At 36.4% G+C, this 57671-nt stretch carries 51 protein-coding genes (2 of these 51 cut by a window edge); 15 read left to right on the plus strand and 36 right to left on the minus strand.

Going from position 1 to position 57671, the window contains the following annotated elements; all coding sequences use genetic code 11:
* The 3 genes from KHA95_RS15770 to KHA95_RS15780 all read right to left on the minus strand — a co-directional run.
* Positions 1 to 1115: the 5' portion of a CotH kinase family protein gene (locus KHA95_RS15770; RefSeq protein ID WP_213138467.1), read on the minus strand. It extends 583 nt beyond the left edge of the window; 1115 of the gene's 1698 nt are visible here — the first part of the coding sequence; it begins with the start codon at positions 1113 to 1115; the stop codon falls past the left edge of the window.
* Positions 1116 to 1181: 66 nt separating this feature from the next.
* Positions 1182 to 1880 (minus strand): DUF4956 domain-containing protein, encoded by a 699-nt coding sequence (locus KHA95_RS15775; protein ID WP_213138471.1) that lies wholly within the window; start codon positions 1878 to 1880, stop codon positions 1182 to 1184.
* 2 nt (positions 1881 to 1882) lie between these two features.
* Positions 1883 to 2596 (minus strand): polyphosphate polymerase domain-containing protein, encoded by a 714-nt coding sequence (locus KHA95_RS15780; protein WP_213138472.1) that lies wholly within the window; start codon positions 2594 to 2596, stop codon positions 1883 to 1885.
* A 200-nt stretch (positions 2597 to 2796) separates the two neighbouring features.
* On the opposite strand from KHA95_RS15780, the gene KHA95_RS15785 reads away from it, so the two are divergent.
* Positions 2797 to 3396 carry a phospholipase D-like domain-containing protein gene (locus KHA95_RS15785; RefSeq protein ID WP_213138473.1) on the plus strand — a complete coding sequence of 200 codons (600 nt, stop codon included), beginning with the start codon at positions 2797 to 2799 and terminating at the stop codon, positions 3394 to 3396.
* A gap of 1179 nt (positions 3397 to 4575) precedes the next feature.
* On the opposite strand, the gene KHA95_RS15790 is transcribed toward KHA95_RS15785, so the two are convergent.
* The 6 genes from KHA95_RS15790 to KHA95_RS15815 all read right to left on the minus strand — a co-directional run bounded on the left by KHA95_RS15790 (position 4576) and on the right by KHA95_RS15815 (position 10260).
* The gene (locus KHA95_RS15790; RefSeq protein ID WP_481748449.1) at positions 4576 to 5730 is read right to left on the minus strand and encodes an ABC transporter permease; all 1155 of its coding nucleotides are present in this window, start codon (positions 5728 to 5730) and stop codon (positions 4576 to 4578) included.
* Positions 5687 to 6424, minus strand: a complete 738-nt coding sequence (locus KHA95_RS15795; RefSeq protein ID WP_249316965.1) for an ABC transporter ATP-binding protein — start codon at positions 6422 to 6424, stop codon at positions 5687 to 5689. The genes KHA95_RS15790 and KHA95_RS15795 overlap by 44 nt, the downstream gene beginning before the upstream one ends.
* Positions 6424 to 7665 carry an efflux RND transporter periplasmic adaptor subunit gene (locus tag KHA95_RS15800; protein ID WP_213138474.1) on the minus strand — a complete coding sequence of 414 codons (1242 nt, stop codon included), beginning with the start codon at positions 7663 to 7665 and terminating at the stop codon, positions 6424 to 6426. Before KHA95_RS15800 ends, KHA95_RS15795 begins: the two co-directional genes overlap by 1 nt.
* Positions 7666 to 7684: 19 nt before the next feature.
* Entirely contained in the window at positions 7685 to 7909 is a 225-nt protein-coding gene (locus KHA95_RS15805; protein WP_213138475.1) for a hypothetical protein, read from the minus strand.
* 271 nt (positions 7910 to 8180) lie between these two features.
* Positions 8181 to 9596: a HAMP domain-containing sensor histidine kinase gene (locus KHA95_RS15810; protein ID WP_213138476.1), complete on the minus strand. Its 1416-nt coding sequence runs from the start codon at positions 9594 to 9596 to the stop codon at positions 8181 to 8183.
* Positions 9580 to 10260 (minus strand): response regulator transcription factor, encoded by a 681-nt coding sequence (locus tag KHA95_RS15815; protein WP_213138478.1) that lies wholly within the window; start codon positions 10258 to 10260, stop codon positions 9580 to 9582. Before KHA95_RS15815 ends, KHA95_RS15810 begins: the two co-directional genes overlap by 17 nt.
* A gap of 400 nt (positions 10261 to 10660) precedes the next feature.
* Between KHA95_RS15815 and KHA95_RS15820 the strand changes: the two genes are divergently transcribed.
* Positions 10661 to 11728, plus strand: coding sequence for a serine hydrolase domain-containing protein (locus KHA95_RS15820; RefSeq protein WP_213138479.1), 1068 nt, complete (start codon positions 10661 to 10663; stop codon positions 11726 to 11728).
* A 54-nt stretch (positions 11729 to 11782) separates the two neighbouring features.
* Here the strand turns inward: KHA95_RS15820 and KHA95_RS15825 are convergent, their stop codons facing one another.
* Positions 11783 to 12481, minus strand: a complete 699-nt coding sequence (locus KHA95_RS15825) for a Crp/Fnr family transcriptional regulator (protein WP_213138480.1) — start codon at positions 12479 to 12481, stop codon at positions 11783 to 11785.
* 87 nt (positions 12482 to 12568) lie between these two features.
* Here KHA95_RS15825 and KHA95_RS15830 point away from each other — a divergent pair, with 87 nt between their 5' ends.
* Positions 12569 to 13348, plus strand: a complete 780-nt coding sequence (locus tag KHA95_RS15830) for an HAD-IIB family hydrolase (RefSeq protein ID WP_213138481.1) — start codon at positions 12569 to 12571, stop codon at positions 13346 to 13348.
* Positions 13349 to 13519: 171 nt separating this feature from the next.
* On the opposite strand, the gene KHA95_RS15835 is transcribed toward KHA95_RS15830, so the two are convergent.
* Both KHA95_RS15835 and KHA95_RS15840 read right to left on the minus strand, forming a co-directional pair.
* Entirely contained in the window at positions 13520 to 14101 is a 582-nt protein-coding gene (locus KHA95_RS15835; protein WP_213138482.1) for an LOG family protein, read from the minus strand.
* 297 nt (positions 14102 to 14398) lie between these two features.
* Entirely contained in the window at positions 14399 to 15028 is a 630-nt protein-coding gene (locus KHA95_RS15840) for a LysE family translocator (protein WP_213138483.1), read from the minus strand.
* A 414-nt stretch (positions 15029 to 15442) separates the two neighbouring features.
* Here KHA95_RS15840 and KHA95_RS15845 point away from each other — a divergent pair, with 414 nt between their 5' ends.
* Positions 15443 to 16411: a bile acid:sodium symporter family protein gene (locus tag KHA95_RS15845; protein WP_213138484.1), complete on the plus strand. Its 969-nt coding sequence runs from the start codon at positions 15443 to 15445 to the stop codon at positions 16409 to 16411.
* Between the two features lie 136 nt (positions 16412 to 16547).
* Here KHA95_RS15845 and KHA95_RS15850 read toward each other — a convergent pair whose 3' ends face one another.
* The 13 genes from KHA95_RS15850 to KHA95_RS15910 form a co-directional block, all read right to left on the minus strand.
* Positions 16548 to 16988, minus strand: coding sequence for a hypothetical protein (locus KHA95_RS15850; protein WP_213138485.1), 441 nt, complete (start codon positions 16986 to 16988; stop codon positions 16548 to 16550).
* Positions 16989 to 17110: 122 nt separating this feature from the next.
* Complete coding sequence (locus tag KHA95_RS15855) at positions 17111 to 17503, minus strand: carboxymuconolactone decarboxylase family protein (RefSeq protein ID WP_213138486.1); 393 nt, start codon at positions 17501 to 17503, stop codon at positions 17111 to 17113.
* Between the two features lie 417 nt (positions 17504 to 17920).
* Entirely contained in the window at positions 17921 to 18895 is a 975-nt protein-coding gene (locus tag KHA95_RS15860; protein WP_213138588.1) for a tRNA dihydrouridine synthase, read from the minus strand.
* 1367 nt (positions 18896 to 20262) lie between these two features.
* Positions 20263 to 22197 (minus strand): fructose-1,6-bisphosphatase, encoded by a 1935-nt coding sequence (locus KHA95_RS15865; RefSeq protein ID WP_213138487.1) that lies wholly within the window; start codon positions 22195 to 22197, stop codon positions 20263 to 20265.
* A gap of 160 nt (positions 22198 to 22357) precedes the next feature.
* Positions 22358 to 23347 carry an arsenic resistance protein gene (locus KHA95_RS15870; protein ID WP_213138488.1) on the minus strand — a complete coding sequence of 330 codons (990 nt, stop codon included), beginning with the start codon at positions 23345 to 23347 and terminating at the stop codon, positions 22358 to 22360.
* Positions 23348 to 23389: 42 nt separating this feature from the next.
* A complete protein-coding gene (locus tag KHA95_RS15875) occupies positions 23390 to 23797 on the minus strand; it encodes a GNAT family N-acetyltransferase (protein WP_213138489.1) in 408 nt (135 codons plus the stop codon).
* A 503-nt stretch (positions 23798 to 24300) separates the two neighbouring features.
* Complete coding sequence (locus KHA95_RS15880) at positions 24301 to 24933, minus strand: hypothetical protein (protein WP_213138491.1); 633 nt, start codon at positions 24931 to 24933, stop codon at positions 24301 to 24303.
* A 196-nt stretch (positions 24934 to 25129) separates the two neighbouring features.
* The gene (locus KHA95_RS15885) at positions 25130 to 25702 is read right to left on the minus strand and encodes a helix-turn-helix domain-containing protein (RefSeq protein WP_213138492.1); all 573 of its coding nucleotides are present in this window, start codon (positions 25700 to 25702) and stop codon (positions 25130 to 25132) included.
* A gap of 179 nt (positions 25703 to 25881) precedes the next feature.
* Positions 25882 to 27930, minus strand: a complete 2049-nt coding sequence (locus KHA95_RS15890; RefSeq protein ID WP_213138493.1) for a DUF4179 domain-containing protein — start codon at positions 27928 to 27930, stop codon at positions 25882 to 25884.
* 139 nt (positions 27931 to 28069) lie between these two features.
* The gene (locus KHA95_RS15895; protein WP_213138494.1) at positions 28070 to 28225 is read right to left on the minus strand and encodes a hypothetical protein; all 156 of its coding nucleotides are present in this window, start codon (positions 28223 to 28225) and stop codon (positions 28070 to 28072) included.
* Between the two features lie 160 nt (positions 28226 to 28385).
* On the minus strand, positions 28386 to 31424 hold the full coding sequence (locus tag KHA95_RS15900) for an AAA domain-containing protein (protein ID WP_213138495.1): 3039 nt from the start codon (positions 31422 to 31424) through the stop codon (positions 28386 to 28388).
* 1007 nt (positions 31425 to 32431) lie between these two features.
* Entirely contained in the window at positions 32432 to 33769 is a 1338-nt protein-coding gene (gene rlmD, locus KHA95_RS15905; RefSeq protein ID WP_213138498.1) for a 23S rRNA (uracil(1939)-C(5))-methyltransferase RlmD, read from the minus strand.
* A 1079-nt stretch (positions 33770 to 34848) separates the two neighbouring features.
* Positions 34849 to 35799, minus strand: a complete 951-nt coding sequence (locus KHA95_RS15910; protein ID WP_213138499.1) for an aromatic acid exporter family protein — start codon at positions 35797 to 35799, stop codon at positions 34849 to 34851.
* A 429-nt stretch (positions 35800 to 36228) separates the two neighbouring features.
* Between KHA95_RS15910 and ytxJ the strand changes: the two genes are divergently transcribed.
* The gene (ytxJ, locus tag KHA95_RS15915; RefSeq protein WP_213138500.1) at positions 36229 to 36567 is read left to right on the plus strand and encodes a bacillithiol system redox-active protein YtxJ; all 339 of its coding nucleotides are present in this window, start codon (positions 36229 to 36231) and stop codon (positions 36565 to 36567) included.
* A gap of 1179 nt (positions 36568 to 37746) precedes the next feature.
* A complete protein-coding gene (locus KHA95_RS22975; protein WP_249316967.1) occupies positions 37747 to 37857 on the plus strand; it encodes a putative holin-like toxin in 111 nt (36 codons plus the stop codon).
* A gap of 204 nt (positions 37858 to 38061) precedes the next feature.
* Here the strand turns inward: KHA95_RS22975 and rlmD (KHA95_RS15920) are convergent, their stop codons facing one another.
* Positions 38062 to 39441 carry a 23S rRNA (uracil(1939)-C(5))-methyltransferase RlmD gene (gene rlmD / locus KHA95_RS15920; RefSeq protein ID WP_213138501.1) on the minus strand — a complete coding sequence of 460 codons (1380 nt, stop codon included), beginning with the start codon at positions 39439 to 39441 and terminating at the stop codon, positions 38062 to 38064.
* 382 nt (positions 39442 to 39823) lie between these two features.
* Between rlmD (KHA95_RS15920) and KHA95_RS15925 the strand changes: the two genes are divergently transcribed.
* From KHA95_RS15925 to KHA95_RS15935, 3 genes are read left to right on the plus strand one after another with little or no spacing between them, the layout of a single operon-like run.
* Positions 39824 to 41068, plus strand: coding sequence for a quaternary amine ABC transporter ATP-binding protein (locus tag KHA95_RS15925; protein ID WP_213138502.1), 1245 nt, complete (start codon positions 39824 to 39826; stop codon positions 41066 to 41068).
* Positions 41069 to 41117: 49 nt separating this feature from the next.
* On the plus strand, positions 41118 to 41921 hold the full coding sequence (locus KHA95_RS15930) for an ABC transporter permease (protein WP_481748454.1): 804 nt from the start codon (positions 41118 to 41120) through the stop codon (positions 41919 to 41921).
* Between the two features lie 2 nt (positions 41922 to 41923).
* A complete protein-coding gene (locus KHA95_RS15935) occupies positions 41924 to 42820 on the plus strand; it encodes a glycine betaine ABC transporter substrate-binding protein (RefSeq protein WP_213138589.1) in 897 nt (298 codons plus the stop codon).
* Between the two features lie 22 nt (positions 42821 to 42842).
* Here KHA95_RS15935 and KHA95_RS15940 read toward each other — a convergent pair whose 3' ends face one another.
* The gene (locus KHA95_RS15940; RefSeq protein ID WP_213138505.1) at positions 42843 to 43550 is read right to left on the minus strand and encodes an NAD-dependent deacylase; all 708 of its coding nucleotides are present in this window, start codon (positions 43548 to 43550) and stop codon (positions 42843 to 42845) included.
* Between the two features lie 92 nt (positions 43551 to 43642).
* Here KHA95_RS15940 and KHA95_RS15945 point away from each other — a divergent pair, with 92 nt between their 5' ends.
* Positions 43643 to 45244 carry a DUF2339 domain-containing protein gene (locus KHA95_RS15945; protein WP_213138506.1) on the plus strand — a complete coding sequence of 534 codons (1602 nt, stop codon included), beginning with the start codon at positions 43643 to 43645 and terminating at the stop codon, positions 45242 to 45244.
* 48 nt (positions 45245 to 45292) lie between these two features.
* On the opposite strand, the gene KHA95_RS15950 is transcribed toward KHA95_RS15945, so the two are convergent.
* Positions 45293 to 46279, minus strand: coding sequence for a siderophore ABC transporter substrate-binding protein (locus KHA95_RS15950; protein WP_213138507.1), 987 nt, complete (start codon positions 46277 to 46279; stop codon positions 45293 to 45295).
* A gap of 291 nt (positions 46280 to 46570) precedes the next feature.
* On the opposite strand from KHA95_RS15950, the gene KHA95_RS15955 reads away from it, so the two are divergent.
* A complete protein-coding gene (locus KHA95_RS15955; RefSeq protein WP_213138509.1) occupies positions 46571 to 47065 on the plus strand; it encodes a GNAT family N-acetyltransferase in 495 nt (164 codons plus the stop codon).
* A 275-nt stretch (positions 47066 to 47340) separates the two neighbouring features.
* On the opposite strand, the gene KHA95_RS15960 is transcribed toward KHA95_RS15955, so the two are convergent.
* The 6 genes from KHA95_RS15960 to KHA95_RS15985 form a co-directional block, all read right to left on the minus strand.
* Positions 47341 to 48255, minus strand: a complete 915-nt coding sequence (locus KHA95_RS15960; protein WP_213138590.1) for a diacylglycerol kinase — start codon at positions 48253 to 48255, stop codon at positions 47341 to 47343.
* 119 nt (positions 48256 to 48374) lie between these two features.
* On the minus strand, positions 48375 to 49304 hold the full coding sequence (locus KHA95_RS15965; RefSeq protein ID WP_213138510.1) for a hypothetical protein: 930 nt from the start codon (positions 49302 to 49304) through the stop codon (positions 48375 to 48377).
* A complete protein-coding gene (locus KHA95_RS15970; RefSeq protein ID WP_213138511.1) occupies positions 49301 to 50386 on the minus strand; it encodes a hypothetical protein in 1086 nt (361 codons plus the stop codon). The genes KHA95_RS15965 and KHA95_RS15970 overlap by 4 nt, the downstream gene beginning before the upstream one ends.
* Positions 50383 to 50832 carry an anti-sigma factor family protein gene (locus KHA95_RS15975; RefSeq protein WP_213138513.1) on the minus strand — a complete coding sequence of 150 codons (450 nt, stop codon included), beginning with the start codon at positions 50830 to 50832 and terminating at the stop codon, positions 50383 to 50385. Before KHA95_RS15975 ends, KHA95_RS15970 begins: the two co-directional genes overlap by 4 nt.
* Positions 50829 to 51368 (minus strand): RNA polymerase sigma factor, encoded by a 540-nt coding sequence (locus KHA95_RS15980; protein ID WP_213138514.1) that lies wholly within the window; start codon positions 51366 to 51368, stop codon positions 50829 to 50831. The genes KHA95_RS15975 and KHA95_RS15980 overlap by 4 nt, the downstream gene beginning before the upstream one ends.
* An 88-nt stretch (positions 51369 to 51456) precedes the next feature.
* Positions 51457 to 52317, minus strand: coding sequence for a D-alanyl-D-alanine carboxypeptidase family protein (locus tag KHA95_RS15985; RefSeq protein ID WP_481748450.1), 861 nt, complete (start codon positions 52315 to 52317; stop codon positions 51457 to 51459).
* A gap of 78 nt (positions 52318 to 52395) precedes the next feature.
* Here KHA95_RS15985 and KHA95_RS15990 point away from each other — a divergent pair, with 78 nt between their 5' ends.
* The 4 genes from KHA95_RS15990 to KHA95_RS16005 all read left to right on the plus strand — a co-directional run bounded on the left by KHA95_RS15990 (position 52396) and on the right by KHA95_RS16005 (position 55965).
* Positions 52396 to 53226 (plus strand): hypothetical protein, encoded by an 831-nt coding sequence (locus KHA95_RS15990; protein ID WP_213138517.1) that lies wholly within the window; start codon positions 52396 to 52398, stop codon positions 53224 to 53226.
* Positions 53223 to 53840 carry a hypothetical protein gene (locus KHA95_RS15995; protein ID WP_213138518.1) on the plus strand — a complete coding sequence of 206 codons (618 nt, stop codon included), beginning with the start codon at positions 53223 to 53225 and terminating at the stop codon, positions 53838 to 53840. The genes KHA95_RS15990 and KHA95_RS15995 overlap by 4 nt, the downstream gene beginning before the upstream one ends.
* A gap of 92 nt (positions 53841 to 53932) precedes the next feature.
* Positions 53933 to 54622 (plus strand): ABC transporter ATP-binding protein, encoded by a 690-nt coding sequence (locus KHA95_RS16000; RefSeq protein WP_213138519.1) that lies wholly within the window; start codon positions 53933 to 53935, stop codon positions 54620 to 54622.
* Positions 54619 to 55965, plus strand: a complete 1347-nt coding sequence (locus KHA95_RS16005) for an ABC transporter permease (protein WP_213138520.1) — start codon at positions 54619 to 54621, stop codon at positions 55963 to 55965. The genes KHA95_RS16000 and KHA95_RS16005 overlap by 4 nt, the downstream gene beginning before the upstream one ends.
* A 43-nt stretch (positions 55966 to 56008) precedes the next feature.
* Here KHA95_RS16005 and KHA95_RS16010 read toward each other — a convergent pair whose 3' ends face one another.
* Together KHA95_RS16010 and KHA95_RS16015 are read right to left on the minus strand one after the other, a co-directional pair.
* A complete protein-coding gene (locus KHA95_RS16010) occupies positions 56009 to 56806 on the minus strand; it encodes an arylamine N-acetyltransferase (protein ID WP_213138522.1) in 798 nt (265 codons plus the stop codon).
* Between the two features lie 337 nt (positions 56807 to 57143).
* Positions 57144 to 57671: the 3' portion of a nuclease-related domain-containing protein gene (locus tag KHA95_RS16015; RefSeq protein ID WP_213138524.1), read on the minus strand. It continues 513 nt past the right edge of the window; the window shows 528 of its 1041 coding nt (coding positions 514–1041); the start codon falls outside the window, past its right edge; the stop codon is at positions 57144 to 57146.

Here is a 57671-nt window from a genome sequence, read left to right on the forward strand (position 1 = left end):
GTCGGGTCTTTTTTTACATCATCTCCTATAAGTGACTTCAATTGATCAACTTGAGACTCTATATCTTTAAGTAAATCGACTGTTTGTTGAACATATTGATGATATTGTTCTTTATATTCGTTATTGGATAATACATAATCAACAAGAGGGTGGTTCTTTACTGCTCCAACAGTCGGTTCATCAATGAGCATTTCTTTCTGTCCATCTACATCCTGTCCCATCATTCCACCAATGGACATGTTTTGATCCCAAGCAAGAAAGGTGAATTTCCCATTCTGTTCATATAGATAATAATTATGACTCATCATTCCCTGATAGCTATCCATACTAGCTGTAACGGTACTAACCGCTAAATAACGTAAATATTTATCTACATCAAAATAGGATTCAACCTCTTTTTTATCATTTAGAGCCTTTATAAACTCAAGTAGTTTTGTGTTATTCGCTCGCCCTGATTTCATTGTTAATCCCGTTTGCTCAATACTCATACCGTTCTCCCAGGTTAACGAGGCCCCTGTATCCGCTTTATATAAATTTCCTGTGGAATTTCCGAAATTTCTTTCTAGATAGGGTTCTTCAATATTTTCAACAGCTAGATAAAGTCCATAAAGTTCCCCATTAATCGAAACATTAACATAACCATAGTTAGGCGTTTCAAGCCCCATAGCCTTCAACAAATCATAAGTTAAATATTCTCGCATATAGGAAGGATCTGCAAAATTATTGTTCAGGTTAATTTTTGTATATCCCTCTAAATTTTGATCAATATATTTATTAAACTCCAATTTAAAACTATAACGATTGGAGTCAGAACTAGCCACAGACATTAATGACGAATTACCTTTAACACGCACACCGGTATAGCCAATTGTTATTCCATTATACGTGACCGTTCCTTCTTTATATTCTTCTTCCATCGGATTATCCAACATATCTTGAAGGTCCGCTTCATCTATTTCTATATTAACGTTGCTAATTTTGCCCTTTTTGAAAATAGGATCATCTGTATGTTTTTCTTCTGCAATTGCACGGGTAGTAGTTCCCCAGAAAACGAGCATCAACACGATGACTAAACTTGTAACGATGCCCCATTTTCTATCTTTTGATTTACTCAATTCAATCACCTTCTTTTTATTAAAAGAGTGCACTAACTCCCGATAAGAGAAGCACACCCAAACTTATTATTGAACGTAATCACCGTTATAACTAATTAATACTGCATTCTCTACGCCATTAATGTTGGAAATGCTGTTTACGAAACTTGGTTCATTTCCTTTTAGACGAATTTCAAATGTCACTTCTGTTTGTTCAGCAGTGACCGATTTTTGTTTTACCTCAAAGCGATTCACTTCTGATTTTAATTGTTTATAAATTACCTCTTCTGTTTCGTAGCCATTAAAATGAACGATAAATAAATAAGGTGTTTCAAAACTTGACTTTTTCATAAAAATAAATAGTACAATTCCGATCACAATAGAACCAAGGATGGAAAGTGAGTAAAAACCAGCTCCTGTTATAATCCCGGTAGCAAGCGCCCAGAATAAAAAGATCAAATCTGTTGGATCCTTAATCGGCGTTCTAAAGCGAACGATTGACAGCGCCCCAACCATTCCAAGTGATAAAATTAAATTTGATCCAATGGCCATAATGATCAGAGACGTTATCATCGATAAGGCAACGAGCGTAATGTTAAAGTTCTTTGAATAGAGAACTCCACTAAAAACACGTTTATAAAGTGTATAAATAAAAAGCCCTAATAAAAAAGAGATCGACAGTGTAATCCCAATTTGAAGCAGGGTAATATCTGTATTGAAATTTGAAAGGATATCTTGATTAATAATATCCATAAAGTTGACGGAACCATTGTTGTTCTGTTGCATTTTTATTGATCCTCCCATGCATTTGTTTTAATAAATTTTCTGCAAATCGTATACTTTGATGCTGCTTGTCGCTGTAAACCATTTAGCTGTAAACCATCTCGAATATAGTTCGGAATGTACTCATCATACTTTACCTCTAGGATGTAAAGGGGTTCGTCCAGCGCTTTAACAGGAAACAAATTGGGATCAAAGGGGTTAATCCCGTTCAGCCCTGTTCGCAGTTCTTTGTCAAATGTAATTCGAACATTTCCTGTTCTAGCCACATACGCTTCCCTCACATAATCAACAATTACTTTTGGCCTTAACATTTTATTTTTCATTTCATAATATACTTCCTGCAAAAGTGGTGAACTTTCATTTGCAAGCACTGTATAGTCATTTACCAATAACCTGTCCAGTACCTCTCTTGAAATAGGGGTCTTTTCTTTGGCAATCATTGTATTGCGTTTAATCTTTTTTTCAAAATGAATAATCCTATCACTTTTGTTATACATGCGTATTCTATATTTATGTCGATTTTCAATCCCATCTTGTTTTTCTTGTAATGCTTTATTTTCAATATCATCAAAATAAAGGCTGCGTATATGGTATTCGCCATTTTCATTGGCATGCTTATCTTGTTTCATCAAAAGCCTTAATCTCTGACGAATGAGATAGTATTGATGGTAGTTGACATAATATTTTAATTCATGGCGAAATGTTAATTTCTTTTGCAAGCTAGCTCCTCCTTTCTTTCAACACATACTTTACTGTTGCATTGTGTCAAGCAGATGTCAGAACAAAAATTCATTTACAAAACCTTTACCTTTTCTCAATGAAAACTTTACAAAAGAGCTTTTCTTTTTAAACAGACATCTTCCCGACTTATTGGACACTTATCATGTAATGAACAGGAGATTTATTAGGAGGGGTAGAATTGCCAAATAGCAAAACATTACTACTTTTAGGATTTATTGCTTCACTGCTTGTTAATATTCTTCTTCTTAACAAAGTAGTAACAAAAGAGTATTCATCATCGTTTTCTTTAAATAGCGGCGACATTCATTTTGCTTTTAGTGATGTTGTGGATGATCCAAAAACGCTTCTACTTCAAGCGATAGATGAAGCAAATTACACTTTGGACATTGCAATCTATAATTTTGAAGATAAAGAAATTGCTCAAGCCGTGCTTAATGCCAATAATCGCGGAGTCAATGTTAGAATTATTACCGATGCTAGTAAAGCGAAAAAAGAGAACCAAGCCGCAATATTAGATGAATTTTCACAAAATAATATTGACGTAAAAATCAACACATTAAGAAAAATGCATTTAAAAATGGCGATTATCGATGAACGTCTGATTGTAACTGGTTCTTATAATTTTACAGAAGCGTCCGCCAATGAAAATTTAGAACAGCTCATTACAGTCGCTAATGAAGAACTTGCACAAGAGTGGACAGGGATATTCTCGGATGTATGGAGCAGGAGTGAGTTTAAAGAATGGACATTGCTAAGTAAACAAGAAACGGAAGATTAAAAGACGGCTATTGGACAAAGATTGTGATTTTCATCAGATAACGGGACATTAGAGCAATCCTATTGGACAAGTTTTGCGATCTTCAACGGAAAACCGGAGATTAAAAGACGGCTATTGGACAAAGATTGTGATTTTCATCAGATAACGGGACATTAGAGCAATTCTATTGGACAAGTTTTGCGATCTTCAACGGGAAACCGGAGATTAAAAGACGGCTATTGGACAAAGATTGTGATTTTCATCAGATAACGGGACATTAGAGCAATTCTATTGGACAAGTTTTGCGATCTTCAACGGGAAACCGGAGATTAATGAACGGCTATTGGACAAAGATTATGATTTTTATCAGATAACGGGACATTAGAGCAATCCTATTAGACAAAGTTTGCGGTCTTCAACGGGAAACGGGAGATTAAAAGACGGCTATTGGACAAAGATTGTGATTTTCATCAGATAACGGGACATTAGAGCAATCCTATTGGACAAGTTTTGCGGTCTTCAACGGGAAACCGGCGATTAAAAGACGGCTATTGGACAAAGATTGTGATTTTCATCAGATAACGGGACATTAGAGCAATTCTATTGGACAAGTTTTGCGATCTTCAACGGGAAACCGGAGATTAAAAGACGGCTATTGGACAAAGATTGTGATTTTCATCAGATAACGGGACATTAGAGCAATTCTATTGGACAAGTTTTGCGATCTTCAACGGGAAACCGGAGATTAATGAACGGCTATTGGACAAAGATTATGATTTTTATCAGATAACGGGACATTAGAGCAATCCTATTAGACAAAGTTTGCGGTCTTCAACGGGAAACGGGAGATTAAAAGACGGCTATTGGACAAAGATTGTGATTTTCATCAGATAACGGGACATTAGAGCAATCCTATTGGACAAGTTTTGCGGTCTTCAACGGGAAACCGGCGATTAAAGAGCAGCCTAGATAAAATCAGAAGATAAATCATCAAGTTTTGATAGAACTTTTGACATTACCGTTAAAGCCTCTTTTCACAATGATGTATATAATGGTGATCCAATCACTGATTTAATGATCGAACAGTTATTCACACTAAAGAATAAATCAACTAACTTAATTTCATATATTCCTGTACATTTAAATTTTAAATATAGCAAAAAAACAAAGCGTCCGCTGAAACGAATCGCTTTGTTTTTTCTATTCATATCGAAGGGCTTGAATTGGATCAAGCTTAGACGCTTTGTTCGCTGGAAATACACCGAATAAAACTCCAACTAATAAAGAGAAGGCAAATGATAATAGCATGACAGATACGGAATAGGTAATGGCCGTTCCCGTTGCCAAAGTAAATATTTGAGCACTAACTATCCCAATTCCAACTCCTATGATCCCGCCAAATGAGCTTAATACCATTGATTCTATGAGAAATTGAAGAAGAATGTTTCCACGCTTTGCTCCAATTGCTTTTCTAATCCCAATTTCCTTGGTCCGTTCTGAAACGGATACAAGCATAATGTTCATGATACCGATTCCGCCAACGATAAGAGAAATAGCTGCACTTCCTCCTAACATTAATGTCATCGTTTCATTAACGGATGATGCAGTTTCCATTAAATCCTTTTGACTTGATACACTATAACTATCGGCATCACCTACAATTGAATACATCGTTCTTTCAATCCCGCTTGATATGAAATTAATCATATCTTCATTTTCTACTTTCACATATGTTGTTCCAATAGTAGTCGTAGAAGCTAAACGTTGCCCTGTGCTAAGAGGTACAATAATCGTACTATCTCCGCTTGTTCCTAATGAACTTCCGACTGATTCAAGAACCCCAACTACTTTATAAGATGTGCCATTCACTTTTACATACTCTCCCACTGGGTCACCGAATCCGAATAAAGTTTGGGCTGTTTCTGAACCAAGCACCGCAATTTTCGAATGATTTTCATGATCCAAATCTGCAATGAATCGTCCTGATTGCAGCTGTAAATCCCGAACTTTTAAATAGGAAGATGTGGTTCCGATCATTGATACTTGCACATTACTTCTTCCATTTTTTATCGTAACTCTTCCCGACACGGTTGGCGCAATTTCTTCAATACCATCTACAGCCTGAATCTGTTCTACATCCTCTTCTTTAAATGTAACATCTGAACCCGTAACCGTTACAGTTAACACATTTGTACCCAAGCTGCCAATTTGATCTTGTACTTGTTTTGTTGATCCTTGTCCGATCGCAACCATGACGATAACAGAGGACACCCCAATAATAATTCCCAGCATCGTTAGGAACGCTCTGATTTTATTTGCTTTGATGCTTTTCAGTGCCATTTTGAGCGTCTGCAAACCATTCACCTCCATTCTCATAAAGCTGTCCATCGTGAATACGAACGACACGATTTGCTTTTTTGGCAACATCTAAATCATGCGTAATGAGAATAATGGTATGCCCTTGCTCATTTAATGAATCCATAATCTCCAAAATTTCTTTACTCGTTTTACTATCTAGTGCACCCGTTGGTTCATCTGCTAGTAAAATAGGAGGATGTCCAGCCAACGCGCGCGCAATTGCAACACGTTGCTGCTGCCCCCCTGATAATTGGGTTGGTAAATGAGTCGCTCGATCGACTAAACCTACTTTTTTTAACGCGTCTAAAGCAATTTCTCTTCGTTCTGCTGCTTTTATTCCACGATAAATGAGAGGAAGCTCTACATTTTCAACCGCTGTTAATTTTGGTATAAGATTGAAATTCTGAAAAATAAAACCTATCTTTTCATTTCGAATGGTAGCAAGCTGGGAGCTCTTCATTTTCCCTACTTCTTCACCATCTAACAAATATTCGCCAGAATCTGGTCGATCTAAACATCCAATCATGTTCATAAATGTTGATTTTCCAGAACCCGATGGACCAATGATAGAAATAAAATCACCTTTTTGAATATCGAGGGAAACACTTTGAAGAGCCAACACCTTTTCGCCGCCAAGTTCATACACTTTTTTCATACTTTTAATTTGAATAATCGGCTCATGAATCGTCATTAGTTCCCTCCTCGTCCACCTGATGGAGCACCGCCGCCACCTTGGAAGCCGCCTCCATTTCTTCCTCCAAAGTCACCACCACTTGGCAAACCGCCACCAGCTGGGAAGCTGCCGCCGCCTGGCATCATCATTCCACCTTGAGAAGAATTACCACTAGATTGTACGATTGGTAATTGAATAGACTCTCCTACTGCTACCCCATTTGTAATTTCTACATACGTATCATTTGAAATACCCGTTTCTACTGTTACTTTTTTTGTAGATTGTGTGGAATCGTCAGAAGCCACAGGAACGAGTACATATTTTTCATCTCCGCTTTTATACACAGCTTCTACTGGAACGTATAGTGTGTCTTCTTTGCTCTCTATTGTGATACTTGCTTCTGTTGACATACCGATTTTCAGACTTTTTGGATCTGTAATTTGTACAGTAACGTCAAATGTAGAAACTCCATTTGATGATGTTCCTTCATTTGCTATTTTCGTTACTTTTCCATCAAATGTTTCATCTTCAAATGCATTTGCTGTTATTTTTACCGCCTGTCCTTCTTGTACTTTCGTAATATCTAATTCATCCACACTAATAGTTGTTTGCAATGAGCTGTAATTTGTTATGTGTGCAATTGTCTCCGACATTTGCACGGAATCACCGCTTGCAACAGAAAGGCTTGTGATTGTCCCAGCAGCCGGAGCTTGTAAGATACTTCCATCTGTAAAGGTTATAAGTGTTGCACCTGCTTCCACAACATCTCCTTCCTTTACACTGACAGTATCCGCTGTTAAGCTACTTCCACCACTTAAACTATCTGAAACATTACTATCTTCCCTTGTTACAGGTGAAATGACCCCATCTCCATCTTCGATACGAAGAAGGATTGTTCCCCGTGATGCGCCTTCGCCACTTTTCACATTAACTTCCGTAATTGTTCCATAATGTGGGGCCGTAATAACGTCACCGTTATTAAACGTTACAAGTGTACTACCTTTATATACTGTATCGCCTGATGCTACACTTACACTATCAACAACAAGAATTGTATTTTCTGCCGTTACATCTTGATCTGTCATTGCTGTAACTGAACCTGAGCCACTAACTGCCACCTCTAATTTTCCTTTTTGTACGGTTGTTGTTTGTGCTGCAGCAGCAACATTTTGAGCTTGATCTTTTTTACCTAAAAAGAACCAGGCACTTGCTCCTCCTATTACAACAATAATTATTGAAATAATCATCCACTTTTTCAAATTTCTAATCTCCTTTCAATCATTTAGTTTGACCTGGTTGATCTTGCCCCGGCTGGAATTGCCCTGGCTGGAACTCTCCATTGCCTGGGAACATTTGTCCATCCCCTCTTGGTCCCATTTCTGAGAAATTTGGGCTTGCACTTTGTTTATAAGCTACATAACCTACCCCTATCGCTGTACACGCACTTATCACCAAATTTACAATGAGTAAAATTTTTATTAGGTTTTGTTTGGACTGTTCCATTTCGATTCCTCCTCTTTTCTTTCAAAACATACTTTACTGCTGGATTGTGTCAAGCAGATGTCAAAACAAAAGATTTTTCAAAACTTTACAAAGGACAGATTTTTGGAGTCGAAATGATTTTAGAAAGTGGAAATAAATAAATACACCGTCTTTTCTACGTTAGACTAGCGAAAAAGGCGGTTTGTTTTTAATCGATGCTTTAATTTCATGCATGCTTGTACACAAAAAAACACAACTTCGACTCTTCGCAGCTGTGTTTTTTAGTGATTTCCTATACTCTTGGAAGACGAATACGAAACACGGTTCCCGTAGTATCGCTTTGCTTCAAATAGAGATCCCCCTTCATTGCTTGAGCAATCATTTTACTTAAAGATAATCCAAGACCTAACCCCCTGTGTTTGTATTTCTTCTCTTCTCCCCGATAAAAACGCTCAAAGATAAAAGATTGCTCTTTAAATGGGATTCCCGGTCCATTATCAGCAATATCAATATAAACATGATATTGATCAAGGCTTACGTTTACTTGTATTTCTCCTTCTTGAATCGCTTGCTTAGCATTATTAAGCAAATTAATCATAATTTGTTCTAATCTAATTGTATCTATTTCTATTTGCGAGTCATTTTTTAAAAGTGAAATCGTTGTTCTAATACCTTCCTCTTCTTGGGAAACATTCCACTGATATACAATGTTTTCTACCAAATCATTGATATTGGCTTTTACGATCGTTAAAGGGACAGCATTTGCAGCAAACGAATTAAAAGCAAGTAAATCCTCAACCATTGTTTTCATTTTTGTTGTTTCTTTAAGGGAAATTTTGATAAACTCTTTTGCTTCATCACCGGAAACAACGTTGTCATTTATCGCTTGAAGTAAGCCACTTATAGAAGTAACCGGGGTTTTTAATTCATGAGTTACACCAGCTAACAATTCCGTCCGGAGGGATTCAAGCTGTTCTAATCGATTCGCCATTTCCTTAAAAGATGTAACAAGTTCATACACTTCCTCTTCCTTGCTGTTTTGCGGAAGATGAATACGATAATCCCCTTCTTGAACTTGTTTTGCTGCTTGGGCAACTTCTTTAATCGGCCTTGATAACCGCTTTGTTAAAAAATAGATAGCTCCCCACCCAAGCAATGCAAGACTAATAATCATAATGGTTAGCAACGTGTATTCCTGGTTTACTTTCGCTAATTCTATTTCGGACTCAAACATTACAACCCAACCAATTATATTTTCATCTACTGATATTGGTGCTTTAACGATATAGAAATATATTGAATCCTTACCTAATGGCAGTTTTTGAACTGTTTCTTCAGATTGTACAATGTTCACATTTACGTAATTGTCGAAAGGTACCATTGGTCGATTATTACTGGAAACAACTTGTCCTTCAGTATTTACAATATATATAAATGGTTCACTTTCTAAATCCATCCAACGGCGATCTGGAAATCCTCCTGGAATACCTCTTCCAAGAGGTGGTCTTTGTTCGTTATCACTTACAATTCTGCTTGCCATGTCTTCCGTAAGCAACTTCATAATATTAATGCGATTTTCTATCGTTGTATTGCGAATCCATAACGCAGATAATAGTCCAATGACAATTAATCCAATACATAAAGTCAATAAATAACGACTTGTCCAATAACGATTTAAGGGGGTTCGCTTTTTACTTTTTATAAACACTAAATTGATACCCCATTCCCCGAAGCGTTTTAATTTCACCTTCTTCTTTCGGCCAGTCCTGTAATTCGTTTCTTAATCGCTTTATAGCAAGATCAACCGCCCGGTCACTTCCCTCATAATCCCAGCCCCAAACTTCTTCTATTAATTGATCCCTTGTAAACGATTGGTTAGGATGGTCAGCTAAAAATAAAAGCAGCGATAAATCACGTGGGATTAAGCGGATTGTCTTTCCTAAAAGCTTAACATGATGAGATTTCAAGTCAATTTCAAGCTGACCAAACCCTTTAACCTGGGAATTATCAACTTTAGAACGACGCAACACTGCTTTTACACGGGCCACCACTTCTTCTCCATTAAACGGCTTCGCAATATAATCATCTGCGCCTTCATTCAAACCATTTAAACGATAATTAACATCTCCTAAAGCTGTGAGCATAATAACAGCACATGTATTAATTTTACGTATCTCTTTGAGCAGTTCCCAGCCATCTTTCCCAGGGAGCATTACATCTAATAATACAAGATCCGGATGGCTTGAATAAAATGCCTCCATGGCCTCCATACCGTTAAATACTTGTTCAACATGAAATCCAGCTTTTTGTAAATAAACTCTTAACACCTCGCTAATTGCAAATTCGTCTTCTATAATTAAAATTTTTTTCACGATCATCATCCCTTATATATTTGGAATAGATTTTTACATAAAAACCTGACTTTTCATAGCATTTTGTATCACTGCATAAGCAGAATAGATCTTTTGACAACGTCTTGATCTCCTACTGGTCTCCTATTATCACACAAACCACAATCGTTTCCGCATACTTATCCAACTAATTATCAATAATCCCCTCATAATAAACATCCCCATATCAGATTACAATAAATAATTGAACCCTTCTAAACCACAGCGTTATTTTTTAACTTTCAATTATTCCAGTCTCCATGGCAGAGTACTAATGAAAAGTCGGCTCCTTTCATTTCTTTTAATTGCTCTATATTTCAACTTACATATTATTCTAAATGTTTATGTATAATGAAATAATATCAAATAAGGTGGGATGCTTATGCAAGCGAAACAAAATGAAAAGGTAATCAACTCAATAAAAAAATCATTCAAAAAACAAGTACAAAAAGACAAAAGGTTAAAGAGTGCATTTTTACTTGTTCATTCCGAAAAGAAAGGTATTCATTTAAAGATTGCAGAAGGTTCCATGAATCTGGACCAACCAATATATGTGGCTAGTGTGGGGAAAATATTTACTTCTGTTATCATTAGTATATTGTATGAAAGAGGACAATTAACATTCGATGATGCAATCACTAAATATCTAGACCTTTCATTGATTCAAAATCTTCATGTATACAAAGGGAAAGATTATATAAAGCACATAAAAATTAAACATCTATTAAATCACACATCTGGATTGCGTGATAATTTCTACCCGCTTCTTCGCAAACTGGTTGATGATCAAGATTTTAACATGAACCCACAGGAGACAATTACTTGGGCAAAAATACATCAAAAACCTCTTTTCTCTCCAGGCAACGGATTTAACTATTCCAATACAAACTATCAACTACTAGGATTAATTATCGAAAGAGTTACAGGATTACCTTTTCATGTAGTTATGAAACAATACATCTATCAACCACTCGGGATGATGAATTCATCTATCCTACACGATTCGGAACCATTAGATAAAGACACCCAACAGTTAGCAAATTTTTATGTTAATCAAAACAATATTACTAACCACAAAGGGCATGCAAGGCTTGCCTATGCAGGAGGTGGAGTCGTATCTACTGGGGAAGATTTGTTAAAATTTATGAAGGCATTATCATCCTATCAATTAGTGAAAAAAGAAACACTAAAGAAAATGATGAACGATAAAACGAAGTATAGTATAGGAATTGATTATGGTTATGGCCTAATGCAGTTTAAAACCGTTCCACTACTTATGCCAAAAATATTTAATGTTTGGGGACATGCGGGTGGAACAGGTGCCTATATGTTTTATCACCCTAAAATGGATACCTATTTAATTGGAACTTTTAATGATTTTTCCTATGAAAGAAAAGGGGTTAAATTTATGTTAACAAAAGTAATCAGCCAATTGGCAAAACTAAAATGAAGGAAGAGTATGTATTACCTCTTCGAGATGATTATTCTGATTACGGCATCATCTTTAGTTATATCGAATTCCGTTGGATATTTCCTCTAAATTTTTCCAGTTTAATATGCGAATCGAGTTTTTATCTCTTTCAATAATTTTTTTTTCTGATAGCGAATGAATAACTCGATTTAGGTGTCGATAAGTCGTACCAAGTAAATCTGCAATCTCTCTTATATTGGAAGTCTCTAGCTCCATTCCAAAGATGTTACCTGGGTCAGACGATATCGTAGACATAAGATAACTCGCAAACTTGTTTTCCACAGATGCTAATAAATTTACACGCGAAGCAGTTGTACAAGTTTGAAGCTTGTAGCTTACATGTTGTAAAAGTGTATGTAAAAACTTTGGATTATTCATTTCATGTTGTTTTATATAATCAAAATGTAGTCCAATCAATAAGCACTCATTAACCGCTTTAACTTGTGATTGGACAGGAACGTTTCGGATTAATTCAATATCACCAATAATAGAGAAAGGTTGTACAAATCGTAGTAAAAGTGATTTTCCAGTTTCAACACTCGAAGTTATTTTTAATTTTCCTTCCACTAAAAATAATAATGATTCCATTTCCATTCCTTCAAATAAAACAATTTCGTCTTTCCCATATTGTTGCAATGTAAATGGGAGTTGCTTTTCTTGGTCAAACATTTCTTCGATATGATATTCTTGTAATTTTGATTCGAGCAGTTTCAAGTCCTGAATAAATTTCATAAAAAACTCCTTTTTGGGACATATGTCCTTTTCATTATACGATAAATTGATATGATAAAAAAATAAAAGTTGTAGGAGTGGCATAGAATGAAATTTGTGTTCGATTTAGATGGGACAATTTGCTTTAAAGGTCAGCCTATTTCCGAAAAACTACTAATATCATTAGAAAAGCTAGTAGCACAAGGCCACGAGGTTATTTTTGCTTCAGCTAGGCCAATACGTGATTTACTCCCTGTCTTGCATAGGCGTTTTCATCAATACTCAATGATTGGTGGAAATGGTTCAATTATTGCAAGTAAAGGGAAAATCATATCAACGAGTCATTTTGATGACGATACACTTGCAAATATTGTGCAATTACTTAGAACCTATAATGCTTCTTATTTAATAGATGGTGATTGGGATTATGCCTATACAGGTCCAGCCACACATCCAATTTTGAACAATCTTGATCCAGACAAGCGTGCTAAAAACGTCAAATTAGATACATTACAGTCCATCATAAAAGTTTTAATCCTTACTTCAGACAATTTGAAAGAAGTTGAAGGACGGCTTCGCAATCTGAATGTTGTGGTTCACTCTCATGGAAATGAGGGAGTATTAGATGTAAGTCCAATTGGAATAGATAAGTGGAGTGGATTGCAGCAACTCGGTGTAAAAGAAGGGGAATATATAGCATTTGGTAATGATGCCAATGATATTGCAATGTTTCAACATGCATTGTATTCAGTCATGATTGGTGGAAATTCACAATTATCACCATTTTCATCCGAACAATTATTATTAAGTAAGGATATAGAAAACCTTATAGTCAAGAGGCTTAGTGAATTAGGAGATAAAAATCTAATCAATAAGTTGATAACCTGATAAAAGGAACATAGAAATGATCAAGCTTTTTTATAAAAACAAAACTAAAGTCTAATAGAAAAGAATCTATTTTGAACAATCTTTTTCCAAAATAGATTCTTTTTATTTATCGTAAAAATCGGTTTGAGATGTGTTTCAAAACTTCACATAACTTGGTCTATAGTTTAGCCTTTAAGTCTGTTTTTCATTAAGATACGTTTTTATGCTTGGTGGTTCATAAAAATTTAATTTTTCAAGTAATCGATTCGGTTCAACATCTACAAGTGTCATAGAACGGTACTTTTCGTGTAAAAATTGTTCCTTTGTCATATGATTAAACAGTTCAACAAGAGGATCAAAGTATCGATTAATGTTTAGAAGACCACAAGGTTTTTGATGAAGTCCTAATTGTGCCCATGTAAAAATTTCAAAGAACTCTTCTAATGTTCCCGGTCCACCTGGTAAAGCGACAAAGCCATCTGCAAGCTCTGCCATTTTAGCCTTCCTTTCGTGCATAGAATTGACAACGATCAGCTTCGATAAGCTTCTATGTGATATTTCTCTTTGCTCTAGAAAATTAGGCATAATCCCAATGACTTCTCCACCTGCATCTAAAACAGCATCAGCAACTGCCCCCATAACCCCTACACTTGCCCCACCATAAACAAGTGTAATACCATGTTTGGCCAGTTCTTCACCAAATTTTTTGGCACTTTCTATATATACATTCGATGCTCCATCACTGGAACCACAAAATACTGCGATACTTTTCATTATGACGTCCCCCTATCGGATTCAGCGATTATATTATACAAAAGACTTGTTGATTGCGATGATGGGATTTAAGGGAAAAAGGAACATTCCCTGCACCCACCTTATTCACAATACCATTTCAAATATCTAAAATAGCCATTAATCGATGCGATCACAATTAGTTTTTCCTTGCTCTCTCCTAGCCCTGGCTTCTTTAATTTAATAGATTTTATCTAATTCAAATCCTTCATCCCGCTCTATTTCACAAACCGCAAAGGATACTTAAAATATTCTTAAGCTATTAGATTTCGTTTTTGATTACATTCCTTTAATTGCGATTACAAACTCATAAATGAAGTATCCCGCAAAACCGATTAAAATAATCCCAGCGATGATCGATACCCACTTTATCATCGTACGGCTCATTACTTTCCTTGTTACTGAAATAATTGATAGTAACCCAATATCATGAAGGAGAATACCAACTAAGATGCCTGACCCAACGATTAAAAAACTTGATGGATGCGAAGCATCGTAAGAATCGGAGAGTACAGCTCCAAAAACGGAAATCCAAAATACAAGATTCCCTGGTGAAATAGCTACAAGTAACCCGTTGCGATAGGAGGTTAAAAATGACTTATTCGATTTTCCACCAGCTAACATAATGTCTTTATCTGAGTTTTTGATAGAATCATAACCTAAAAATGCTAAAAAGCCCGCACCAATGAGCCACATTGGTATTTGAATGTACGGTATAGCAAGCACAGATGCCAATCCCATATATAAGGAAATAATTAACAGGAAATCTACTGTCATTCCACCTAATCCGACAGCCCATCCATGCATAAAACCTTTTTTCAACCCTTGCTTCGTCATTTCAACTGTAATTGCTCCAACAGGCATCGCAATGGCAAGCCCAGCTAAAACATATGTAAAAAATAGCCCCAAAATATACCCTGCTTTCAAATTTTATCTCTTCATACGTCCGTTTTATCTTTACATAATAACATAATAAATAGATAAACATACATAAAAATGCACAATAATTAATAACTATGCAGGTGATCTTTTGGTTATTTTGGACATAATTTCATGATCTGCCTTTTTAAAAAAATTCTATAAAAGTAATTTTAAAAATTGACGATTTGTTTCTACTTGAACAACTGGAAATAAAACCTCTAAGCGTATTGCTTAATACCTTGCAAAAGGAAGTATTATATTAAGTTCTTAATAAGGATCAATATCATAGCTTTGAGAAACTAAATTCTGAAAAAGTAGCTTTTATTTTTTAAAAAGGAAAATTATGATGATTTTATGTATAATAAAGTAATTCGTTTTCTTTTTGGAAAGAAGGTCCTTATTTTGTTAGAAAAATTGAATAAATTCATTCAAAAATGGATGCCTATATTAACACCACTTAGTTTAATTATTGGTGTACTACTTGAAAATGTAGGAGAACATCTATTATTCCTCGTTTCGTGGTTATTTGCATTTATGACCTTTGTTAGTAGTTTAGGCATGAAATTTAAAGATGTAAAAGTTTTTGTGAAGTACCCTAAAACCATCCTTTTTAGCATAGCTTTCTTACATATTATCATGCCTCTTTGGGCTTATTTTTTATCAAAATTCATTTTTCAAGATCATTTATTAACAATTGGTTTTGTTATAGCTGTGGCTGTTCCGACAGGTGTTACTAGCGTGATTTGGGTAACCATTTCGAAAGGTAATTTGCCGCTTTGTTTATCTATTGTTCTTATTGATACGTTAATATCTCCTATTGTTATGCCAGCACTCCTTCAACTAATTGTTGGAGAATCAATCGCCATTGATAGTACTTCTCTTGTTTTAGATTTAGTATGGATGATTGTATTGCCATCGATTTTAGGGATATTATTAAATGAACTTTCGAAAGGCTCTATTCAAAAGAAATATGGAATGAAATTAGCTCCTTTTTCAAAACTTTGCCTTTTTGGAGTTATTATGATTAATAGCAGTGCAATTGCTCCCTATTTAAGGGATATTACGTGGGAATTGATCGGTGTCATTTTACTAGTATTTATTATTGCCGTTTCTGGTTATGTTTTTACTATGTTATTAGGACGGATAATCTGGAAAGATCAAAGTATAACAACTACATTTGTATTTACTGGCGGAATGCGTAATATTGCAGTGGGAGTAATTATCGCCACAACATATTTCCCTTCCAAGGTAGCCATGCCTGTCGTTTTCGGAATGCTATTCCAGCAAGTATTAGCTTCTGTAGCTAGTAAAGTAATTGAGAAAAAACAAGTAAAAATGTTCAACATTGATTCAAATGTTAAACAACTTTAAAACCACCTATTACATTATTTGATAGGTGGTTATTGCTTTTCTAGCCTCTAGTCTTTTTATGAAAAAGAAGACATCGCAATCTACTAGTATTGTCATGTCTTCCTTTGATAGTATAGTTGGTTTCCATATTATGTAATCAATACCTGTGCCTTGATGCACCGCTATTACCTTCGCTGTCTTCCTTGGCAGCGGCATTATACACTTTAAATTTTGCTGATCTTTTTTTCTGTAAAAACTTTTGATTGAGGACGACGACTTTCTCGTTCTCAGTTGTCCTGTATCTTTGATAATTGAATTTATATTTTTCAAACGCAATATGCCCCAAAAGATAAATCGGCAGGATAATAAACAAGAGGATAGCCGCATGTTGAAACAGCTTGAATTCCTTCCCCGTCACATAGATAGTCAGAACAGCAAAGGCTCCAATTGAAACCATGAAAGTGAAAACCAGATTGGCTAGATGAAAGACGCCAACACTCTCTTTTTCCCGAAACATCTGCTCCAATTCATATTTGAATAAAAGGGTTATGAAAACGGAAATCACAATGACAACAAATGTAAAAAAGTAAGTAAGCACCTATTTTCGCCCCCTTAATAAAAATATGTCAAATTGCATCTTTGCTTTTTAAAAAACGTACTAAAAAGAAGCAGGGTTAGCAAGCTTCTTTTTCAGGATAGTTTCTCGCAAAAGGAACCTATTCAATCCTCAGACGTTGTAACAGACACACCACGTTCTGCAAATACTTTTTTAGCAACCGTTAAAGCATTCAGAACACTCGGGAATCCTGTATATGGGATCAGGTGCATAATGCAACCTACAATCTCATCTGGTGTTAAACCAACGTTAAGCCCAGTTTTGATATGCATCTCAATCTGCGGTTTTCCTTGGGCAACAAGGGCTGTAATCGTTGTAAGTACTTTTTGTTTATTATCCAATCCCGGACGTGAATAAATGTCGCCAAAGGCAAATTCAACGACATATTTGCTTAAATCAGGAGCAATGTCTTTAAACCCCTCACCAATGTCCATCTCGCCAGTTGGACTCAGCTCCTTTAATTTCTCTAAACCGCGTTGATAACGATCTTCTGCCATTATAAAATCCTCCTTGATATTTGCTCTCCATTTTATTACATAATGTTTTTCTTAATATGTTGGTAAATGGAATTACTCTCTTTGCAAATTTCAGACTAAGTGAAATTTCCTGCTTTTCTGAACACCGTTAGTATATAACCTTCTAAGTAATAAGTAAAACGAAGCGCTAGTAATAAGGGATATTTACGTAAAAGATTCCGCAACTCCATTCTTTAACCATTTCACTGTCAATTTTTTTTGCATGTAACATATCTTCAGATGTACTTTCCCATATTAAAGGAAAAAAAGAGAGAGGAAAGAACCTTGGTGTCCTTCCCTCTTGCTTTTGATATTTTGATAGAAACGATCATCGCTTTTGATTTAAAGACTAAGTATAGGAACAGAGGGAAAACTTTAACATCCCCTTTGCGTCTCCCTTCACACGGTCCTATTCTTGCATTCAAAGTTATCAAGCATTGCACGCACTTCATCTGTTGACTTAGTTCTCATCAATTGATGTCTTAATTCACTAGCCCCTCGAAACCCTTTGACATATATCTTAAAAAAGCGATGAAGAGGTTTGAATGGACGCGGCTCGATTTCATTTGAATATTTGTCATGAAGGTCAAGCTGTAACCTTAAGAGATCAAGCAATTCTTTACCACTATGTTCCCTCGGCTGCTTTTCAAAAGCAAATGGATTTTTAAAAATACCACGCCCAATCATAATCCCGTCCACACCGTATTTTTGAACGAGCTCCAAACCAGTTTGACGGTCAGGAATATCTCCATTGATCGTCAAAAGTGTATCTGGTGCAATTTGATCGCGAAGTTTCTTAATCTCTGGAATCAGTTCCCAATGGGCATCTACTTTGCTCATTTCCTTTCTTGTACGCAAATGAATGGAAAGATTAGCGATGTCTTGTTTCAATATGTGTGTTATCCAATCGTGCCATTCTTCGATATCCGTGTAACCAAGCCTTGTTTTTACGCTAACGGGTAATCCTCCTGCTTTTGATGCTTGGATGATATCTGCTGCCACTTCCGGACGCAGGATAAGACCGCTGCCCTTCCCTTTAGTTGCCACGTTAGGCACTGGACAGCCCATATTAATATCTACCCCTCGAAACCCTAGTTCTGCCATACCAATACTCATTTGCCTAAAGTATTCGGGCTGATCTCCCCATATATGGGCGACAATTGGTTGTTCGTCTTCTGTAAAAGTCAAACGTCCACGCACACTTTCTTTCCCCTCTGGGTGACAATAACTCACTGTATTTGCAAACTCTGTAAAAAACACATCGGGTCTTGCTGCTTCACTCACGACATGACGAAAAACAACATCTGTCACATCTTCCATTGGTGCCAGTATAAAAAACGGCCGTGGTAAATCACGCCAAAAATTATCTTTCATATGCAAATTCAAACCCTTCCTTCGTTACTGCAACGATCCGATTTTTCTTGTTTCCCAAATTGTTCCACAAGAAAAACTTCTGAATCCTCAATCTATTCTTTTTAATGAGGCTGTTTTTTGGATTATCATCGAAACGCTTTTGATTGTACCAAGTGCGTGCGTATTTTGCAATAAGTCCATACTTCCTCCGCTCTTCTCTTATAAAAAACATATGATCACCATTGGTTTTAGTATATTATTGGTAGAAAATCCAAGGGTTGGGGCTATCCTAGAAGTCAAACTTTTATTGACTTTAGAATAGCCCCTTTTTTCGCACAAATTCATTATCCATTTTCTCCCGAGAGCAAATTTACGTCAATCGGACCTCATCCGATTGCCCTTCTCACGCGGAAAATCTTCAATACGGGCAGTCGAAACACGATCGATTTACCCTTACTTACAAAAAATCAACAACACGGGCATTCGAGACACGATCGATTTACCCTCACCTACAAAAAATCAACAACACGGGCAGTCGAAACATGCTCGATTTACCCTCAGCTACAAAAAATCAACAATACGGGCATTCGAGACACGTTCGATTTACCCTCATCTACAAAAAATCAACAACACGGGCAGTCGAAACATGCTCGATTTACCCTCAGCTACAAAAAATCAACAACACGGGCAGTCGAAACACGATCGATTTACCCTCACCTACAAAAAATCAACAATACGGGCAGTCGAGACACGTTCGATTTACCCTCACCTACAAAAAATCAACAACACGGGCAGTCGAAACACTTCCGATTTACCCTCACCTACAAAAAATCAACAACACGGGCAGTCGAAACATGCTCGATTTACCCTCAGCTACAAAAAATCAACAACATGGGCAGTCGAAACACGTTCGATTTACCCTCACCTACAAAAAATCAACAACACGGGCAGTCGAAACACTTCCGATTTACCCTTACTTACAAAAAATCAACAACACGGGCAGTCGAAACATGCTCGATTTACCCTCACCTACAAAAAATCAACAACACGGGCAGTCGAAACATGCTCGATTTACCCTCAGCTACAAAAAATCAACAACATGGGCAGTCGAAACATGCTCGATTTACCCTCAGCTACAAAAAATCAACAATACGGGCATTCGAGACACGTTCGATTTACCCTCACCTACAAAAAATCAACAACATGGGCATTCGAGATATGCTCGATTTACCCTTACTTACAAAAAATCCACTAGACGGGCATTCGAAACACGTTCGATTTACCCTCACCTACAAAAAATACCCGATATGGGCAATCGGGCGCACGATGTTTACCAAAAACCGACTAGTATATCCTTTTAGACAGGCCCTTCTTTTTACCTATTAAATTCACTTCATATAGCGATACTCCAGCAAACGCTTCAAAGCAGAAACTTCCTTTAATAATTCCTCCCCGACATTCGTTTCGAGTACCATTTTTCTTTCTACCACTTTGTCTACTAATCGTTTCATGGATAATACGTCCATGCCATTATGTAAGACATTTTCTTTGGAATTAAAATGTTTATGGGCAACTAGTTTCATACCGAATGAATTATATAATAAAGTATAGCCGGCGATCCCGGTAGTTGATTGATAGGCTTTTGAGAAGCCACCGTCAATCACAATCATTTTTCCATTTGCTTTAATCGGGTCTTCTCCTTCAATTTCTTTAACAGGTGTATGCCCATTTATGATATGGCCATGTTCAGGGTTTAGGTTAAATTCCGTTAAAATTTTTCGGCAGATTTCTTCGTTTTCCCGTAAATAGTAATATGGATTTTTTCTCTCTTTATGAGTCTCTTTATCTTTAATAAAATACCTTTCAAAGGTGGTCATTTCTCTTTTACCAAAGAGTGATGAATATTCTCCTGTCCATAAATACCAGACCATATCTGTTGAAAGATCATCCGTTTTTTCAGGATGTGCAAAAGCATGTCGTAAGTGATATTCAAAAACATCCAATAAATCTCGACCTTCATATGTTGATTGTTCTATCACCATTTTTTCCATATTTCCTTTGTCATCTAAAGGAATACAACCATGAATTAATAAGTTACCATTGTATTTCAAATAGAGGCTGCCTTTCTTCATTAGAAAGTTCATATGTCTCGCCAATTTTTCCGAATTCTGTACGGAAAATAGTAATTTAACAATTACCTGCTGTTCCTCCTCTAATAATTGACTCGGGTTTTCTGGATTAACCGTTGCAAAGCAAGTATTTTCCAGTTGATATGTTTTTCCATGAATCTCAATTTCGTTTTTATCATAATCCATTTTCTCAAGTAATAGTCTTTCCGACATATTAAAAAATGGTCGCCTCTTAATGATCGGAATTTCTAGTTTGAACTGAATCATCGCAATCGCTTGATGAATTTTTGTGATTTGTAATTCTTCTTCCTCTGACAAATTATTTCCTGAAGTTTTCTTTGGTCTAAAAGCCGGATTATCCTTATAGTATTTTTCGGCTAAATTTAGAAGTGGTCTAAGATTAACTCCATACACATCTTCGATAATATCTAAATTATCATACCGAGCACTGATACGGAGAATATTAGCTAGACAAACCTTGGAACCTGCGTATGCACCTAGCCATAATACATCGTGATTTCCCCACTGAATATCAACAGAATGATAATTAATAAGAGTATCCATAATACGATGAGGCTCGGGTCCACGATCATAAATGTCCCCGACTACATGCAAATGGTCCACGACTAATCTCTGCGTGCAATAAGCTAGACCTATCATAAGCTTATCAGCCTGATTAAGAGAAATAATTTGCTGAACAATTTTGCTGTAATAAGGTTTCTTATTTAAAGATTCTTCTTCCGTTTTGTATAATAATTCTTCTATTATATAAACAAACTGTTCGGGCAATGCTTTACGTAATTTAGAGCGTGTATATTTGGAAGAGGCAAATGAAATGAGCTTAATCATTCGGTCAATCGTTTCAGCATACCACCCGTTTAATTCCTGCTTATTATTATATCTATTCTTAATTATCTGTAATTTCTCTTCAGGATAATATACCAATGTCGTCAAGTCGTTAATATCTTTCTCAGATAATACATCCTTAAAAAGTTCCTCTATTTTCTCTTTTACTCTCCCAGATCCATTTCTCAACACATGTTGAAAAGATTGGTGCTCACCATGTAAATCACTGACAAAATGCTCTGTTCCCTTTGGCAGATTTAGAATCGCTTCCAAATTAATAATTTCTGTAACTACTTTTTCTTCGCTATCATATTTTTCAGCCAGTAAATCTAAGTATTTTTTGTCCAAAGTGATGTATCCCCCTATATATTGTACTTCAATAACAAGCAATGCCTTATTCCCTAATAGACTTATTCCATGTGATCGTCCTTTATATTGGATTTGGATAGGTTACTATCACCAACCATTATAAAGGACTTTTTCATAAAAAAGTAAAAAATTCAGTTTTTTACTCACATTCAATTATTTTCATCCTCCTACTTTTTTCACCTTTACGAGTAAACAATAACAGTTGAGAAACAATGGCAAGTACAGGCAATTCTATTAGTGGGCCTATTACTAACGCTAATGCGATAAGAGGCTGATCTGGAAATGCAGTCACAGCGATGGCTAAGGAAATCGGCGAGTTTCTCGCTAATATGGTAAGATTTAAACTAACCGAATCCTCATATGACATGTTTAAAAGTCTGCTAACGATACGGCTTAATATGAAATTTATTATAAAAAATAATAACACAGGTAATAGCAATAATAATACCACATTCATGTTTTCAAATAAGTTTCTCCCTTGCGAAGCAAACATCGCTACAATCGCCAAACTTAAGAAAATGATTTGGGTCGTCTCAAAAAACGGAACCACTTTTTTCTTGAAAACATTCTGTTTTTTTCCTTTGCTAAATATGTATCTTGTTAAGATCGCCAGTAAAAATGGCAATACCAATACAAGTAAAATACTCTCAAAAAGAACAGACAGTTTCACCGTCTCCATCATTCCCGCAAAAATCAATAAATAAATTGGCAGTAGAAGAACTTGTAAAATTAAATTCAAAGGAAGAATGGCGGTAGACAGAGCTACATTCCCTTTAGCAATTCCCGTAAATGCCAAGTACCAATCCGTACATGGTGTTACCATCAGCATAATAAATCCAATCCAAAGTGCTGGATGATCTGAAAGAAATACAGCCCCTAATCCCCACGCTAATAATGGTGTCCACAAAAAATTAATCAATAAACTCGAACTTGCAAACTTACCATTTAGAAGTGCTTTCTTTAAGTCTTTCATTGGGACCGTTAAAAATAGGCCGTATAACATGAACAGTAAAAAAGGAACAATAAAGTACTCAGCTATTCCTTCTATATAAGAAACCTGTCCTAAAGCAATTCCAAGCCCCACCGCTAAAATGATAATAACGGTTTGCAGTTTTTCCATTAAACCCATAAATCAAGTCCCCCTCTTACAACAACAACGTCCAATTGCCTACTACAAGTTTTTCTCCATTATAACGTAAGATTTACCACCTTTAATAAAGTGGGCAGTCGTTTCTTGTAAATCGAATTTCTTATAAAAATTCACCTTATTCATTCTAGCATTGCACCAAATTCTCTTTAAGCCACGCTTCTTTGCTTCCATTATTACATAGTCTAATAATGTACTTCCGTATCCCTTACCTTGTTCTTGTTGCAGTGTTGCAAATTTGCGAAATTGGCACTTCTCTTCAGTTATAAAAAGTGAGATGACAGAAATCAGTAGGTTTGCTTTAAAAAGGCCAAAATGAATACCTAAATCATCATTTTCTAATTTAATGTAATCAAAATCTTTGTCAGGCCACATAACTATATGCCGCAATTCCCAAGCTTCTTCTTTACTAATTTTTTTAATAATGATCATGCGAATTCCTCCAGCAATATTGTGCAGTAAGACTATTAATAAAATGCCTATCCCTTTAGCTTCAGTAAATAACTAATTAAATAACCAAAACATGTAACACCAAACAAAGCAAATATACTAGGGGTCATAAGCAATGTACAAACTGTTCGGCACCGACCAGATAAAGGCAATTAAACAGAAATGATTGCTAAACACGCAGGAAGACATAGCATGAGAAATGTGTTTAATACGATGTAAAGTCAGTTGTACTCAATAAGGGGTGAAGAAAATAAAAACTATCCAAAGACAAATAGATGATATCCCAGCAACAAATCCTAAGGGTAGTAAACAATTTGCGAATAGCACTCCCCCATAACTCATTACCTAGCTCATATGCATCTACTTTTATCGCACTGACACCTTCGATTTAAGATAATTTTTTATTTCTTTCACATCATCCAACTCTCTTTTTGGAAGATTGTATGCACTTACCGAGCTGATAAAGATAGATATTATGTTTGTCTTCACTTTCCCTTATTATTAGAACCTTTACGACTCTTTATTGCGAAAATCATTACAATTCCGATGACTAAAACTGCCGCAATCCATATATACAATTGATTTTCTTCATGCTCATCACCAGGTAATTCAATGTCTACAATTTCCTCAACTTCTTCAATTTTTTTTATTTCTCCTATGCCTTCACTCGGAGGCTTCCCTTCGCCAAGTAACGCCAAATCTTCTTGAGAAGAGCTCAATTTATTTGTTCGACCACAAATAATGGATACGAGTGATTCTTCTCCATACATCGTCGATTCGTAAGCATAAACCAGGTATTCTTTTCCTTCTTTAAAATCAAACCCACAGTCTCCGCCACCTAGACCAGTGGTGATAATTATTTGTGACTGTTCTACGCCCTTCCAAGTGTTAGTTACTTCAAATTGGACTGAGTTAGACGTATATCCATCTAGACTTTGTTTCTCTCTTATATCGATCACTTTTCCACTAAAAACTGCTTTCGAACGTTCAAATTCTTCCTCAACACTTGGTAATTCTGCACACGAACAAGCATTTATAATCGAAGGAAAAGAACCTATTATTAAAAGCCCTATGAAAATGAAAGTGAGAAGTACTATTGCCTTTTTCAAATTAATCACCTAGTTTCTCCGAAAATCGTACGTATCCTTTGGGACATCGATTTCAACATTATTAAAGATGACGACCATATCATTATCTTATGTTTTGCCCTATATGTTCCTCAGTTTGAAAATAGAATTATAAAAGAGAGAAGTGTGCTAACACTTCTCCAGGATAGGAGTGGATGTGAAATATCCCTATTTTCTTTTCCCCTTGTTAGATTGTGTATGCAGCCTTTTTGAAAAGATTGCTATCAATAATGCATTTCTTTCCATCGAATTTAAAATTTAATTCTCTTCCTTCAATAAATGTTTTCGTAATTCTAACTAACAGCTGCTTGTTATTCATTTCAACAAGATAGTAGGAAGACATATCGTTAAATGAATCGGCTACTTGTAAAACCCCCGGCTGTGTAACAAAATCAACAATGTCTTGTGCCAAATTTAACTTTTTTCTTCTAATTAAAGGATAAATTACTTTTGCATGTGGGAATTTTTCTTTCGCGACTGCATCATACTTTGAACGACATTTTCCACTTTTTTGATAGTCTTCTATATCAATATCTTCTTTGATTACCATTGTAGTAATGCCCTCCTGACTATTAACTAATGAATCAATACTTACAGCAAATAAATTAGCAATGTTCTGCAAGTTATTAATATCTGGAATACCTCTGTCATTTTCCCATTTTGTAATAGCCTGTCTTGATACACATAATTTCTCTGCTAACTGTTCCTGCGATAATCCTGCTCTCATTCGAAATTCCTTTATTTTTTCGCCTAAAGTCAAATCAAGTCCCCCTCGTTCCTCTTATAATGAAAGTTGTATCATTTAATTTCATAAAGTTCGAGAAATTCCAGTTTACATCTATGATACTTTGCGTAGCATTACGATAATACCGCCTTTTACCTCTCTGTTTTTGCAAAAACGCAAATTCTCAGTGGCCCTTACACCTTTTCTTTTTGTAATTATTCCAGCGAAATCTTCACAACATCATCCAAATACTTTGTTGAATTATATCCATAAATCACCAGTCTTTTAGCATTTTCATTCTCTCCATTGTTGTTACCGCGAAACCTTATCCGTTGAACGGTAAAGAAATAACGCGGCTGCTCCATTTCTTCATAGGAGAAAGGATATTCATTACCGTATTCAATCCCGTTTTTATCAACGAATACTCCTTCAGAATCCATTTCCATTGAATTGTTTTCATTCTCGCTTTCAGCATAGAGGTAAAGCCACTCAAATGCTCGATTTTCGATTTCATGATTGCTTATGTCAACATTGGTGAACTGGCTATCCTCCACCATGTCAATTAAGATTGTACTGCCCGCATATTCAATGGTTTGAGGATATTCCTCAGACGCACCCAGTTCAATCGTTTTTTGGTCTTCAAACATTAAGTGAATAGATTCAAATTGAATGTTAACCTCTTTTGGTTTTTCTCCAAGTAGTGGATCAAAGTGTGCTTGAAAAATATCCTCATACCCATTCGGATGTGGCAGAAAGCTGTCAAACGTATGAGCCTCTACTTTCTTATTGTTCACTTCTAGCTTTGCAAACTTAAGATGTTCTATCCGCTTATCTAGCTGTTCTGGATTAATCGTATAATGCAGAATCGTCACTGTTGGAGCGACCGTTAGCTGATCAAATTGAATCGGAACCCCCTCGACTTCTATTTCTTTATCAAGTTTATATTCGATTGATGGCTGTTTTGTTACGGGTATCTCGAAGTTCCACTCGCCTGTTCCATGTTCCACGTACTCATAATTCATAAAATGATTCGATTCAGTGGAATCACGAATCATTTTAAAAAGCTTTGTAATTTTAAGCTCGATTGTTCCGCTATTTGTTTTTAGTGGCAGCAGACTAATTCTTCCTTGATACACGTTCTTTTCTTTATTATTTACATCTGAATGAAGGTCAGGAGGATAGTACTTTAGATACGTTTCACGATTCATAATTTCAAGCTTGTTCTCCACAGAAACACCTTCATAATAATCGAGCATATACTGATTATCTTCAGCAGTATCGACTATTTCATAAAAAATAAGCGTCTGTACATCATCGGCAATCACCCGCTTGATTCTTATTTTTATTCCATCGCTTTCAGCTTCCAGGTTCAGCCTTTCACCCAAATTATGTTTCATAAAAGCGCGCAATTCCTGATCTTCTTCTATCCATGTATAGTAGAGGTTAGAAAAAGCACCGGTAAAAAATTCGATCCCGATTAATAATGCGAATACACTTGCGAAAACAAGTCCCACTCTTTTATGTTTCTTGTTTTTCTGTTGCCTATGCTTCTCCTTTTCTGCCAGCCTACCTTTGACGTTCTCCATGAAACCAGATGGGAAATTAAGTTCCCCCATCCCTTCATTAAGATGTAACATAACATCCTGAAAGGTACCCAAATCATCCTGACAGTCTTCGCAATGATAAATATGCATCTCGAAATCAATCTTTTTCGACCGATCCAGGGTTCTTTCTAAGTAATCGATATAATATTGATGATATTTCTTACAGCCATTAAAAGATGAGCCATATCCCATTTCTTTTCTAATGGACTGAATTCCAGCAAATAGATACTCTTTCAGCTTTTCCACGGAAATTTGGAGAAGATGTGCTGTTTCCTCTTTAGAAAATCCTATTATAAATGTAAGAATTAACGCCTCTTTTTCATACTCCTCAAGATGATCGAGTGCTTTGAATAAATCCCAAGACTGTTCAATTTCCTCGGAAACTTGTAAATCTTTAGAAAGCTCCCGGCATGTATGTATAAAAATAGAGGTTACCAACATTTCGAATGATGTTTCTTTTGTAAATCGTGGCAATTCATTGTGCACTTTTATAATAGATTGGTAAAAAAGCTCCTCCATTTGCTGCTGATTTTTAAAATAGACCAAACCCAAAGCATAGAGCGATCGTTTATGCTGGTCGAACCAATCAACAATGGGTTCTATACCTTTTTCCTTTATCGTATTAATTGAAATCGAATCTATTTTTGCTGGGATCAACATTGTGTCCCCCTTTAATATTCTCTTATCTAATGATATAAGGAGAGCAATAGGTTGGCAATATCGGCAGGGGCATTAAATCAGTATGTAATGAAAACAATGGCTAAAATACAAGCATTCATCAAGAAAAGTTTTACACCATTTAACCTACGATCGCGTTGTGAAGGAAAATTAATGTATAGTCATGCCCGTCATTTTCAGGATCGACTTTCCGGATAAGTATTCGTTTCGCCCTTGTTTTTTTCTTTACCCAATCAGCTTCATTATGATATACGTTCTTTTGATAGATAGTTTCCACCACGACACACACCTCGTTACATATTTTTATGTGTAACGAGGTTAAAGTGAATATAAAAACCGCTATATTTTTTAGCGGTTTTTTAGTAGTTTCTTGTTATACATTCCGGGAATGCAAATTACACATTTATTTCTTATCTATATTTTTTGTATTTCCGCTCTTAATTAATTCTTTTTAATGTTTTAAAAGCATCTTCAAAGTATGGAATATCTTTCCACACCTTGCTATCACCTATGATAACGAGCCGATATTTCGCTCGTGTTACCGCAACATTTAATATATTCGGTGTTGATCCAGCCCAATTAGCTGCACCTTTTCCTTCATTATTATCACAACCTAATACAAGTATTACCTCGTGAGCTTCTTTTCCTTGGAACGTATGAATCGTGCCACAAGAATCCCTAACCCAACTTATAATTTGTTTTGGATCTTCATTTACTAGTCTTTGTTTTAGTTGACGACGAAGTAATGTTTTTATCCCTTCAGCAACTGATTTAAAAGGACTAATGATATACAGATTTGGAAACTCACCTTGTAAATCATAAGCTGCTAAAACACATTCAACAACTTTATCACCTTGTTCTTGAATAAAATGGTTTTTACCACCTTTTGATTTTCCATTTATATCAAGCCACTGTGATTGTTTAAACAATAACTTCACATTATCTTTCGGTCCCACCGATTGATTATACATTCGATTATTATAGGCAATTTCATTAGAAATTGAGAACATCGGATCTAAACAACGACGATGGACAGATAACGGACATCCTAACCATAATTCTTTATCAAGATATTCTGTCATTCCACCGAATCGATTGACATGATCGGCTAAAACTTGAACAGATAATTCTAAAGGACGATAAGCAGCATCTATACTCAGATTATCTGCTAATATCGTTGTAATTGTCTTAGGTACGGTCACAACTGGTTCTACTTGCAATGGATCTCCAACAACGATTGCTTTGCTCGTACGCCATATTGCACCAAGTGCTTGATGTGGTGTTGCTTGTCCCGCTTCATCTATGACAAGCATACCTAATTCTCCTTTCCCTACATCTGCTAAAAATCGCTTCACCGAAGCAAAGGTTGTAGAAATGACAGGTGAAATCATCATTAATGTATTTAAAAGATACGCATATGCTAATTGTTTATCTTCTTTTTGAAAAGCTCCATCCCACATGTTCATTAAGCAATTAATATTTTGTTTTACTTCTTTTGAATTTAATATAAAAGATTCATGTAATTGCAGGGCTTCATAAAATAATTCTTCTCGCAACAAATCATAATCTTTATTCGTCCAAGGAGAGGCCAATTGCGATGATTCATTATTCGTAATATCTTTCCAAAATGCATCATCAGCAAAATTGCCTTGTAACTTTTCTTTAGCATTGTCCAAATGCTCTTCAACTGTCTGTATTTCTATTTCTAATTGAGTATATTCTTTTTTAGCTTTTTGTATTGACGTCTCAGCATTATGTAATTGCTGATTTGTTTCCACCTCATCTTTTTGATTATTATTTTTTTCGATAATCGCATGATTTACTGTTTGCTCTAATTCTTTAATTTTTTGAAAAGATATGTCATTTTTAAAGAAGAAGGAGAACCATTTCTTATAAAACGGAATACGATCCTTCAACTCATTAATCGTATGTGTATCAATGATAATTCTTTCTTCTAAATTTTTAATTGCCATTTTAATAGACTCTAATTTTTCAGTTTTTCCAATGATTGTAGAATTAATTTCGTTCATCAAACGTTGTAGTTCGTTTAAGTCTTCTTTCCATGCATCTAATTTTTGAACATTTTCATATATTTCTTTTAGTTTTTTTCGATAAGCAAGTACTTCATCATGTTTCTTTTTAAAGGACTGTTTTGCTTCTTTCCAACTATGGATTTCACCTTCGTATAAACTTCCAAATCGTTTACCTTTACGATTGTCAAAAATCGTCTTCATTTTTTTAATGTTACTGCTCTTTCCACCCGCAAGAGAAATAATTCCCCAAAATGGCTCATCTTCTTCTAAATGTTTAGCAAGTTCAGTAAAGTAAACATTCTTATGCTTTCTAATATTGAATAAATCTGAATGGGCATTAGCTACCTCATCCGCTAAAGGTAATTCTTTCGATAGGTTCTCAACTGCATTGTTATTATTTGAGGCAACAATAATGCCGTATTCTTTTAAATCATCTCGTAGCATATAAAAGTTTTTCAAAAATTGACCTGGAGGTGAAATAAAAGATTGTCGAGTAAACGCATGCGATGGTTGATTTAACTGACTTAGTTTGATCGCCCGTTCAACTACATTTGAAGCAATGATCTCTTTTAACAATGTTGTTTTTCCTGTTCCAGGTGGACCGTTGACAGAGAATATATTATTTGTAAAACCTTCATCAGAAATTCCCATATTAATCGCTATTTGTTGCATTAAACTTGGATGATAGATAGAGGGCCATTTCCCTAAAGGATATCTGTCTGGGTGTGTCCATTTTTTCATATGTTCAACGTCTGAATCGATATGAATACGTTCCGTTTCCTTTATTAATGCCTTAATATAAAAAGCAATTGGATCATTTTCATCTATTTCTTTTCGTACCATTTTAATATCTGAAGCATAGAAACTCGGCAAAACGCTATTCGTTTGCTTTTCTTCATCCATCGGTGATTTTTTTAATGGATCAATTAAACCACGATATTGAAAAGGAATAGATAATTGGATGTTACTTTGGATTTTTTCACATAATTTCTTTAATGCTTCATGATTAAAAGAAGGTTGATTGACTAAATAATCGTTTATTTTTTCGTTTACATCTTCTAACACTTCTTCTTTTAAATCAATATGTACATTCCGATGATAAATAATTTGGGCAACCGCCCAAATATATGGAGAGACTGAGAAAGATTCCTCTACATATTTTCCATCTTCATCTAATTGAAGTCCACATAAATACGAAATGGATTTATCTTCATCAATGGCATCTTTTTTATCAATTGCTTTATACATTTCTTCTACTAAATCACCTGTCGTATATGTTCCTAAAAAGACTTCATACCCTTTAGCCCTCTTATCCACCTCATGCCAGGGTAATCTCATTTCTTTATCAGAAATAACCGACATCTGTTTTTGCTTATTTATAGTAAGTGGTGAAAAAAACTCTAAATTATACCAATAATCGAGCAAAGATTTAATCTGACTCATTGTATTTAAAACCCCCGTCTATCTATCTATTTAACATTATTGTATAGAAGTTAATATATGGAAGCAAAATAGAATAAAAAACAATAACAATCCGAATATTCAGATCATTAAACAAGTCTTTAAATTAACTCATAACTTCAAGTATGGAAAAGAAGAAGGTGAAAAGATAGTGAAGAAAAGTGATCAAGAGTAAATATGAAAATATTGGATAAAATTGAATGTTTATTTAGTAGGTTATTTGATAACTTCATTGACAGCTATGGGTTAAAAGGAAAAGAAGAGAGAAAAAAGAACTCTTTTCCCCCACTCTTTCTTCTATTAAGGCAAGAAGAAAACCGGGATAATATTGGGTTAGAGTTGGGATTCGTTGTTTATTATTGTGCTACATTTACAGTTGAAGCAACGCCACATGTGCAGAGTGTATGTGGCAACACAAGAGTGCTGGTGGGTTACATTATAAAGGTTTGGTTCCACACTACGGGGACTAAAACCTTAATGGGTTGTTATTGGAGACTGAGTATGAATTGAATATTGATATGATATAGAATTAGTAATACTAAACCAGTATTTTAATAATCAAATAGAAAAGGCTTGAATCTTAACTATCAGGCCTTTCCTAATTAATTAAACTTATTATTTTTACAAAATACTTTCCCTAAGCATATATCCAGCAACTGACCCCTATAATAAGGATTGTGCATCTTCAAAATTTAAAGTCCATATTTCATTCGTTGAATAGTCCGAAAACTTAACAGTTATTCCTAGAGGATGAAGCAAAAGTTAAAGTAACTTCTTTACAGAAGTCCTTATTAGTTTGTGAATGTAGATTGAAATAATCATAGGGCAGGGTTTTTCTTCTTTTTTCAATCAGGCAAAAAGGATGGGATTCTGTTCCCACCCTCTCTAATATTTCTTTTCTTCCTGCTCGAATATCACACGAACACCAAGCAGTTTTATTTTGGATGATATTGAATCAGAATCAAAAATCGGAAATGTTTACCTTTGGGCTACACCCGACGTTCTAGCAACACACAGCACTCCACATGCGCCGTTTGCGGGAACATGTCTACTGGTTGAATTTCTTTTACTTTATATCCATTTTTAGTTAGATATCTTAGGTCTCTTTCCAAAGTGACTGGATTGCAGGAGACATAAATCACTTTCTGTGGCGATAGTTTTATCAGGGAAGATAAGAACTTTTCGTCACTTCCTGACCTTGGTGGATCCATTATTACTAAGTCCATTTTTGTATGTTCATTTGCAAGTTTCACCATAAAGTCCCCGGCATCATCGTTGTAAAAATAGGCATTTTTAATATTGTTATTTTTAGCGTTTTTTATTGCATCTTTTACGGCATCTTTATTTAGTTCAACACCTATAACCTTCTTCACTTTGTCGCTGACTATTAATGATATCGTGCCTATTCCACAATATGCGTCTATTACTGTTTCATTGCCCTTTAGTTTTGCCATCTCAATTCCCTTGTTGTATAAAATCTCAGTTTGAATTGGGTTGACTTGATAAAAAGACTTAGCTGAAATTTGGAATTTTACATCACATAATATATCTTCAATATATCCTTTTCCATATAAAACAATTTCCTCATTTCCCAGTACTACTGACGTTCTCCGCTTATTAATATTCATTATAACAGTAGATATTTCTGGATGAGCTTTGAGCAATGCTTTGATAAAATTATTTTTGCCTGGGAAAATTTTCGTTGATGTGACTAGGACAACCATTACTTGATTCGTTGAAAATCCCCTTTTTATCAGTACATGCCTTAGGAACCCTCTACCTGTGTCTTCATCAAATGGTTGCATTTTGAAAGACTTCATAAATCCCTTGATGGTTTCTATAATTTCATCTGCCTTACGGTCATGTATCAAACATTCGTCTATATCAATTACATTATGACTGTCTTCCTGGTATATCCCTGATATAATCTGTCTCTTTTTATCATAAGCAAATGTTGAATGCACCTTATTCCTATAGTAATAAGGTTCTTTCATAGTTAAAATATCATTGACCTTACAATATGACCCTAAAAGATTTTCCACTAGTTTTTGTTTAAAATTGTCCTGTGCTTCAGGGGACATATGTTGAAGCTGACATCCACCACATTTACTATAATATGTGCATTCTGGTTTTACCCTATCCTTTGACTCTTTTTCAATTTTGATCACATTAACAGAAACTTTTTTTGGGGTTTTTATCGTTTCAACGATTGCAGTTTCTCCTTCAAGTAGATTGGATACAAGGTAATCTTTTCCCTTGATATTTATAATTCCCTTTCCACTTTCATGCAGACCTATACATTTAACTTTTAACTTTCCTTTGTTCATCTTGCACCTTCTCTCTCCTACATAATATCACGCAAATTCCTTCACCACCATCTGCCAATTCACTTTTTATTGTGGCTATCAACGATTAAAAAATCAGATGTGAATACAATTGTTTGCCACACAAATTTTGTAGAATTGGATGATGGAATCATTTTCTAAAAATCGAAATGTCCGTTTCATATAAAGGAAAAACGATGCTAATCGGCATCGACATACTTGTTGTTGATATTAGCACGGCATACGACATTGTCTACCTCGTAGGTGCTTACTTTTAAAATAGTGAATGCAACCATAAATATTTAATTGTGAATTAGTAACGCTTATTATAGTCAAATACAAAAACAGCCCATGCCCCAATATGAGCTGCTCTATCCTTCACATCAATTCTTTCTTACTTCTTCATCGAAATCATCTGTACGTTCTAGATACGAAACTACTTCAACATGTGTTGATAGTAGGTCGCAGACATATTTAAAAGGATGTAGTTGTGTTTACCTTGCCAATATATAGATTGTTCACTATTTTAGAAGTGAGATGAGAGAAAATAGAATTGAGGAATAAGAAAAAGGAACAATGCACAGTTAGCCTCTTTATTTACGGAAATTTCAAATGGTACTTCTCTTGGCTCTATTCCTACTAGATAAACTGCTTCTTCATCACTGCCGTATCCAATTAAATCGCACAATTTATTTTTATTATCTAGAAAGTGATAAGATCATGGTACTTGTATAGGGTGATTTAAGTTATTTTTAATCGTAAACTCAACAGAGCTTATTTTTTCTCTTGGATTCATATCTTACTTTACTCGACTAGAGTAACAATTACATTGGAATGCTCAACCGTTTTGTTATTTGTATATGTTGTTGGATAATCTTGATCAGAACAACCAATTAATAATACTTATAATAGAAGTATTACCAATGGAAAAGAGAATTTTTTCACATAACCACATCTTTCATTAGCATTATAATGTTATAAAAGTACTAATTGGATAGGTTATATAAATGCATTAATTAGTCACTCAATTAAATAATAGAATTCTGAAAATTAATTATTATTCTTTTAACGAATGGAAATTGTCAACTTTTAGAATAAAGTTGTCTTTTGATTTGTAAATAATTCTCGATTTCTTTCATTAAATAGAATAAATTTGCCCTTGTTTCAAATTCATCTCTCGTTTTAGGTAAGTCGGTTTTTTTGATTAATTTCCAACTCTCTTTTACTTTTCCAAATGAAATATGTGTCGTATTTTTCTCATTCACATTTTGACTCAGATATTCGAGTAAATCAGCAATATATTCCTTTTGCTTTAAGTTTTGTCCAAGGGAAGAAACGACTGGCAACATACGTTTAAGGATGATAAATTGGTCTTCCCTCATCTCTAAATAAAAGTAGTCCTGACGATGATTTTTGATTAAATGGTTTTCAATATCCTGTATGACCATTTCTTTTGCTTTTTTTATTAAATCCTCCGCCAGAACAATTTCTTGGCTATCACAAGTTTGTTGATGCCCCCTTAAATAGACCGCAAACATAGAAAGAATCATACTAAACTTTTCTTCGATTTGATCTTTATAAGTTTCAATTTCCTTTTTAAAACTTGGCATGATATTGTTTATAATAAATGCAATTCCGATACCAATGATAATAATCAATAACTCACTTAATATGATTTCCAGGCTAAAGTCTCGTAATGTGTAAAGATGAGTAACCACCACCATACTTGTAACAAAGCCATTCTGAATTTTCCATTTTACCAATAAGGGAACAAACAATAGAATAAAAAATCCAATGACAACCGGAGAATAACCAAAGATTTCAAAAGCGACACCACTTAGAAATAAGGACAATAAACAGGCGAAAAATTTATCTAAGATTGTTTGTACAGTCCGTTTTTTTGTCCTTTCAACACACATGATTACAATGATGGCAGCAAATACAGAAAACTCAAGTTGCAGTAAACCTGCAAGCCATATCGCTAAAGATGCCCCTATAGCTGTCTTAATCGTTCTTGATCCCATTCCAACCATAATACTACACCGTCCATATACAAATTTTTATTAATAAAACAACCATTTTAAGCAGCATCAAAGATAATTTAGATATTTATATTTTTTTCACCATATCCACAAGTAAGTAGTGTGGATTTTTATTAAGTCTTTTCTTACCAAGTTTGCTTTTATCAAAAAAATATTAAGAATCTGATTCTAACCTTATTATATTAACATTACCATGAATAATCAGCTCTCTTAAAGTTGAGCTTTGAGATCTCAGTAATTTCAATTTAATTCTTATTTTTGCTTTTATTACTATTTCCAAAGAAAATGATTACACTTCGCCCTTTTACCATATGATTTTTTAATATAAGCACGTTCTTTTGAAATCACATTAATTTGTCGTAAACTATATTAGAAATAAGAATATAAATATATCTTTATCTAAAGGGAGGACATTTTATAATGGAATGGAAGGAAATTACCACACTCGAAGAATGGGATGCTATCTTAGAAAAGTCGGCAGAAAAAGACCAAGTTATTCTTAAACATAGTACAACTTGTCCGGTTAGTTTCAATGCGTTAGATGAGTATAACGATTATTTGGAAGATAATCCAGATCAAAATATTGATTATACGTTAGTTAAAGTAAGAGAATCTCGTCCTGTTTCTAATAAAATCGAAACTGATTTAAATGTGAAGCATGAATCACCGCAAATTATTTACATTAAAAATAAAGCGAAATATTGGTCAGCTACTCATTGGGCAGTGACAAAAGCGCATATGAAAGCTGTTATAGACTAAGTTAAATGGTGCTAGATGTGTAGCATTACTTTAGAGATGAAATATCTTTCTTTGAAGTTATTATGCTTTGCAATTGCTTTTGAATTGGACTTGAAACAAACTGAGGAACTATTGAAAATGGCAGGATATACTCTTGCAGAGGAGAATAACAGAACCTACGGAAAAAGATTTATATGAAATTATTGATCATGTTGCATTGGAATTACGTGCGCCATCATTAGCAGAGAACTAGATTACCAAAATTGCTAACACCATTTCCACTTAGAAAAAGTGCCTATTAGATTTGTAATAGTCAGCGATGAATGAATGAATAGCCAAACGAGGACTAATAAAATTAATAGTTATAACTACATTGTTTTTATACGATTTTGGAAAAAAATCGGTCAGTTATTATCATTAGGATTTTATAAACGAAATTAGAAAGACTTATTGTAAAATGAAACTCCAATTAATGGAGGAATTTCCTCATCCACCACTAATTGGAGTTGAACCAATCGGGATTATACGAGCAGTTGATATTCTACATATTCTTACACTTTCCCTAAATTTGAAGTAGAAATCTTACCGTCCGTTAATGTGGGTTAAAAATTACTTTTTACTTTCAACGCTCTTATGATTTATATATCTTTCCTACTCAAATAAAGAACTACTTTTAAGTAATTATCCATTTTACCTAAAGGTAGTTCTTCATTTTTTTCTCACTTTATATGGGACGGAAAATCCAATGTATATACTCACTAAACCGACATCTTTTCATCAATTCACCTAACCACTTTCAACATAAACTTGATCTGATTCCACAAACAAGAAAATACCTATTATGGCAAGTTGACAAATAGATGTTTCATTTAACGTTAGTATATCAATCTTTATTCTTGTGTAATTAACATATAGTCAATAAACTTTCCCACAGCCCCCAACCCGCATTCCTTCGTCCGAGTTAAAATAATGTTCACCGACCCACCTCCCAAAATGGAGGATTTTTGATTCGAAAATGACCCTTTCACCTGTTTTCTATGCGTTTTTTCATATTTTTTTGGAATTAATAATTTATTGAACCGTCTACAGTAATCATTATCTGTTTCTATTCGTTTTCTGTATTCAACATGATAGAATAGTAGGTGCAGCTAAATACAGCGGATGGGCGGTTGGCACTCCCTTGAGAAAGGGGGTGTTTACATGGTGACATACGATGCAATGAATATGCTTTTTCAATTTGGTATATTCCTCGCAACAGCAGCAACAGCTATTGTTGCGATGATTGCTCTATTCATCAACAGAAAAAAGTAACCACCCTCCGCTACTGTCCAGGAAGCTGAGTGGTTACTCTTTGTAACACCTTATGTCTTTTACTGGCCAACCGCACTTCAAGCGGATGTCAGCTGCATTGACTGGGTGTTGTCGCACCCGGTCTTTTTTAGTATATGCTTAGTTTACCACAAGCATACTTGGATTACACCTATCTATGCAGATTGGTTTCTATTTAAAACTTCTCTATTTCTCCACCCGTGACATCAAGGCAACACACTCCACATGCATCGTCTGCGGAAACATATCGACCGGCTGCACTTCCATCGTTTTATATCCACCATCTTCTAATATCCTTAAATCTCGTGCCAACGTTGCAGGGTTACACGAAACATAGACGACTTTTTTCGGTTTCATTTTAATGATCGTGTCGAGCAGGGATTGGTCACAGCCTTTGCGTGGTGGGTCAACGACGAGGACATCGGCCTCAATTCCCTTTTTATACCAATCAGGAATGACTACCTCTGCTTCTCCGACAGCAAATTCAACGTTTGTCATCTGATTGAGTTCAGCGTTTTTTCTTGCGTCTTCGATTGCTTCGGGGACAATTTCGACTCCGTATACCTTTTTAGCCTGTTGGGCAAGGAATAGAGAGATTGTTCCAATTCCGCAATATGCGTCAATGACTGTTTCTTCGCCACTTAGGTTGGCGTATTCTAAGGCTTTGTCGTAGAGCACCTTTGTTTGTTCGGGATTCACTTGATAGAATGAACGAGCTGAAATCGCAAACTTAATATCGCCGATCAAATCATAGATAACCTCTTCTCCCCACAACACTTTCGTTTTCTCACCGAAAATTACATTTGTTCGCTTAGGATTTACGTTTTGTACAATTGATTTTATACCAATTATGTCCCGGGAAATTTCTTCAATTATTTTCTTTTGATTCGGCAAATCTTGCGTTCGTGTGATGAATACAACCATGATTTCTCCCGTCACTTTACCGGAGCGTACCATGACATGTCGAAGCGTCCCTTTATTTGTTTTTTCATTGTATGCTTTTACGCCATATTTTCCGCAAATGGCTTTTACTTTTTGCAAAACGATATCATTTTCCTCAAGCTGAATGAAGCATTCCTTCATATCAATGATGTCATGTGTACGCTGTCTATAAAAACCGCCAATGAGTCCGCCTTCGTGCTCCCCGATCGGAACTTGAGATTTATTACGATAACGCCAAGGTGTATCCATCCCTAATGTTGGATGGACTTTTATCTCTTTTAATTTTCCGATTCGTTCCAAAACATCACGAACTTGTTTTTCTTTCGCCAATAATTGCCCTTCATAACTTAAATGTTGAAGCTGGCAGCCGCCACATTGGGAATAAATGGAACATGGCGGTTCTACTCGATGATCGCTTTCTTCGTAAAGCTCGATTAACCTTCCGAAGCCATATCCTTTATTTAATTTTGTCACTTTGATTTTTGCTTTTTCTCCCGGCAAGCCATTTGGAATGAAAAGCGGATATCCATCTATCTTTGCAACTCCATTGCCATCATGGGTTAAATCTTCAAAAATGACATCAATATAATCATTTTTCTTAATCGGTGCTTGTACTTTTGCCATTATGTTCTTCCTTTTCATACTGAATTCGGTGATTTGATTGTAGCATACAAAGAAGGCTGACGGAATTCGCACGTTTTTTCGAACGTACAATTTTATATGAAAGTTGCACAAGCCTATATGAAACGCCTCTTCCCCTTACCCGCCCATCGATATTATCCCTATTTTTAAATTAGACTAAATTTTCAAATAAAAATGAAGTTGGTAAGGAAATGAAAGGGATCTGGAGCATTTGTAAGCATCACTTGCATTTTACTTACTCAGTCTAATCTGACACGATGTAACACATAGAAAATCAAGGCATATGACATTTGTGTTACAAGCTTGAATTCTACTACACTTGTATAAGTCGTTGAAAATATAAATATGACTAAGGGGTGAGATCATGGATGGAACGAGGAATAAAAAAATAGAAGTGAAAAATGTAACAAAGATGTTTGGCAGAAATCTTCGAAGAGCAAATCAGCTCTTACAAGAGGGCAAGTCTAAAGCCGACATATTAAAAGCAACCGGTACTACCGTTGGTGTAAATCAAGCCAACTTTGATGTGTATGATGGCGAAATTTTTGTCATTATGGGACTTTCAGGTAGTGGAAAATCTACACTTGTTCGGATGTTAAACCGATTAATTGAACCTACTTCCGGCCATGTATTGTTAGATGGGGAAGATATTGTTCAAATGAATAAAGAGCAGCTTCGAAATGTTCGACGTAAAAAAATTGGAATGGTCTTCCAAAAATTTGCTCTATTCCCCCATCGTACGATTTTGGAAAATACCGAATACGGATTAGAAGTACAAGGTATCCAAAAGAACGTACGTCAGGCAAAAGCGATTGAAGCATTACAGCTTGTTGGATTAGCTGGCTATGAACATCAATATCCTGATCAATTAAGTGGAGGAATGCAGCAACGCGTTGGACTAGCGCGAGCTTTAGCAAATGATCCTGATATTTTGCTCATGGATGAAGCATTCAGTGCATTGGATCCACTTATTCGTAAAGATATGCAAAATGAATTATTGCAGCTTCACGATGAAATGGGTAAAACGATTATTTTTATAACACATGACCTTGATGAAGCATTACGGATCGGTGATCGTATTGCCTTGATGAGAGATGGACAAATCGTGCAAATTGGCACGCCAGAAGAAATTTTAATGAATCCTTCAAATGATTATGTAGAGAGATTCGTTGAAGATGTGGATCTATCAAAAGTATTAACTGCCGGACATATTATGAAACGTGCAGAAACTGTTCAAATTGATAGAGGCCCACGAGTGGCTCTTCGATTAATGAAGGATCTTGGTATTTCTTCCATTTATGTCGTTGATCGTCAACATAGACTGCTTGGTGCAGTTACAGCTCAAGATGCAAATGCTGCTTCAGAGGCAGGTCGCACTCTTCAGGAAGTCCTCATAAAAGATATTTCTACTGTACCTTCTAATACATTGTTGACAGACCTTTTCAACCTTGTTTCTACTACTCCTATTCCAGTTGCGGTAGTAAATGAAGAACATCGACTTCAGGGGATCATCATTCGCGGAGCACTCATTGGTGCGCTATCCGGTGACGATCATTTTATTAATGGGCAAGACGATCCAGACAAACATGAATTACGGGAGGTGAATTAATTTGGATACATTAATTCCAAGAATCCCTCTAGCTTCGTGGATCGATCAAATGCTTGATTGGCTCATTGCTACGTTCGGGAACGTTTTTGATGGCATAACCGCCTTGTTAGAAGGAACCGTAAATGGGATTGTTGCAGGTCTCGGGTTTATTCCTTCTATTATATTAGCGATTTTATTTGGATTGTTCGCATGGTGGGTTTCTACAAGAAAAATTGCGATCTTTTCACTTATCGGCTTTTTAATTGTCGACTATTTAGGCTTTTGGAATCCTATGTTGCAAATGCTCGCGCTCGTTTTAACTTCGGTCATCATTTCCATTGCCTTTGGAATTCCAATTGGCATTTGGGCTTCGCAAAATGATACGGCGCGACGAATCGTAACGCCTGTGCTTGACTTTATGCAAACGATGCCCGCATTCGTTTACTTATTGCCAGCGATCTTCTTTTTCAATATTGGGGTCGTTCCTGGTATTGTTGCGTCAGTCATTTTTTCAATGCCGCCAACGATTCGCCTAACGACATTGGGTATTCGCCAAGTACCAGAAGACTTAATTGAAGCGACAGAAGCATTTGGGTCGACGACTAGTCAAAAATTATTTAAAGTTCAAATCCCATTAGCGATGCCGACGATTATGGCAGGTATTAATCAGAGCATTATGCTCGCTTTATCAATGGTTGTCATTGCTTCGATGGTTGGAGCACCTGGTCTCGGTGAAGAAGTATATCGAGCAGTAACACAATTAAAAACAGGTGTAGGCTTTGAAGCAGGATTAGCAATCGTCATCGTTGCGATCATTTTAGATCGAATTACACAACACGCAGGAAAACAAAAACGAGGAGGAATGGTATCATGAATATAGCAAAAAAAATAACAGGACTTGGAACAGTCGCACTACTAGCAATTGGACTTGCCGCTTGTGGAAGTGATAGTGCAAATACAGGTTCAGGAGAAAGTTCAGATTCTGTCGGTAAAAGTGTTGGTTATAAAATTACAGGAATCGACCCTGGTGCAGGAATTATGGAAACAACAGAAACAGCTATCGAAGAATATGAATTGGATGATTGGGAGCTTGTATCAGGCTCTAGTGCAGCAATGACCGCTGCATTAAAAAAGGCATATGACAAAGAAGAGCCGATTATTGTTACTGGCTGGAATCCGCACTGGAAATTTGCTAAGTATGATTTAAAATATTTAGAAGATCCGAAAGGTGTTTACGGTGGAGCGGAAGAGATCCATTCAATCGGACGTTTGAATCTGGAAGAAGACCATCCAGAAGCATATAAATTGTTGCAGCAATTCCATTGGGAAGACGCTGATATGGGTGCGGTAATGCTTGAAATTCAGGATGGTGAAAAACCTGAAGTTGCTGCACAAAATTGGATTGATGCAAATGAAGAAAAGGTTGCTGAGTGGACAGATGGAGTAAATAAAGTCGATGGGGACAAATTTAAACTTGCCTACGTTGCGTGGGATAGTGAAATTGCAAGTACAAATGTTATAAAGCTTGTCCTAGAAGATTTAGGCTATGACGTGACGATCTCGCAAGTTGAAGCAGGACCAATGTGGTCAGCGATTGCTGACGGAAGTGCTGACGCATCTCTCGCTGGTTGGTTACCTGTTACACACAAAACATATGCTGAAAAATTCGAAGGCAAATTTGTAGATATTGGGATTAGTATGGAAAACGTAAAAATTGGACTCACAGTCCCTGCTTATATGGACATTGACTCGATTGAAGATTTAAAAGAATAATATAATCCTGAAGCCAGTCCTTTTAATAGGGCTGGCTTTCTTGCAACACTTCGCCAATTTTGCGATCGTTGATAACGAGATCTGCATACATATCAAATTCCGTTGGTTCCATATTAATGATGACAAGCTTTGCTCTATTTTGTTTAGCGATTAACGGAAATTGATTGGCAGGACTTACCGTTAATGAAGAACCAAGAACGATGAACAGCTCAGCTTTTTCACTTTCTTCTGCCGCCTTCATAAAGGGCTCTTCAGGAAGCATCTCTCCGAATAAGACAACAGAAGGTCGGAGTTTGCCTCCGCATTCACAATGAAATTTTTGATCCGCGTACATTTCATTCCCGTATTCTTTCCCGCACGTATGGCAATGTACTTGCTTCATCGTCCCATGAAGTTCCGCTACGTTTTCACTGCCAGCTTCTTTATGAAATCCATCCACATTTTGCGTGATAATACTTTGAATAATCCCATCTTTTTCCCATTTAGCTAAAGTATGATAGCCTTTATGCGGCTTGCATTCATTTACACCGATAACACGCTGTCTGTAAAATTCAAAAAATCGCTCAACGTTTTCATTTAATGCCTCTGTCGTTGCGATTTTACTCGGATCTTCTTGCTTCCACATCCCGCTATTTTTCGATCGAAAATCAGGAAGGCCACTTTCCGTTGACATCCCCGCCCCTGTGAAAACGACGGTATAATTAGATTCTTTTAACCATTGTGATAACAATGAAATCCTCTCCTTCTAAAAGGTCATCATCCAACTACACTATATACGAATAGAGTGAATATTGCTATGATTGGGGTGAAAGGTGGGATATGATGGAAAAGAAACCGACTCTTGAAGAACGGGTTGACTATTTGGAAAAGCGCGTGCGCTATCTTGAAGAGAAGCTGTATGTAACGAAGTCAAGTACGCCCATAAAGCAAGCGCCACCCTCTTTGTCAGTCACATCCACTGAAGATGCGCCAAAGATCGAATGGGATGTGCTGATTTTCCAAAAGATCTTGCCCCGACTATTTATTTTTGTATTAATCATTGGCATTTTGTGGGGATTTAAAGCTGCTTCTGATTATGGATTTCTAACTAATGCTGTGAAAATCATCATTGGTTTTCTTACTGCAAGCGCCCTTATTATCTTCGGTTTATTGCAATTGAAAAAATCACGGACCATTTTAGGGCAGGTTCTTCTTGGTGGGGCGATTCCGGTTTTGATGTTGACGACGTTTGCGATGCATCAATTATATGGAATGACAGGGCCAACCATCTCGTTTCTTCTAAACATTATTTGGATTGGACTCGGGGTTTATTTCACCTATCAATATCGCTCACAAAGCATTGGGATTGTGTCTGCTATTGGCGGGGTTTTCGTTCCGTTTTTAATTGCAAGTACGACGCCGAATATTCCTGTATTTGTTATGTATGAAACGCTGCTTTACCTTGTATTCATTTGGATTGCGCTTACCTATCGCTACACAGCCCTATATTTTTTTTCTGGTATTTTTCTGCATCTTTCCTTACTCATTTTTTTCAACTTCGCTTCTGTTGCAAATGAATATAAATGGATTGCCGTTTCACCGATTTTATTCCAACAATTCGCTTTGTTAATTGGCTTTGTTCGAACCGATTTTCATTTAAAACGGCAAGCGTATACATTATTTGCTAGTGTGTTATTCACATCGTTATGGATTAGCATTATTTTAACTACATCCGAATCATCGATCATTTTTATACTATTGGCATTGCTTTATGGGATTTCCTATTATTTGTATCGATCCGATTCAATGCGAGCACCGATTTTTATTGCAAATACATTCATAAGTTTATTATTACTCACTCTCATCCACTCAAGCCATTTCGCATACGAAGTATTGGTCGGCTCCAGTCTTATTTATCTATATCTCGCGAAAAAATACAAAAGTAAATTTCATTATTTTCTAGCTGGATTTCAATATTTAATTGCATTTATAATTATTATTTCATTGCCAATTCATTCGTGGATTTCATGGCGTATGCTTCATTGGATTGTTTTTCTAGCAGCAACAGGCTTTTCCCTTTATTATTTATCTACATTAAAAAAAGGAAACAAACGAATTCTTCATATTGGTTTTCCGTATTTTGCGCTCCTTCTTCTTACGTTTACATCAAACCTGTCCGCTCTCATAACAGGAGTTGAAGGAATCGGCCGTACAGAACCGATTGTGTTAAGTGTACTTTGGATCGTGATTGCGATTGGGTTTATGCTTGTTGGAAAAAGTCGCTCCATCATCCAAGGGAAATATGTCGGGGTAGGCGTTCTCTTTATTACACTAGGTAAAATTATTTTAATTGATATTCACTTCGTATCGATTGCAGTGAGGGCAGCACTGTTCATCCTACTAGGACTTGTCGGGTTGATTGTATCGAGAGCCTATTATAAATAGAAGCAAACAAGCAGGTGAAGATTTCTTCACCTGCTTGTTTCTTAACACTTATTCGACGCTTGCTCCTACTTCGTTCACCATTTGTGCAACAGACTCAAGTCCGCCGCCTGATAGGTACCAGAAGTCAGGATCTAAGTAAATAATTTTTCCATTTTTATATGCTTTTGTGCCTTTTACTAAATCATTTTCAATCGATTCTTTCGCTCCAGCTTCGCCACCAACTGCTGCACTACGATCAATAACGAATAAAACGTCCGGGTCTTTTTCTAAAATATATTCAAAAGAAATGCTTTGACCGTGAGTAGATACTTCAATTGTAGAATCTACTGGCGCAAATCCGAATACGTCGTGGATAATTCCAAATCTAGAGCTTGGACCGTACGCACTTACTTTCCCTTCGTTCGCTAAAACGATTAATGCTTTTTCATCAAGAGCAGATGCTTTATCATTTAATGCTTTAATATCATCTTCGATTTTTGCTAATTCAGCTTCAGCTTCAGCTTCTTTATCAAAGATTTGTCCAATTGTTTTTACATTTTCTTCGAATGATTCCATGTATCTTGCTGTGTCAACACCTAAGAAAATTGTTGGTGCGATTTTTGAAAATTCTTCGTATAAATCAGATTGTCTTCCAGAAATAATAATTAAATCTGGTTTGATTTCATTGATTTTTTCTAAATCAGGTTCTTTTAGACTTCCTACGTTAACATACTTTTCATCTTCATATTTTTCCAAGTAGCTTGGAATATTGTTTTGTGGAAGTGCTGTTACTTCAATACCAAGCTTGTCTAGAGTATCAAGTGAACCAAAGTCAAATACAACGACTTTTTCCGGATTTACTTTAACAGGTGTTTCACCTAATTGATGCTTAATCGTTAACTCCTCTACTTCTTCTACTTCTTCTGTTTTTGGTTCGTTATCTGCTGAATTATTATTGTTGTTCTCAGCTCCCTCGTTTTTCGAGTTATTTGAACCACATGCAGCAAGTACCATCATTAAAAATACAATACTTGCGATTGATAATAACTTCTTCATTCCATTTCCACCTCTTCATCTATAATTATGTAATGCTTATTGCATAGACATAAGAACTTTGATTTTTCTGCATCACCGCGATAATGAAACTCATTCTCGTTTATGAATATATCATACTTCCAATTTAATTCAATCCTTTTTTTGATTTTTTTCAAATGAAAAGGTTTACAATTTGCATTTTTTAAAAATGTGGTAAAATACATATAGGTTTATATTATATTAGGGGAATTATATTCATAATAAATTCTTAATAGTATAGCTGTATAAAGTATATTTCAAGGGGAGTTATGGATGATCATTAGACAAATAAGGCTTGAAGATGCTGAGCAATTTGCGAATTTATTAGTTAGCATTGATGCTTCGAATATGATGCTCTACGATCCCGGTGAACGTAAAACGAGCCAAGAACAAGAAGAAAAGCGAATTGAAGCGATACTCCTTCAAGGAAATTCTACCATCATCGTTGCTGAAGATAATGATCGCTTGATTGGATATATCATTATTCTCGGTGGTACAAGTAATCGAAATCGTCATTCCGCCTATATCGTTTGTGGCATACTTGAAGATTATCGTGGTCAAGGAATTGCCGTAAGACTTTTTAAAGAAGCGTTTCGCTGGGCAAAGGAAGTTAGCATTACAAGACTAAGTTTAACAGTCATCGATTATAATGAAAGAGCGACGAAATTATATAAAAAGCTCGGATTTGAAGTAGAAGGAGAAAAAAATCATTCATTAGTAATAAATGGCCAACCTGTCAATGAATTATATTTATATAAATTATTGTAATTAAGAAAAGCGCAAGCGCCCGTTTTAGCGATGTAGAAACTGCGTCAACAGAAGATTAGTGCGTCGGCATGCGGCTATCCTTAAAGGAAACACGGCGAAGAATGAGCCTTATCGTACAGCTAGTCGCTGGGTGACTGGAGCTAGACAAGAATACGCTACTTCAAAATAAAAACAATGAAAAATTTATACTTTCTTTGTAAAAAGCCAACAGCTTAAAATATCGCTGTTGGCTTGTCTTATTACTGTCGCCCCTGATTGAGCGCTTTTCACTTTTCTCAGTCAATCCGGTCTTGAGGGCGAATTTTATCAAGTGGCACAAACACGTCGAGATGACGGTATAGATTAGAAAATTCGGCCGGTAATAAACCACCATATTCTCCATCAATATTTAACTGCATTTTTTCTGATGATTTGACTTTAATATGGTTCGCTTTCACGTAAATCAGATTCGGGTCATTAATATGTTCTCCACGAAGTGCGAGTGAAGCGACGCGAATAAATTCGGCGAGATTTGTTTTCTTTAAAATCATGAGCGTAAACAAGCCATCGTTTACGGATGAATCAGGAGCAAGCTTTTCAAAGCCGCCAATCGAGTTTGTTAACCCGATTAAAAATAACATAATTTCGCCTTCAAATAATTTTCCATCATATTCAATGCTTACTTCTGCTGGGTGAATTGATGGTAACATTTCAATTCCTTTTAAATAATAGGCCAATTGTCCGAGCACCGTTTTCAGTTTACTCGGGACTTCGTAAGTAAGTTCAGTTAGCCTGCCACCACCCGCAATATTAATAAAGTAGCTGTCATTCATTCGGCCAATATCTACTGGAATCGTATCTCCAGTAAGAATAATATCAACTGCATCGTCAATATCTCGCGGAATTTGTAATGCTCTTGCAAAATCATTCGTCGTTCCCGTTGGAATTACTCCAAGCTTCGGACGGTAGTCTTGTTCGGCCAAGCCATTGACTACTTCATTAATTGTGCCGTCCCCACCTGCGGCGATGACGAGATCATATTTACGCGCAACAGCGATTTTGGCTGCTTCAACTGCATCCCCTTCTCCTGTTGTCGCGTGACATGATGCTTCATAGCCTCCGGCCTCGAGCTTTTGCAATACGTCTGCAAGGCTTCGCTTAAATATTTCCCGTCCAGAGGTTGGATTGTATATAATACGCGCTCTTTTCAATTTCATTTTACTATCCCCTTAACTGAAGGATCTGCTATTTACTTCATATATTATATCTCTAAATCACATTTAAATCCAATTCGACAAAATTCGGACGGTGCCTTGGCACCGCCCGAATGTTATCGAATTTGAACAGAATAACTATTTTTGATTTGTAGTTTATGTTCTCCCGATCCGAAAACGAGACTTTCTGTAAAACCGCTCTCGTCATAGTGATCAACTTCCACAGCCTCGTTCCCAGAAGCCATTGCTGCTTTTTCCTTTTTCCAATCTTTCCCTTCCAATTGTTGGATGTTAATCGCTTCGATTAATACATTCGCATGATCAGCTACATCAAGTGTTACATAACTCATATCCGCAATCGCCCAATCTGCTTTTAACTCTCGCGGGTTGATCGTTATGTTATTTCCCCCATTGACTTCAAGCTTTACATTTGCAGGTATGAGTACCGTCGCTTCTAATTGACCACCATTATGCATGTGCATAAATCGGCCTGTTGGCATCTGCTTCAGTTTCATGTATAGAGTATCCCCTTGTTTTTCAATTAGGGCATAATCAGAGACCTCTTCGATCGAACTAGCTCCCTTTTGCATGCTTCCCCAATATGTTCCAAATATAACTGCTTCGTTTCCAGTAGATGCCTCGATATTGACAGTATATGAACCTGGTTCGATGACCACTCGTTGAATATCAGCCGTCAGTTGCTCTTCATATTTTGGCAAATCAATTGTTCGTTCTTCGGCACTGACAAATTGCTTCGATAGTTCAAGCACCCCTGTTGTTTGTAAAACAGCCATTCCAAGACCAACTGTACCAATTAAACCGATAAATAGAATGCTAATAAAATCATACTTCACTTGCTGTTCTTCATTCTTTTTCATTCCTAAGTAGAAAAGGATTTCTATTCCAAGAATAATGAAGAGAACAGGCCACCATGAAACCATCGCAATCGCTGGGTCCCATTTTAACACTTCTACTAAAAGAAGGAATACACCAAGCAACACAAGGGCTGCTCCCATTGAAAAAGAACCTACTCGCCATGTCCTCATTCTTCTTCACCTTCTCTTTCTATTTGCTTTGTCTTATTCCCCATTAACAGCTTCATTCCCCCGATGATAAAGAGTAGGCAAATAATTCCCGTTTGGAAATAGCGATAAATCCAATATTGAATATCAATATTAAAAAAGCTATCAATAAACGGGCTTACAGCTGGCAACAAAATATTCGTCGTTAAGTAATATAGTCCAAAGGCAATGAGCCCGATCCCAATCCAGCGTTGATGATTAATGAAATATGATACGAGCGGCTCATCCTCAATCGGTCCCGCATCCGCCCGCGATGCCTTTTGCAAACCGTCAAAAAAGCTATAAAACCAAATGATCGGGATCACAAATAGGAAGATGCCTAACCGCAATACATCGAGAATATAAATGGAAAAGAGAAAGGCAGCCATGAGCTGAACGCCGCGTTTTTGCAATCCTAAATATAAATGACCGGCACCTGGGATAATCGAAAGCAATGTCGCAAATGTTTTGCTTTTCTTGCCTTCTGAACCACGGTTTTCAAAGTCATCAAAAATCGAACGATCGACTAATTGTTCACCTTTATTTTTTCGTTCAAGTTGTTTCATTGCGTCAAAAAAGCTATAAATCCAAATGATTGGCAATGATGCAAGGAAAATAAGAAATTCGCTGCGATGCGTTAATGCCGTTACAAACAAAATCATAATCGCTAGCCCGATAAACGTAGCAAGCAAGGTCATCCCACGATACACGAGACCAAGTTGAAAATGTCCAAGCCCTGGGATAAAGGAAAGAACGATCGTGAAGAAGCGTTCAGATTCCGGATTTTTCTCTATGACTGCTTCGTTGCCTGGATTTTTCGCTTGATTATAAAGCTTAGAAGCTGTTACAGCCGTATCGATAAAGTTAACGATGTAAAGAAGGACACCACCTAAGGCAAATACCGTAAATACATCATTGTATGATATTCCCGCAATAATAAACGAGAAAATCGGAATCCCAAATACAGTTGCGGTATAGAAAAGCCCACGTAATACTTTGCCGAGGTACATTAAACCTCCACCCGGAAAAAATGCGAGCAAAAATGCAATAATCGGATTTTTATTCATTTGTCATCCCCCTTGTTTAGATTATGTTCAAACTGATCAATGATCGAAATTGAGTTATTTAAAAATGCATGGACAAATGACTGTTCTTGTTCATGCTCTTGTTTTTCAAATTCACTAGCGACATTCATTAACTGTGAAAAAACGCCTGTTGACATAAGCAATAATGTCATCGCCGCGGCCAATGCATAATGAATGAACGTCTGTTTCCTTCTTATTTCCGGCTTTTTCTTTTTAGCCGGAGGATCGATTTGCTTCATAATTGCATCCGTGAAATCCGTTGGTGCTGGCAGCGATGGCATCTGGGCTTCATTCACTTCTACTGCTTGTAAATATAATTCCAAACAGTCGTCGCAGCTATATAGATGGTTTTCATATTCCACACGTGTTTGTTCATCAAGATTGTCTTGTACATATTGAAGCCAATTATCTAATGTCATATGCTTCATGAAAAATCATCCTCCTTCCAGTGCTTCTTCATCCACTGCCTTGCTCGATATAATTTCACTTCAATTGATTTCGGTAAAACATTTTCTTCTTCCGCAAGCTCTTTAAACGTTTTGTCTTGAAAATAAAAGCCTTTTACAACTCCGCGATAGTTTTCCGGCAGCTCTTCGATTTTGTCCCGAAGAATTTGTTGCTTTTCTTTTTTTATAATCAGCCATTCCGTGCTTGCCGTCGGCTCGGCATGGAATTCCTCATATTCAATTTGTTCATCTTCTTTTCTTCTAATCTTTTTCCGCTTTATATCTATCGCATGATTCACCGCAATCCTCGTAATCCATGTTTTTAACCCTTGCTTCTCGTATTTGGGGAGAGAAGTATAGATTTTCATGAACACTTCCTGTGCGGCATCCTCTGCATCTTTTTCATTCCTGAGTACGCCATATGTAGAATAGAATACCGTGTTCCGATATTTTTCTACTAATAGGCGAAATGCATGATCGTTGCCTTGTAATATTTTATCGATGAGCGCTTCATCCAATCCTTCTCTCCCCCCTTTCAAACCTGCATCTATATAGACGTAAAGCTTTTCTAAAAACACTACACCATACTATAACATTTTTTCTTCATCATTTTTCAAATCCATAGTCTAGGAGAGAAATCGAATCACTCCATACCGTCTCCTTGCCAGAATTAAGTACAACAGCAACAAGCTTCCTTCCATGTCTTTCAGCCGATGAAGCTAAACAATACCCGGCTTGATCGGTAAATCCAGTTTTTAATCCGGTCGCCCCATCATAGAAATAAGGGCTTGCCGAGTTAAGCAATTGATTTCGATTCATATACGTATGGCTTTCAGTTGCAATTTTTTCCTGGCTAACGATCTGATCAATTTCAACGTGATGCCTCGCCTCTTTAGCAATGAGCGCCATATCGCCCGCTGTCGAGTAATGATTTGGATCATGCAATCCATGCGGGTTCGTAAAATGAGAATGTGTTGCGCCTATTTCTTGAGCCTTCTCATTCATTAATTGGGAAAAATAATGAATCGCTTCGTCGGGAGAGCGTTGTTCACCAAGCTCCTTTTGCGCAATATAAACGGCTAGTGATCTTGCTGCGTCATTTCCCGATTGAAGGAGCATCGCGGCTAATAACTCTTCCACCGTTAAAGCTTGTCCTTCAAATAAGCCCGCACGAGCTTCTTGATCCACGCTTAAGTAAACCTCTTCCCCAACGATCACTTGTTCATCCATCGTACTTTTATCTAAAGCGACTAACGCCGTTAATAATTTGGTCGTACTAGCTGGATAAAGCTTCATCTGTTTGTTTTTCGCAAATAAGATTTCACCTGTGTCTTCATCTATAATGACAGCTGCCTCAGCATCGATTTTCACCTGCGCTGGTTGGATGGCAAACATAATTGCATCTTTATAAAAAAATAAAACTCCGATCATCAATAATATAAATAGAAACACTCTTGTTTTCTTCACTTTCATTCACCTCTTACATATAGACGTGCTTTATTTCTATATCCCTACACTTTTGTTAAAATGGAAAGGAGATCTGACTTGAATAAAACCATTTTATCCGTCGGAATAGTGGTTGTAATAACGAGTCTCCTCGGCAATTATCTATTTTTCGCAAAGAATCAATTAGATGAACCGATTTTTTTACAACATTACTATGAGCGGCCATTTATGGAAGAAATGACGATCGATCTTCATTATATTAAGAACCGATATTCGGATAGAGAAATGGATATTGCTTGGGTAACCATTCCCGGATTGGATGTAATGCTGATTCCTGAATATGAATATACGATTCAAGCGTATACACATTATGAGTATAAAGTAGTACGACTGTCGTTTCCAGATGAGATCGAAACAAAGATTGATGATCGATTGGAATTCGATGAATTAACGGTTTTCTTTACGGACGGGGAAACGAAAACACTTCGTGACAATAAACTGATCCTTTATAAGCAAGAAGATGAGGCGCCTTTTGAGTGGATGGGTGGTGGGGGTTCGAGTGATAACGATGGATTTCAAAGGATCAAAGCCGAAGAAAACATTACCTTGATTGGGTTACAAACACCATATAAAGAAGAGCTACCTTCAACGATATCACTTACGTTAAATGATGAGCAACTGAATCTTAAAGATCCTGAACAGGATTTCTTCCCCATTTCATTTGCAAAAGGTGATGATCTTTCTCTTACCTATCGATTCTCTTTCGACGATAATGATATGAATCGCTTAAATGTATATAACCTAGATATTAATTTTTTGGGAAAGAATGAGAACGGAGAACATTTCGTGAAAACCGCTGTACCTATTTTTTACCAACCATACATCAGCGAAAAAGAAATGAGAGATTTGGTACGGGAGGCTAAAAAATGATCGATATGCCAAAGGTCATCAATCGAATCTTTTGGGGGCTTATGCTTGTATTGCTCGATATAAATATTGTTTTTATTGACCTATTGCCAGACTTTATCGGCTATTTGCTCATTGCCTCTGCATTAGGGGAACTGCAGCCATTTTCAAAGGCTTTTTTAAAAGCGAAAGTAACTGCATTTTTATTAGCGATCCTAGCGATTCCATATTTACTCGTACCACAAATAAATATATTAGAAGAAATACAGCCATCCCTTGGCATTATGCTCACCAATACGATCTATCACTTATTGCATATTGTATTTATTTTTTATTTATTGCATGGGTTTATTGATTTGGCCAAAAACAGAAAACTCCCATGGATGGAAAAGAAAACAAATTCACGAGGAACCTTTTATATGATCGTTTCGCTTGCAAGCGCTACGGCTGTGAACTTTATTTTTAATGTTGCGGACACCACGATATATTTTCTGCTCATTACCACGTCAATTGCAACATTTATCGCTGAGATTTCGCTCCTCGTTCTCATTCGCGATTTTCGCGGTCAATTTCTTAGTATGAATGCTGATGGTAAAAGACAATATTGGGCCAAACCAAATGAGTATGAAAACAGCTGAGAATAAAAATCTTCGCTGTTTTTTATTTTTTGTAGTGATTTGGGCTTTTGCCTCGTCTAATAGAGTAGCAATGTAAAAAGGTGGGAAAAACAGTGATTGAAGTAAAACAAGTAAGCCATGCATTTGAGATTGGAAAGAAGGGACAAAAAAATAGGATTCCTGTTCTGGAAAATATCTCTTTTACGGTCGATAAAGGAGAAATCGTCACGATTGTTGGCCGGAGCGGGTCGGGAAAATCTACCCTGCTTAATATTATTAGCGGATTTATCAAACCGAAAGAGGGCGAGGTTTGGATCGATGGAACGAAGGTTAGTGATTTGAATGAATCAAAATTCGCTGACTTTCGCTTGAAGCATCTCGGATTTATTTTCCAAAACTTTCAGCTCATCCCTAGTATGACGGCTTTTCAAAATGTGGAGCTGCCGCTTGTCCTTAAAGGTATGGATGAGCAAAGCCGAAAAATGCAAGTCGATGAAACGCTGGCAAAGGTTGGTTTATTGGAATATAAGGAGCATTATCCGAGCGAACTTTCTGGCGGGCAGCAACAGCGTGTCAGCATTGCTCGCGCTCTCGTTGTCAATCCCCCGCTTATTTTGGCTGATGAGCCGACGGGAAGTCTTGATAGTGAAACAGAAACAGAGCTGCTTGAGTTTATTCGAAAATTAAATAGTGAACTTGGCATTACGTTTCTTATTATTACTCATGATGAAAAAGTAGCAAATATCGGGAACCGCACGATTGAAATTGCGGACGGAAAAGTGTTGGAGGGTATTATACGATGACGTTTAAAGATCAATTCCGCTTTGTTAGACAAAATATGAAGAAAAATAAAATGCGGCTCTTTATGACGATTTTAGCGACAGCGATTGGCTGCACGTTCCTAATTGTTTTAGCTTCGGTCGGTTTTGGCCTTCATAAATCTATTATTAAAGATCGGATGGAAGATCAGCTTATTACACAGATTGAGGTTCATGGTCGAACAGATGATGCTGGCGAGTATTACGGATTGACCGATAAAGATATTGAGCATTTTGAGTCGATAGAACATGTAAAAGCAGTAACACGAAGAAAATCCGTCGAACAAACGCCTCTATTTATTACCGAGGATTATAGTACTTCTGCTCAAACGTTTGTGACCGATTTTCCTTCTGAAATCAAGGCAGGCTTTAAGCTTTCTGAAGGACGTCTCCCAGAAAAAGATGATGAAATCATTGTAGGACACCATTTTCAAGAATTTTTATCAAAAGAAATTGGCGAGGGCGATGATCCGTATAAGGAAGACGGATCATTGAAAGAGGAATTTGCATATAGCGGGGATGTAGTTGGAAAAACGTTTGATATGAAGGTCGTGAAGATGGAGTCTGGTGAAGAAACGTCGAAAACGATCCCTGTTACAATCGTTGGAGTTGCTGATGCACCTGGTAGAGAATGGATGAAAGATACAACTGTGTTCATCTCACCTTCTGTAATGAAAAAGATTGAAGACTTCACGGGCAATATCGGCGGCTATCCCGAGCCTTTAGGTGAAGATCATGCTGCGAATAACGAGAGTGAGCGTTATTATGATCAAGTAAAAGTGTACGCAGATGATGTTCAAGCTGTCACTGGGATCGTTGATCAATTAAAAGCAGAGCAATATTTTACCTATTCGATCGTAAGTGAAATGAAACAAATCAATATGATGTTCACGATTATGAAAATCGGTTTATTGTTTATCGGAACGATCGCTCTGCTCATCGCATCAATCGGTATTTATAATACGATGACAATGGCGGTCACCGAGCGAGCCCCAGATATTGGGATCATGAAAGCAATCGGCGCAAATCCGAAAACGATTCGTAATGTATTTTTACTCGAAAGCAGTTATATTGGCTTTCTCGGTGCAGTATTTGGAACGATTGTTGCCTATGGAATTAGCTATCTCGTCAATTTTGCTTTACCGTTCGTTGTGCAAAGCATCTTTGATGAGAAGATGCCCGAAGGAATTGTCCTTTCTTATATCCCGTTATCGCTCACTGCCATTAGTGTATCCATTTGTTTGATCGTCACGATTTTTTCCGGCTGGCGACCAGCAGAACGCGCTACAAAGGTAGACGTTTTACAGGCAATGCGAAGAGAAATATAATAACAAAAATGGATGCTGAACTGTTTTCGGCATCCATTTTTCATTAAAATAATTCGACACCTCTTTTTTCAAGAAATTGAAGCGACTCCGATAATATATCTGCATCAATTTGATACACCTCTTGAACGAGAGTTGCCCACTTGTTTATATCATTCATTTTGATTTCACTAATGTTGCGAAAGGTCATTACTTTCAACACGCCATTTCGCAAATAAAAACATTGATGCCCATTGAAGCGAACGGCTGTCACCCGTCTCATCGTAATATTGTCATCACTATCTTCATAAGAGGTACGAATGTCTGCTTTAATATCCGCTTCAGCGAGCGGAATCCAATGAATCACTTTTTTTACAAAAGACTTTCCATTGGCCCGACGATCAATTTCATACTCGTCCGTACTTAATCTTGTAATGATGATTTCTTCACCAAATCCGTGCATCATATGGCGGCGCTTTGATTCAAGCTCCAATGGCTTCATAATCGGTGACCCGTAACCTACATCGACATAAAACTTTTTATTCTGGAATTCAACCATGATAGCCAAATGCCCCGGTTCCACTCGGACGAAAGAACATTCAAAATCAAGTTCGGCAAGTAATCTGGCAAAATTCATATTTAACGTAAAACATGTCCCACCCCACCCTTTATCAAGCAAATTTTGAATAAACACTGGCAATGGCGGAATATAACCAGGGGCGAGACTGTAATAATGGAATTTACTAAATGATTCATACGGAATGAGTGAAAGCTGGTGCTGAATCAGACGTTGCAAATAATTTAAGCTCGGTTTCTCGCGATCAAGTCGTAAATATTTTAAATATGCGTTAACAACTTGTTCCATTGATAAAGCACTCCCCCTTCACGTTTCTTTGTCAATATTATACAACATTTTTACGGAATTTGTCGGCGATCCGATTACATTTCGTACATGGCAATTGTTTTCGTGCTAAACATGCGAGAGAAGCGTGACAATTTTGCCATGTTGGATGACCGGATAAACGAATTCGCGAGACATTTACATGAAAGTTGGTACTGAAGCCAAATTCGAAGTAATTTACGAGCCACTTGATCAGATTTACAAGCCACTTTGTATGGTTTACAAGCCGGTTTACGTAGTTTATAAGCCACTTTGACATTTTTACAAGCCACTTAAGCCGGACACAAATCATCCATTCAATCTACTTTGTTTCTTCAATTCTTTTTTGCAGATCACTAATAGAAAGTTCATATGTTTGGGTTTTAAGCTTTCCGGAAGTTGGTAACTTGAGAGAACGAAGTAGTTTAGAAGAAACAGATGGGGTGAGATGAAGAAATTCACTACATTGCTTGCGAGATATTGTTGAACCTATGAGCAAGCAGTAATCTAGCAATGCCCGCAAATGAGCGGTTTTACTTATTCCATTGCAATTGGTACATAGCCATGCATGTCCATATTTTTGTACAGTGAAATTTTTGCAGTTCTCGCACTGAATACCTGTAATCAGCTCTTCTTTATTTATCAGAAACTTATCCAATATGTTAGGATCATCTGGAGTATGCAATTTCAATAAAATACGTGCTAACTTATTCAGTTGCTTTTTCTCCATTATGTCCCGTCGATTTCTTTCTGATAGAATGGCAACTCTCTGCCTTATAACCAAAGGACGGATTACTTTCTCAGCAATTGCTCGATATTGAGGATTAGGGATAATTGTAGAATTTTGATT

The organism is Bacillus sp. FJAT-50079 (genome assembly GCF_018343515.1).
In the GTDB taxonomy this organism is placed as follows: Bacteria; Bacillota; Bacilli; order Bacillales; family Bacillaceae_C; genus Lederbergia.

What these genes read in the sequence shown, in the direction of transcription:
- KHA95_RS15775 (WP_213138471.1), bottom strand. Translation starts at nt 1,880, where the DNA reads ATGCAACAGAACAACAATGGTTCCGTCAACTTTATGGATATTATTAAT.
- KHA95_RS15795 (WP_249316965.1), bottom strand. Translation starts at nt 6,424, where the DNA reads ATGACGATTCATGAGCCGATTATTCAAATTAAAAGTATGAAAAAAGTG.
- KHA95_RS15805 (WP_213138475.1), bottom strand. Translation starts at nt 7,909, where the DNA reads ATGGAACAGTCCAAACAAAACCTAATAAAAATTTTACTCATTGTAAAT.
- KHA95_RS15820 (WP_213138479.1), top strand. Translation starts at nt 10,661, where the DNA reads ATGCAAGCGAAACAAAATGAAAAGGTAATCAACTCAATAAAAAAATCA.
- KHA95_RS15825 (WP_213138480.1), bottom strand. Translation starts at nt 12,481, where the DNA reads ATGAAATTTATTCAGGACTTGAAACTGCTCGAATCAAAATTACAAGAA.
- KHA95_RS15830 (WP_213138481.1), top strand. Translation starts at nt 12,569, where the DNA reads ATGAAATTTGTGTTCGATTTAGATGGGACAATTTGCTTTAAAGGTCAG.
- KHA95_RS15835 (WP_213138482.1), bottom strand. Translation starts at nt 14,101, where the DNA reads ATGAAAAGTATCGCAGTATTTTGTGGTTCCAGTGATGGAGCATCGAAT.
- KHA95_RS15855 (WP_213138486.1), bottom strand. Translation starts at nt 17,503, where the DNA reads ATGGCAGAAGATCGTTATCAACGCGGTTTAGAGAAATTAAAGGAGCTG.
- KHA95_RS15860 (WP_213138588.1), bottom strand. Translation starts at nt 18,895, where the DNA reads ATGAAAGATAATTTTTGGCGTGATTTACCACGGCCGTTTTTTATACTG.
- KHA95_RS15870 (WP_213138488.1), bottom strand. Translation starts at nt 23,347, where the DNA reads ATGGGTTTAATGGAAAAACTGCAAACCGTTATTATCATTTTAGCGGTG.
- KHA95_RS15875 (WP_213138489.1), bottom strand. Translation starts at nt 23,797, where the DNA reads ATGATCATTATTAAAAAAATTAGTAAAGAAGAAGCTTGGGAATTGCGG.
- KHA95_RS15890 (WP_213138493.1), bottom strand. Translation starts at nt 27,930, where the DNA reads ATGTTGATCCCAGCAAAAATAGATTCGATTTCAATTAATACGATAAAG.
- KHA95_RS15900 (WP_213138495.1), bottom strand. Translation starts at nt 31,424, where the DNA reads ATGAGTCAGATTAAATCTTTGCTCGATTATTGGTATAATTTAGAGTTT.
- rlmD (WP_213138498.1), bottom strand. Translation starts at nt 33,769, where the DNA reads ATGAACAAAGGAAAGTTAAAAGTTAAATGTATAGGTCTGCATGAAAGT.
- KHA95_RS15910 (WP_213138499.1), bottom strand. Translation starts at nt 35,799, where the DNA reads ATGGTTGGAATGGGATCAAGAACGATTAAGACAGCTATAGGGGCATCT.
- ytxJ (WP_213138500.1), top strand. Translation starts at nt 36,229, where the DNA reads ATGGAATGGAAGGAAATTACCACACTCGAAGAATGGGATGCTATCTTA.
- KHA95_RS22975 (WP_249316967.1), top strand. Translation starts at nt 37,747, where the DNA reads ATGGTGACATACGATGCAATGAATATGCTTTTTCAATTTGGTATATTC.
- rlmD (WP_213138501.1), bottom strand. Translation starts at nt 39,441, where the DNA reads ATGGCAAAAGTACAAGCACCGATTAAGAAAAATGATTATATTGATGTC.
- KHA95_RS15925 (WP_213138502.1), top strand. Translation starts at nt 39,824, where the DNA reads ATGGATGGAACGAGGAATAAAAAAATAGAAGTGAAAAATGTAACAAAG.
- KHA95_RS15930 (WP_481748454.1), top strand. Translation starts at nt 41,118, where the DNA reads ATGCTTGATTGGCTCATTGCTACGTTCGGGAACGTTTTTGATGGCATA.
- KHA95_RS15945 (WP_213138506.1), top strand. Translation starts at nt 43,643, where the DNA reads ATGGAAAAGAAACCGACTCTTGAAGAACGGGTTGACTATTTGGAAAAG.
- KHA95_RS15950 (WP_213138507.1), bottom strand. Translation starts at nt 46,279, where the DNA reads ATGAAGAAGTTATTATCAATCGCAAGTATTGTATTTTTAATGATGGTA.
- KHA95_RS15955 (WP_213138509.1), top strand. Translation starts at nt 46,571, where the DNA reads ATGATCATTAGACAAATAAGGCTTGAAGATGCTGAGCAATTTGCGAAT.
- KHA95_RS15965 (WP_213138510.1), bottom strand. Translation starts at nt 49,304, where the DNA reads ATGAGGACATGGCGAGTAGGTTCTTTTTCAATGGGAGCAGCCCTTGTG.
- KHA95_RS15970 (WP_213138511.1), bottom strand. Translation starts at nt 50,386, where the DNA reads ATGAATAAAAATCCGATTATTGCATTTTTGCTCGCATTTTTTCCGGGT.
- KHA95_RS15975 (WP_213138513.1), bottom strand. Translation starts at nt 50,832, where the DNA reads ATGAAGCATATGACATTAGATAATTGGCTTCAATATGTACAAGACAAT.
- KHA95_RS15995 (WP_213138518.1), top strand. Translation starts at nt 53,223, where the DNA reads ATGATCGATATGCCAAAGGTCATCAATCGAATCTTTTGGGGGCTTATG.
- KHA95_RS16005 (WP_213138520.1), top strand. Translation starts at nt 54,619, where the DNA reads ATGACGTTTAAAGATCAATTCCGCTTTGTTAGACAAAATATGAAGAAA.
- KHA95_RS16010 (WP_213138522.1), bottom strand. Translation starts at nt 56,806, where the DNA reads ATGGAACAAGTTGTTAACGCATATTTAAAATATTTACGACTTGATCGC.